The 57,671-nt window shown below is 62.5% G+C and carries 48 protein-coding genes and 2 pseudogenes (2 of these 50 running past the window's edge); 16 read left to right on the plus strand and 34 right to left on the minus strand.

The window, feature by feature from the left end:
* The 4 genes from BLW22_RS32175 to BLW22_RS32190 all read right to left on the minus strand — a co-directional run.
* Nucleotides 1–2,499, minus strand: the 5' portion of a protein-coding gene (locus BLW22_RS32175) for a fimbria/pilus outer membrane usher protein (protein ID WP_083244881.1). Its footprint begins 87 nt before the window's first position; the window shows 2,499 of its 2,586 coding nt (coding positions 1–2,499); it begins with the start codon at nucleotides 2,497–2,499; its stop codon lies beyond the left edge, outside the window.
* 158 nt (nucleotides 2,500–2,657) lie between these two features.
* Entirely contained in the window at nucleotides 2,658–3,425 is a 768-nt protein-coding gene (locus BLW22_RS32180) for a fimbrial biogenesis chaperone (RefSeq protein ID WP_065925721.1), read from the minus strand.
* Between the two features lie 8 nt (nucleotides 3,426–3,433).
* Entirely contained in the window at nucleotides 3,434–4,201 is a 768-nt protein-coding gene (locus tag BLW22_RS32185) for a fimbrial biogenesis chaperone (protein ID WP_235865639.1), read from the minus strand.
* 98 nt (nucleotides 4,202–4,299) lie between these two features.
* A complete protein-coding gene (locus BLW22_RS32190) occupies nucleotides 4,300–4,881 on the minus strand; it encodes a fimbrial protein (protein ID WP_065925847.1) in 582 nt (193 codons plus the stop codon).
* A 370-nt stretch (nucleotides 4,882–5,251) separates the two neighbouring features.
* Here BLW22_RS32190 and BLW22_RS32195 point away from each other — a divergent pair, with 370 nt between their 5' ends.
* The gene (locus BLW22_RS32195) at nucleotides 5,252–5,914 is read left to right on the plus strand and encodes a response regulator transcription factor (protein ID WP_065925846.1); all 663 of its coding nucleotides are present in this window, start codon (nucleotides 5,252–5,254) and stop codon (nucleotides 5,912–5,914) included.
* Nucleotides 5,915–5,952: 38 nt separating this feature from the next.
* Here BLW22_RS32195 and BLW22_RS32200 read toward each other — a convergent pair whose 3' ends face one another.
* From BLW22_RS32200 to BLW22_RS32245, 10 genes are all read right to left on the minus strand, one after another.
* Complete coding sequence (locus BLW22_RS32200; RefSeq protein ID WP_074848480.1) at nucleotides 5,953–6,573, minus strand: TetR/AcrR family transcriptional regulator; 621 nt, start codon at nucleotides 6,571–6,573, stop codon at nucleotides 5,953–5,955.
* Between the two features lie 27 nt (nucleotides 6,574–6,600).
* Nucleotides 6,601–8,283 (minus strand): class II poly(R)-hydroxyalkanoic acid synthase, encoded by a 1,683-nt coding sequence (phaC, locus tag BLW22_RS32205; protein WP_065925718.1) that lies wholly within the window; start codon nucleotides 8,281–8,283, stop codon nucleotides 6,601–6,603.
* An 88-nt stretch (nucleotides 8,284–8,371) separates the two neighbouring features.
* Nucleotides 8,372–9,217 (minus strand): poly(3-hydroxyalkanoate) depolymerase, encoded by an 846-nt coding sequence (phaZ, locus tag BLW22_RS32210; RefSeq protein WP_027605018.1) that lies wholly within the window; start codon nucleotides 9,215–9,217, stop codon nucleotides 8,372–8,374.
* 135 nt (nucleotides 9,218–9,352) lie between these two features.
* Nucleotides 9,353–11,032 carry a class II poly(R)-hydroxyalkanoic acid synthase gene (gene phaC / locus BLW22_RS32215; protein WP_065925717.1) on the minus strand — a complete coding sequence of 560 codons (1,680 nt, stop codon included), beginning with the start codon at nucleotides 11,030–11,032 and terminating at the stop codon, nucleotides 9,353–9,355.
* Nucleotides 11,033–11,281: 249 nt separating this feature from the next.
* Nucleotides 11,282–11,659, minus strand: a complete 378-nt coding sequence (locus BLW22_RS32220) for a gamma-butyrobetaine hydroxylase family protein (protein WP_074848482.1) — start codon at nucleotides 11,657–11,659, stop codon at nucleotides 11,282–11,284.
* A gap of 79 nt (nucleotides 11,660–11,738) precedes the next feature.
* The gene (gene hslU / locus BLW22_RS32225) at nucleotides 11,739–13,076 is read right to left on the minus strand and encodes an ATP-dependent protease ATPase subunit HslU (protein ID WP_027605015.1); all 1,338 of its coding nucleotides are present in this window, start codon (nucleotides 13,074–13,076) and stop codon (nucleotides 11,739–11,741) included.
* A 37-nt stretch (nucleotides 13,077–13,113) separates the two neighbouring features.
* Complete coding sequence (hslV, locus tag BLW22_RS32230; protein WP_010563201.1) at nucleotides 13,114–13,644, minus strand: ATP-dependent protease subunit HslV; 531 nt, start codon at nucleotides 13,642–13,644, stop codon at nucleotides 13,114–13,116.
* Between the two features lie 258 nt (nucleotides 13,645–13,902).
* A complete protein-coding gene (locus BLW22_RS32235) occupies nucleotides 13,903–14,604 on the minus strand; it encodes an SPOR domain-containing protein (RefSeq protein ID WP_027605014.1) in 702 nt (233 codons plus the stop codon).
* A gap of 1 nt (nucleotide 14,605) precedes the next feature.
* Nucleotides 14,606–16,342, minus strand: coding sequence for an arginine--tRNA ligase (gene argS / locus BLW22_RS32240; RefSeq protein ID WP_027605013.1), 1,737 nt, complete (start codon nucleotides 16,340–16,342; stop codon nucleotides 14,606–14,608).
* A gap of 110 nt (nucleotides 16,343–16,452) precedes the next feature.
* A complete protein-coding gene (locus tag BLW22_RS32245) occupies nucleotides 16,453–18,672 on the minus strand; it encodes a primosomal protein N' (protein ID WP_074848484.1) in 2,220 nt (739 codons plus the stop codon).
* Between the two features lie 230 nt (nucleotides 18,673–18,902).
* On the opposite strand from BLW22_RS32245, the gene rpmE reads away from it, so the two are divergent.
* From rpmE to BLW22_RS32260, 3 genes are all read left to right on the plus strand, one after another.
* Nucleotides 18,903–19,136: a 50S ribosomal protein L31 gene (rpmE, locus tag BLW22_RS32250; protein WP_005784030.1), complete on the plus strand. Its 234-nt coding sequence runs from the start codon at nucleotides 18,903–18,905 to the stop codon at nucleotides 19,134–19,136.
* A gap of 14 nt (nucleotides 19,137–19,150) precedes the next feature.
* Nucleotides 19,151–19,957 (plus strand): thermonuclease family protein, encoded by an 807-nt coding sequence (locus BLW22_RS32255; RefSeq protein WP_074848486.1) that lies wholly within the window; start codon nucleotides 19,151–19,153, stop codon nucleotides 19,955–19,957.
* 181 nt (nucleotides 19,958–20,138) lie between these two features.
* On the plus strand, nucleotides 20,139–21,407 hold the full coding sequence (locus BLW22_RS32260; protein WP_027605010.1) for a malic enzyme-like NAD(P)-binding protein: 1,269 nt from the start codon (nucleotides 20,139–20,141) through the stop codon (nucleotides 21,405–21,407).
* 124 nt (nucleotides 21,408–21,531) lie between these two features.
* Here the strand turns inward: BLW22_RS32260 and BLW22_RS32265 are convergent, their stop codons facing one another.
* Nucleotides 21,532–23,991, minus strand: a complete 2,460-nt coding sequence (locus BLW22_RS32265) for a penicillin-binding protein 1A (RefSeq protein WP_413038085.1) — start codon at nucleotides 23,989–23,991, stop codon at nucleotides 21,532–21,534.
* A gap of 221 nt (nucleotides 23,992–24,212) precedes the next feature.
* On the opposite strand from BLW22_RS32265, the gene pilM reads away from it, so the two are divergent.
* From pilM to BLW22_RS32325, 11 genes and pseudogenes are all read left to right on the plus strand, one after another.
* The gene (pilM, locus tag BLW22_RS32270; protein ID WP_074848777.1) at nucleotides 24,213–24,869 is read left to right on the plus strand and encodes a type IV pilus biogenesis protein PilM; all 657 of its coding nucleotides are present in this window, start codon (nucleotides 24,213–24,215) and stop codon (nucleotides 24,867–24,869) included.
* Nucleotides 24,866–25,417: a PilN domain-containing protein gene (locus tag BLW22_RS32275; protein WP_074848489.1), complete on the plus strand. Its 552-nt coding sequence runs from the start codon at nucleotides 24,866–24,868 to the stop codon at nucleotides 25,415–25,417. Before pilM ends, BLW22_RS32275 begins: the two co-directional genes overlap by 4 nt.
* Nucleotides 25,414–26,385, plus strand: a complete 972-nt coding sequence (locus BLW22_RS32280; protein ID WP_065925711.1) for a pilus assembly protein PilP — start codon at nucleotides 25,414–25,416, stop codon at nucleotides 26,383–26,385. The genes BLW22_RS32275 and BLW22_RS32280 overlap by 4 nt, the downstream gene beginning before the upstream one ends.
* A 138-nt stretch (nucleotides 26,386–26,523) precedes the next feature.
* Nucleotides 26,524–27,780: pseudogene (locus tag BLW22_RS32285) on the plus strand (type IV pilus secretin PilQ); the annotation flags it as partial.
* A gap of 4 nt (nucleotides 27,781–27,784) precedes the next feature.
* On the plus strand, nucleotides 27,785–28,303 hold the full coding sequence (gene aroK / locus BLW22_RS32290) for a shikimate kinase AroK (protein ID WP_003171222.1): 519 nt from the start codon (nucleotides 27,785–27,787) through the stop codon (nucleotides 28,301–28,303).
* A 125-nt stretch (nucleotides 28,304–28,428) separates the two neighbouring features.
* A complete protein-coding gene (aroB, locus tag BLW22_RS32295) occupies nucleotides 28,429–29,529 on the plus strand; it encodes a 3-dehydroquinate synthase (RefSeq protein ID WP_027605004.1) in 1,101 nt (366 codons plus the stop codon).
* A 10-nt stretch (nucleotides 29,530–29,539) separates the two neighbouring features.
* Nucleotides 29,540–31,084 (plus strand): SPOR domain-containing protein, encoded by a 1,545-nt coding sequence (locus BLW22_RS32300; RefSeq protein ID WP_027605003.1) that lies wholly within the window; start codon nucleotides 29,540–29,542, stop codon nucleotides 31,082–31,084.
* Between the two features lie 351 nt (nucleotides 31,085–31,435).
* On the plus strand, nucleotides 31,436–35,881 hold the full coding sequence (gltB, locus tag BLW22_RS32310; protein WP_065946654.1) for a glutamate synthase large subunit: 4,446 nt from the start codon (nucleotides 31,436–31,438) through the stop codon (nucleotides 35,879–35,881).
* A gap of 32 nt (nucleotides 35,882–35,913) precedes the next feature.
* The gene (locus tag BLW22_RS32315) at nucleotides 35,914–37,332 is read left to right on the plus strand and encodes an FAD-dependent oxidoreductase (protein WP_053140574.1); all 1,419 of its coding nucleotides are present in this window, start codon (nucleotides 35,914–35,916) and stop codon (nucleotides 37,330–37,332) included.
* A 243-nt stretch (nucleotides 37,333–37,575) separates the two neighbouring features.
* Complete coding sequence (gene hemE, locus BLW22_RS32320; protein ID WP_074848491.1) at nucleotides 37,576–38,643, plus strand: uroporphyrinogen decarboxylase; 1,068 nt, start codon at nucleotides 37,576–37,578, stop codon at nucleotides 38,641–38,643.
* Between the two features lie 195 nt (nucleotides 38,644–38,838).
* Nucleotides 38,839–39,333 (plus strand): annotated as a pseudogene (locus BLW22_RS32325) (cytochrome b/b6 domain-containing protein); the annotation flags it as partial.
* Nucleotides 39,334–39,359: 26 nt separating this feature from the next.
* Here BLW22_RS32325 and BLW22_RS32330 read toward each other — a convergent pair.
* A complete protein-coding gene (locus tag BLW22_RS32330; RefSeq protein ID WP_370671259.1) occupies nucleotides 39,360–40,580 on the minus strand; it encodes an MFS transporter in 1,221 nt (406 codons plus the stop codon).
* A gap of 172 nt (nucleotides 40,581–40,752) precedes the next feature.
* Between BLW22_RS32330 and BLW22_RS32335 the strand changes: the two genes are divergently transcribed.
* Nucleotides 40,753–41,661 (plus strand): LysR family transcriptional regulator, encoded by a 909-nt coding sequence (locus BLW22_RS32335; RefSeq protein ID WP_074848497.1) that lies wholly within the window; start codon nucleotides 40,753–40,755, stop codon nucleotides 41,659–41,661.
* A 110-nt stretch (nucleotides 41,662–41,771) separates the two neighbouring features.
* On the opposite strand, the gene BLW22_RS32340 is transcribed toward BLW22_RS32335, so the two are convergent.
* The 18 genes from BLW22_RS32340 to BLW22_RS32425 form a co-directional block, all read right to left on the minus strand.
* Complete coding sequence (locus tag BLW22_RS32340; RefSeq protein WP_065925703.1) at nucleotides 41,772–42,218, minus strand: hypothetical protein; 447 nt, start codon at nucleotides 42,216–42,218, stop codon at nucleotides 41,772–41,774.
* Nucleotides 42,219–42,243: 25 nt separating this feature from the next.
* On the minus strand, nucleotides 42,244–43,470 hold the full coding sequence (locus tag BLW22_RS32345; RefSeq protein ID WP_065925702.1) for a beta-ketoacyl-ACP synthase: 1,227 nt from the start codon (nucleotides 43,468–43,470) through the stop codon (nucleotides 42,244–42,246).
* Nucleotides 43,470–44,198: a 3-oxoacyl-ACP reductase FabG gene (fabG, locus tag BLW22_RS32350; protein ID WP_065925701.1), complete on the minus strand. Its 729-nt coding sequence runs from the start codon at nucleotides 44,196–44,198 to the stop codon at nucleotides 43,470–43,472. The genes BLW22_RS32345 and fabG overlap by 1 nt, the downstream gene beginning before the upstream one ends.
* Nucleotides 44,195–44,656 carry a hotdog family protein gene (locus BLW22_RS32355; protein ID WP_027604991.1) on the minus strand — a complete coding sequence of 154 codons (462 nt, stop codon included), beginning with the start codon at nucleotides 44,654–44,656 and terminating at the stop codon, nucleotides 44,195–44,197. Before BLW22_RS32355 ends, fabG begins: the two co-directional genes overlap by 4 nt.
* The gene (locus BLW22_RS32360; RefSeq protein WP_027604990.1) at nucleotides 44,653–45,819 is read right to left on the minus strand and encodes a beta-ketoacyl-[acyl-carrier-protein] synthase family protein; all 1,167 of its coding nucleotides are present in this window, start codon (nucleotides 45,817–45,819) and stop codon (nucleotides 44,653–44,655) included. The genes BLW22_RS32355 and BLW22_RS32360 overlap by 4 nt, the downstream gene beginning before the upstream one ends.
* On the minus strand, nucleotides 45,816–46,298 hold the full coding sequence (locus tag BLW22_RS32365; protein ID WP_074848499.1) for a hypothetical protein: 483 nt from the start codon (nucleotides 46,296–46,298) through the stop codon (nucleotides 45,816–45,818). Before BLW22_RS32365 ends, BLW22_RS32360 begins: the two co-directional genes overlap by 4 nt.
* On the minus strand, nucleotides 46,295–47,029 hold the full coding sequence (locus BLW22_RS32370) for a class I SAM-dependent methyltransferase (RefSeq protein ID WP_074848501.1): 735 nt from the start codon (nucleotides 47,027–47,029) through the stop codon (nucleotides 46,295–46,297). The genes BLW22_RS32365 and BLW22_RS32370 overlap by 4 nt, the downstream gene beginning before the upstream one ends.
* Nucleotides 47,026–48,273: an NAD(P)/FAD-dependent oxidoreductase gene (locus BLW22_RS32375; RefSeq protein ID WP_074848503.1), complete on the minus strand. Its 1,248-nt coding sequence runs from the start codon at nucleotides 48,271–48,273 to the stop codon at nucleotides 47,026–47,028. Before BLW22_RS32375 ends, BLW22_RS32370 begins: the two co-directional genes overlap by 4 nt.
* A gap of 33 nt (nucleotides 48,274–48,306) precedes the next feature.
* Nucleotides 48,307–50,619 (minus strand): MMPL family transporter, encoded by a 2,313-nt coding sequence (locus BLW22_RS32380; RefSeq protein ID WP_074848505.1) that lies wholly within the window; start codon nucleotides 50,617–50,619, stop codon nucleotides 48,307–48,309.
* Complete coding sequence (locus BLW22_RS32385; protein WP_065946645.1) at nucleotides 50,609–51,301, minus strand: outer membrane lipoprotein carrier protein LolA; 693 nt, start codon at nucleotides 51,299–51,301, stop codon at nucleotides 50,609–50,611. Before BLW22_RS32385 ends, BLW22_RS32380 begins: the two co-directional genes overlap by 11 nt.
* Nucleotides 51,295–51,723, minus strand: a complete 429-nt coding sequence (locus BLW22_RS32390; protein ID WP_065925694.1) for an acyl-CoA thioesterase — start codon at nucleotides 51,721–51,723, stop codon at nucleotides 51,295–51,297. The genes BLW22_RS32385 and BLW22_RS32390 overlap by 7 nt, the downstream gene beginning before the upstream one ends.
* Nucleotides 51,716–53,257, minus strand: a complete 1,542-nt coding sequence (locus BLW22_RS32395; RefSeq protein ID WP_065946644.1) for an HAL/PAL/TAL family ammonia-lyase — start codon at nucleotides 53,255–53,257, stop codon at nucleotides 51,716–51,718. Before BLW22_RS32395 ends, BLW22_RS32390 begins: the two co-directional genes overlap by 8 nt.
* Nucleotides 53,241–54,176 (minus strand): LpxL/LpxP family acyltransferase, encoded by a 936-nt coding sequence (locus BLW22_RS32400; RefSeq protein ID WP_065925692.1) that lies wholly within the window; start codon nucleotides 54,174–54,176, stop codon nucleotides 53,241–53,243. Before BLW22_RS32400 ends, BLW22_RS32395 begins: the two co-directional genes overlap by 17 nt.
* Nucleotides 54,173–54,907 carry a glycosyltransferase family 2 protein gene (locus tag BLW22_RS32405; RefSeq protein ID WP_065925691.1) on the minus strand — a complete coding sequence of 245 codons (735 nt, stop codon included), beginning with the start codon at nucleotides 54,905–54,907 and terminating at the stop codon, nucleotides 54,173–54,175. Before BLW22_RS32405 ends, BLW22_RS32400 begins: the two co-directional genes overlap by 4 nt.
* A 257-nt stretch (nucleotides 54,908–55,164) precedes the next feature.
* The gene (locus tag BLW22_RS32410) at nucleotides 55,165–56,835 is read right to left on the minus strand and encodes an acyl-CoA synthetase family protein (RefSeq protein ID WP_074848506.1); all 1,671 of its coding nucleotides are present in this window, start codon (nucleotides 56,833–56,835) and stop codon (nucleotides 55,165–55,167) included.
* Nucleotides 56,832–57,377: a COG4648 family protein gene (locus tag BLW22_RS32415; RefSeq protein ID WP_065925689.1), complete on the minus strand. Its 546-nt coding sequence runs from the start codon at nucleotides 57,375–57,377 to the stop codon at nucleotides 56,832–56,834. The genes BLW22_RS32410 and BLW22_RS32415 overlap by 4 nt, the downstream gene beginning before the upstream one ends.
* Nucleotides 57,374–57,628 carry an acyl carrier protein gene (locus BLW22_RS32420; protein WP_003187949.1) on the minus strand — a complete coding sequence of 85 codons (255 nt, stop codon included), beginning with the start codon at nucleotides 57,626–57,628 and terminating at the stop codon, nucleotides 57,374–57,376. Before BLW22_RS32420 ends, BLW22_RS32415 begins: the two co-directional genes overlap by 4 nt.
* Before the next feature lie 9 nt (nucleotides 57,629–57,637).
* Nucleotides 57,638–57,671, minus strand: the 3' end of a protein-coding gene (locus BLW22_RS32425) for a phosphopantetheine-binding protein (RefSeq protein WP_027604978.1). Its footprint extends 236 nt past the window's final position; the window shows 34 of its 270 coding nt (coding positions 237–270); the start codon falls outside the window, past its right edge; it ends in the stop codon at nucleotides 57,638–57,640.

Below are 57,671 nucleotides of genomic sequence, written 5' to 3' on the forward strand. Positions count from 1 at the left end.
TTGGGTGCCGGCAATGTTCGACTGTGCGCCCAAGTCGTAATGCAACTGGCATGCGGCGCCGGCATGGGGGCCCCACTTGATCGTCAATGGTCCCTGTGTACGAGACACTCGAACAAAGGCTTGACCACCCTGCCCGACCACCCCGACGCTCGCGCCGTCCTCATCAAACACATCCGCACCAAACGGCAAGGAGCTGCCATCCTCGCGCAGTGCCGTGATCAACATGGCCTGGCCGCTGACCGTCTCGAACTTAAGCTTCACCACCGAACCGGCACGGGGCGCTACGTTCTGGGCGGCGGTCTTGAGTTCCACATCGACCGAAAGATCCTTCGGGTCCAGCTCCACGACGTTCTGGCGATACGGGGTAAGGTGGGGTACCACGGCGTAGCCGCTGTTACCGACTTGCGCGCTGTGGTTACCGTTGATCCGCGCACCCTGGGCGTCGGGCGCCTGGACGATGCCGATGGTGTCGCCCAGCTCCGGAGCGAAGGTCACGCCGCCGGCGTGGGCAACGATGCCGCCGGTCATCCCCAGCGATACCGAGCGGTAGTCGCTGCTCTGCCCGTAACCGGCAGACAGCACGCCATGACTGGCCTGGTATTTCATATCGGCACTCGCGGCGTTACCACTGCCTCGGGTTCGACTGGCACCAAGGCCATAGCTGAATTCGCTGCGTTCGCCAAGGCTGCCGCCGACGTTCACGCGCTCGCCACTGTTTTGGTCGCCGTGATAGACCGTGGTGGTCAGGGTCGGCGAACGCGCGCCGCTGCCCAGGGGCAGGCTCAAGGTCAGATCCACCTGCTTGTCGACTCGGTCGCTCAACAGGTCACGGGTGCGCTGTGCACTGACGGTATAGTGAAGGCCCTTCCAGGTGCCGCTGTATCCCGCGGTAAAGGTCAGGTTGCCACTTGTGCGGTTCCAATAGTTTTGCGAAGAACCGGTCAGGTAAACCGAGCCGTTGCCCAGGCTCTGGTTGAGGCTTATGTCCATTCTGTCGCGCAGGCGCGAGACGCTGTCGAGGCTGAGTCCGTCGATGGCAAGGTCGCGAATCCGTGCGGCATCGCCTACGCTCAGGAACCCTTCAGTGGAATAGCGGTAGGCCCCCAATGCGAAGTGAGTGCCGGTGTCTGCGAAATTCTTGCTGTAGCGCAGTTGCAGGCTTTGTCCCTCCCGCGAACCGTGCCCAGGTACATGGGCATTGGAGTGGGTCAAGTCAAACGACACCGCACCCAATGGCGTGTTGAGTGCCGTTCCCAATAATTGTGAATTGTAGTCTTGGCCCACCACCGCGCCGGTATAGCCGGTCAGTAGATTGCTGAGGCCATGCTGGTAGGTCGCCTGCATCAGTGTGGGAGGGTGCCGAAGGCCAAGTTCATCGAGCTGGCCGATGCTCAGCGAATAGCGGTGGTGGCCGGGTCGCAGGAGGTTGGCGTTGGCCGCAAAGGGGACGATGAACTCCCGCTGACGGCCATCCGCCTCGGTGATCGTGACGGTCAGGTCGCCGCCATATCCGGTAGGGAATAAATCATTGAGTACAAACGGCCCGGGCGCCACCGACACCTCATCCAGCAGTACCCCGCGCTGGCGCACGGTAACCCGCGCGTTGGTCTCGGCAACGCCGCGCACCACGGGGGCAAAACCGGTCTGGGAATCAGGCAGCATCCGGTCATCACTGAACAGGCTCGCACCCCGCAGGCGGACGCTGTCGAACAGCTCGCCCGGCGTGTAGATTTCGCCGACCATCAATTGAGACTGCAGCGAGCTCATTTCACGCTGAACGTAGGTGCTGCTGCTCTGGTAGCCAGAGCCCACCGATGATTGGCTGTAGCTGCCGTTGTGGCGCCAATGCCAGTCGCCCAGGTTGAGCCCGGTGTTCAGGCCCAGGTAGTTGGAGTTGAGCGACTGATGCCTGGTTTGGGTGGCAAAGGTGTTGGCGTTGTAACGCACGAAGGCTGCGTCGATGCCACTGTCCCAGTGTTTGGGATCGATATAGCCCCGAGCCTTGCGTGCGAGGTAAATCTGCGGGATCTGCAGGTCAAGGCGATTTTCACCAGAATCGAACCGGCTGCTGGCGCCTGGCAGGTAGCTGGCAATATCGGCGCATGCGGAAAATACGGCGTCGGTCGATTGCCTGTCGACCGCCTCCATGTCGATGCCGAACCTGAAGAGCGCGTCACGCTCAAGGCACATCTGCGCAGTGTCTTGTCCGTCCATGGCCTTGAACGATAGCGTCTCTCTGCCTATCCATTGGCCGTTGAGATAAACCTCCGCACGGTAGCTGCCGGGTAGCACGACGTTGCCTTGGTTGAACTTTGAAATGTCGACCTGCAAGCCCGCTGCCCCGCCGGGAAAAAAGGCCGGGTTGAATACAGAATGCGTGGCGTCTTGGGCCGCTGCAGTGTGGGCGCCACCCAACAGCAATAGACCTTGAGCTACAAGCGTCAACCTGAAAGGCGATATAAACCCGTTTTCGGGTCTGGCCGGTGTTTTCGAACTCATGGATACCGTTCCCGGGGAAAGTTGTGGTCCGAATTGCGACAAAGCGCGGCCCTGTCCTGACGAACAAGTACTGAACGGACGTGTTTGATTTGTGCTGCGGCGGGTCAATCAACCTCGAGAGGCAGGGACTGGACCCTGATGAACTCAGGGTGGGGCGATCATGGCGACACCTTGGCGCTGTGCTGGATCGTGAGCCCGAAGTCGTCGAGCGTCTGGAACTCCACGGTCATCTCGGCCGTACGCAACGACGCAAGCCCTGCAATCTGGAAGTGGTTGCGGCTATCGGGCGCCACCATATTGTCGCCGCTCGATGCGGCGGATTTGCGCGCATGGCGCTGCCCCTTCGCGACCACTTCGATCTTGTCGAAATTCACGTAATAGGGGGTCGGGTTATAGACCTCCAGTGACGGGCCGTGCTCGGTGGTTACGCTGCGCCACTGCAATTTGGCCGGCGCGGCTTCGGCCGCAAAGGGCAGGCTGGGCGGTCGGAGAAACACCTTGATCCTGGAGCGGAAGGCAAGTTGCAACTGGTTACCCTGGTCGGCATCTTGGGCCTGCGAAGGCACTTCGAGTAAGTTGAACCAGTACAGGCTTTCCTGCGCAGACGGCAGCGTTTCGCCGGTGTATGCCAGGCGCACGACGTGTTGCCGGCCTGGCTCGATACGAAAGATCGGCGGCGTGACAACAAAGGGGATTCCGCCGGCGTCCGGGGTAGAGTGCTCGTCACCCTTGTCCAGCCATGCCTGCATCAGGACGGGTACCTGATTCTTGCTTTCCAGCCTTACTGTGACTTCCTTGTCCTGTTGCGGATAGATGATCCGTGTGCTGCTGATCACAACGCTTGCCTGCGCCATGACGGGACAGATCAGTGCAAGCGTCAACAGGCTGAGTCTGGTTAGCCAATGTGAGATCAAAGTCGCGTTCATGCTGCGGGTTATCCTGCGGACGAAAGGGTGACAGCCGCCGTGTGCTGCACGCGGGCGCCAAAATCGCTGACGGAAACGAACTCGACCTGGGGGTTGCCGTTGGGACGAATACGCAACTGGGGCAATGCAAACAGTTTCATGTCTCCGGCCGGCAATAACAGACCGTCATTGGCCGCCTGGCTCGGCGCCTTGTTGAACCGTTTGCCTTCGCTCAGCAACGCGACCGATGCCAGCGAAATATGGTAGGGCGTGGGGTTGGTCGCTTGCAGGGCGAACCCATGGTTATGGGGGACCAGTTTCCACTGCAGTTTGGTTGCCGCGCTGCTGACGGGGTATGGCAATCCTTGTGGGCGCAGGAAGACCCGCAAGCGAGTGCGAAACGACAATTCGATCTGGTTGTTTTGCGCGGCGTCGGCGGAAGTCGGCGGCACTTCGAATATGTTCAACCAGAACAGGCTTTCGCGATCAGTAGGCAACGGGGCGCCGGAATAACGCAGGCGCAATGCCTGTTGTTGGTGCGGTTCGATGCGAAACATCGGCGGTGAGAGGGTGAACGGAGTCCGCGCAGTCGCTGGTGTCGAGTTTCGGTCGCCCGTATCCAGCCAGGTCTGTACCAATGCCGGACGATCGGCTTTATTCTCCAGGCGCACAACGACCTCCTGCTGCTCAGCGGGGTAGATCACGCGTGTGCCATGGACAATGATGCCGGCATGGGCGTTGAGCGCGTGCAGCGACAGCAGCCCGAGGGCACAGGTGGCGAGAGCACGGCGGGCCATTCTTTTAATCATTTGAAGTCTCTTCGAGTCTGGGGGCGGACCCGCAACGCAGTTGCAGGTCCTGGGTTCGAGGTCTGCGTGTGCAGACGTGTTATCCCTTACTCGGCGTATTCGACCAGGAAGCCGACGCGTGTTTTCACCGTGCCTTCGGTTGCGGCGCCGCTGGCGTACATTTGGGCTGCCAGCGGGATAATGGCCTGGTTATCGGCGATCACAACGCCCTCGGATTTTTCGGTGTAGACGTTGATCGGCGAGCCGTCGCGGTTTGTGACTTCGACCTGTACGTTCTTGGCGTTGGTGGTGTCGGAAGGGTCGTCGTAGCCGTCGATGTTCAAGCGGCCGGTAGCGACGTCAATGGCTGGGCTGGTTGGGTCGAAAGCCACCATGGCCGTGCGGCCGTTGGTGCAACTGCCTTCGCCGGGCCCGCCAATGCGAATGGTGAAACCGGTGAGGTTGGCGCGACTGCCAGCGGTTGCCAGGCGTGAAGCAGAGACGCCGCCCAGGTTGACGTCCTTGACCACTGCGCCTGTGCCAGGTGCGGCACCCTCGACGGTGCAGGTCACATCGGTCACCAACCCCGTGAAGTTGATGACCCCGTCGTTGGTGGCGAATGCGGGCCGTGATAACGCAGCCGTCAGGGCAAGCAGTGTTGCAGCGGTGGAGATAGCGGTAAATTTCATGATGATTCCGGTCGTGATTTTAATAAACGAGAGCCGCCACAGGTAAAAAGCAGCATCTGTAGTTCGTTTCGAACTAGTCTCTAATGGCGGTTATATAATTTGGCGTGCAGTGCCAGATGGCATCTATAGCGAAGTGGCGAGTTTTATCTCGTGATAGTTCGAAAAATAATCGAGTTAACTTAGGAATTGTCTGTAGTACTGGGAATTATCTGTAGGATGTTGCTGAAGGGGTAACGCTTATTGCCCCGCTATGTTGATCCCTTGATGGGGCAGGGTATACCGTGCTCGCAGCAGCGAATAATGTTGCGGTGTTGTATTTACTTATGCGGGTTTATTTATGCCTACTTCAATATCCACCACGTATACCGTCATGCTGCTAGATGACCATGCGATGCTTCGGCAGGGGATCGAGTTGGGGTTGAGCAACGAGGCCGACCTCCATGTGGTCGGCTCTTTCGGGACGGCCAAGGAATTACTGGAAGCCCTTGCGCGGCGTCCGGCGGATGTGGTGGTAATGGACTTCATCCTGGCCCCTTCGGACAACGATGGCCTGAGTCTTATACAAGCGCTGAACCGGCGCTTCAGCCAGTGCCGGCCGTTGATTGTCTGTTCGCATTACACGCCCGCTACCGTATCACTGTCGCTGAAGGCTGGCTGTTGGGGAATCCTGGGTAAAACCCAGAACCTGACGGAGTTGATCACGGCTATTCGAACCGTCGCCCAAGGTCGAATTTATCTGCAGCCTTGCATGGTGCCTGCTTTGCAGGGCATGCAGTCAATGCTGGAAGTCGTGAGTATGAAGTCGAAAATGGACTATGCAACGCCGTTGCGCTTGCACGCCTGTCTTACGCCTAAAGAACAGGAGGTGCTGCGGTGTTTTCTGGATGGAATGTCGGTGAATTCGATTGCCGCAAAGTTCTCACGCAGTGCGAGTACGATCAGTACGCAGAAACAATCGGCTTATAGAAAATTGGGAATCAAGAATGACAGTGAGTTGTTCAAGTTTACCCAGCAATTCGGGGAGTTTGATTGATTCGGCTCAAATGTCAGCCGCAGGTTTTCGGATAATGCTTAAACATGATCGTCCAGATAGCGCAGCGCCAATCGCTCCGTGGCCTGCCGCGCCGCAGGTAGCAGATGCGGCGCCACCAGCATCATGACCTGATACACCACCACCCGCACCTCGCCCTCACGGTCGAGAATGCGTTGGTAGTCCAGGGAGAACAGCAGGGTCATGGTGATCTGCTCCACCAACTGGCCCAGCGCCTGGGTGTCACTGACCAGTTGCCCGTCCGCCTTCAGGCGCGCCAGCAAGGACGCGAGGGTGCGCTTGAGTGCGGTCAGCAGGTTGCGAATGCCCTTGGCCAGTTTCGGCAGGCGCCCCGCCAGGTTCGACAGGTCCTGGAACAAAAACCGGTATTGGGCCATGCGTTCGACGATCAGGTGCAGGAACAGCCAGTAATCCTGGGCCAGCAGTTGCGCGTCCGCCGGCGGGTCGAGCAGCGGCGCCAATTCGCCCTGGAAGCGCTCGAACAGCCCGAGCACCAGTGGCTCCTTGCCATGGAAGTGGTAGTAGAGGTTGCCGGGGCTGATCCCCATTTCATTGGCCACCTCCATGGTCGACACGTTCGGCTCGCCCTTCTGGTTGAACAACTGCAAGGCACATTCAAGGATACGGTCGCGGGTCTTCATCCAGTCTTCTTAATCTGATCGTTGAGCTCAGCGCACTCGCACGTAGGTGCCGGGCGCCGCTTCCATCGGTGGATAGTTCTGGTTGCCCAGGGCGGTGAGGGTTTCGCGCTGTACGCCCGAGCGCTGCTGGATCCACGCCAGCCACTGCGGCCACCAACTGCCTTCGACGTGGTTGGCGTCGTAGTACCAGGCACGCGGGTCGCTGCTCAGCTTGGGGTTTTCGACGTAGTTGGCCTTGGGGTTGCCCGGCGGGTTGAGGATGCTCTGGATATGCCCGCTGTTGGACAGCACGAAGCGCCGCTCGCCACCCAGCAATTGCGTGGAGCGATACACCGCGTCCCACGGCGTGATGTGGTCGTTGATCCCGGCCACGCTGAAGCTGTCCACCGTGACCTTCTGCAGGTCGATGGGCGTGCCGCACACTTCCAGGCCGCCGGGATGGCTCAGCGGGTTGTGCTTGAAGAAATCGAGCAGGTCGCCATGCAGTGCGGCGGGCAGGCGCGTGTTGTCGTTGTTCCAGTACAAAATGTCGAAGGCCGGCGGTTTCTTGCCCAGCAGGTAATTGTTGATCCAGTAGTTCCAGATCAGGTCGTTGGGGCGCATCCAGGCGAACACCTTGGCCATGTCGCGGCCGTCCAGCACTCCTTGCTGGTAGGAACGACGCTTGGCCGCCTCGAGGGTTTGCTCATCGGCGAACAGCATGGCGGGGCTGTCTATCTGGCTGTCCAGCAGGCTCACCAGGTAGCTGGCGCTGGAGATACGACGCAGCTGGCGCTTGGCTTGCAAGTGGCCTTGCAGGGCGGCGATGGTCAGGCCACCGGCGCAGGCGCCCATCAGGTTGACCTCGCGGGCGCCGGTGATGGCCCGACAGACATTGAGCGCTTCCTCCAGCGCCGCCACATAGGTGGACAGGCCCCATTCGCGGTGGCGTACATCCGGGTTGCGCCAGCTGACCATGAAGGTCTGCAGGCCGTTCTTGAGGGCGTACTGCACGAAGCTATTGGCCGGGCTCAGGTCGAAGATGTAGTACTTGTTGATTTGCGGCGGCACGATCAGCAGCGGCCTGGCGTACTGTTTTTCGCTCATGGGCTTGTATTGGATCAACTCCAGCAGCTCATTGCGAAATACCACCGAGCCTGGGGTGGTGGCCACGGTCTTGCCGACTTCAAAGGCCTGTTTGCTCACCTGGCGCGGCAGGCCGTTGTTGTGCAGCAGGTCGTCGAACAGGTTGCTCACGCCGCGCACCACACTGTTGCCGCCGGAGTTGAGCAGCTCCTTGACGGCCAGCGGGTTGAGCAGGGTGTTGGAGGGCGACACGGCGTCGTTGATCAAGGCGAAGGCAAAGTGTGCGCGGGCGCGGTCGTCGGCGCTCAGTGAGCTGTCATCGATCCACTGGCGGGTCTGCTTCTGCCAGCTCAAATAGGCTTGCAGGCTGCGTCGGTAGAACGGGTTGAGCGTCCAGGTCGGGTCGCTGAAGCGGCTGTCCCGTGGGTTGGGCTCGTGCACGGTCTCACCCAGCAGCACACGACCCAGTTGACTGCCCAGGGCCAGGGCGTGACGGGCGGTATGCACCGGGTTGCGCCAGCCGTGGGCGGCAACGCTGCGCAAGGTCGACAGCAAATCCCGACCGCGCAGGCCGGTGATCGCGTTTTGTGCGTTGATGAACGCGGCAGGGGTGGGCGCCGGGTTCGTCACGGGTCTTTCTCGCATGAGCCAACACTCCTTCGTCAAGCCATCAACAGGCACGCCAATTCAGAACCATAGTCGGTTCTCGGCAAGTTGCGCGGCGGTGTGCTCCTTACACCGCTGGTCGCGGGTGAATCACGGCCCGCATGCGCTCCTCCTCGAGAAACTTCATGATGATCGGCGCCACGGCTTCAGCCCGGGTGATCAGGAACAGGTGGCCGTCATCGATGATGTGCAACTGTGCGTTGGGAATGCGCCAGGCCAGCATGCGCATGTTGACCAGCGGGATCAGCGGGTCGTCGTCCCCGGCCAGCACCAGGGTGGGCTGGCGGATCTTGTGCAGCCAGTGGATGCTGGTCCAGCCCAACCCCGCGAACAGTTGCCAGTAGTAGCCCAGCTTGCCGGCCGAGCGCACTTTGCTCGCGTGCTCGGCGGCCAGTTTCGAATCGCGGCGGAACGAACCGCCATAAATCATCGGTGCAATGCGCACCACGTGGGACGGCTGGATATAACGCCGGGGGCTCGCCATCAGCCACAGCACCTTCGGCTTGCCCGGCACCATAAAGGCCCCGGCAGCGGTCGCCGCCAGGATCAGCTTCTTGCAGCGCTCCGGGTAGTCATAGGCAAACTGCTGCGCCAACGCGCCACCCCAGGACACGCCCACCGCATTCACCTGGCCATAGTCCAGGTAGTCCAGCATGCGTGCGGTGAGCTTGGCCAGGCCGGGAAATCGATAGGGTCGGTTGGGCGTCGAGGAGCCACCCACGCCCGGCACATCGAAGGCGATCACTTCCAGGTCCGGGTCCAGGGCCTGGACGAACGGAAACACCAGCTCAAGGTTGGCGCCGATGCCGTTGAAGATCAGCAACGGCGTCAAGTGGGGCTTGCCCGGGCGTACCGCCGTGCGGATGGTCTGGCCATCCAGGTCGATGGTACGGAAGATGAACGGTTGCGGCATGGGGGAACCCTTCGATAGGTACTTCAATCCCTTGTAGGAGCGAGCTTGCTCGCGAAGGTCGTCAACGATAACGCGGGATAGCTGATGTCCCGTGTTGATCTTGAGCCTTTCGCGAGCAAGCTCGCTCCTACAGGACTAGCGTTCATGCACATAGGTACCCGGCGCCGCTTCGGCTGCGGCGTACGTCTTGTTGCCTAATACCGTCGGTGCCTTCTTCAGCTTGCCCGCACGTTCCGCTTGCCACACCTGCCAATGCAACCACCACGAATCAGTGTGCTTGGTCGCATTCTCCTGCCACTCCAGTGGCTTGCCCGCCAGGCTGTCGCTGGTCTGGTAGCGCGCCTTGGGGTTACCGGGCGGGTTGAGGATGCTCTGGATATGCCCGCTGCTCGACAGCACGAATTCCACTTTGCCACCAAACAGCTGTGCCGACTTGTAGCACGACTGCCAGGGGGTGATGTGGTCGTTGGTGCCGGCCAGTGAATAGATGTCGGCCGTGACCTGCTTGAGGTCGATCGGCGTGCCGCACACTTCCAGGGCATTGGCGCGCACGAGCGGGTTGTTTTTGAACAGTTCGATCAGGTCGCCATGGAACGCCGCCGGTAAGCGCGTGGTGTCGTTGTTCCAGAACAGGATGTCGAACACCGGCGGCTCATTGCCCAGCAGGTAGTTGTTCACCCAGTAGTTCCAGATCAGGTCGTTGGGACGCATCCAGGCAAACACCTTGGCCATGTCGCGGCCTTCCAGCACGCCGGCCTGGTAGGAGTGGCGCTTGGCCGCTTCCAGGGTCTGCTCATCCACGAACAGCGCCACCTGGGTGTCCAGGGTGGTGTCCAGCACACTCACCAGCAGGGTCAGGGCGTTGACCTTCTTCTCACCCAGCGCCGCGTAGTGGCCCAGCAGGGCGGTGCAGGTTATTCCGCCGGAGCAGGCGCCGAGCATGTTGATATCCTTGCTTCCGGTGATTGCCGTGACTACATCGACCGCTTCCTTGAGCGCCTCGATATAGGTCGACAGGCCCCATTCGCGCTGGGCCTTGGTCGGGTTGCGCCAACTGACGATAAAGGTCTGCTGCCCATTGCGCAGGCAGAAGCGCGCCAGGCTCTTTTCCGGGCTCAGGTCGAATACATAGAATTTGTTGATCTGCGGCGGTACCACCAGCAACGGGCGTTCGTGCACCTGTTCGGTGATCGGCTTGTACTGGATCAGCTCCAGCACGTCGTTGCGAAATACCACCGCCCCTTCGGTGATGCCCAGGGTCTTGCCCACTTCGAACGCGCCCATGTTGACCTGGCTCGGCATGCCGCCGTTGTGCACCATGTCCTTGGCCAGGTGCGACAGGCCGTCGAGCAGGCTCTTGCCGCCGGTTTCAAAGAAGCGTTTGACCGCCGCCGGGTTGGCCGCGCTGTTGGTAGGAGCCATGGCTTCGGTCATCAGGTTGATCACGAAGTGGCCGCGGCTGATGTCCTGGTCCGACAGGTTACTGTCGCCGATCCAGTCGTGCAGTTCCTTGCGCCACGCCAGGTAGGTTTGCAGGTAGCGTTTGTAGAGCGGGTTCTGGCTCCAGGCTGGGTCGTGAAAGCGACGGTCATCGCTTTCGGGTTGCAGCTGCGATTTGCCGAACATCACGTTCTTCAATTCAACGCCAAAGTGGGCGACGTGCTTGACGCTGTGCAACGGTTGCTTGATGGCTTGGGTCAGCACCATCTTGGCCGAGGCCAGTAAATCCTTTTTACGTAACGCGATGATCGGGTTGAGCCCCAGGGTGTTTTCCGAGGCCTGGCGTTTCAAGTCATCGTTGTTCTTGTTACTCATCTACGACGCTCCATTGTCCGAAAGACGAGTACCGGGTACCGCTGCGCACCAGGTTTCGATACACAACACAAGCCAGGTACTGCGACTCGGGTGACCGTTGATACCGCATCGTCAAATGCAGGGAACTTGCCAGTTCCATTGGTTACCCGAGTTTAATTTTTTTCGCAAGCGGGCCAATCGTTGGCCACGCGACAGGGCATTCAAGCAGATGAAATTAGAAAATGCCCTCTAAAGAGCAAGAAGCCTGGACTAGAGCATCAGCCGCACGACCGACTCGCTCGGATCGCGGGTTTTGCCGGCTGCCTTGAGCTCGGCAAGATAATCGGCCCACAACGCGTCCTGACGCACGGCCAATTGGTAGAGGTAGTCCCAGGTGAACAGTCCGCTGTCATGGCCATCGTCGAAGGTCAATTTCAGTGCGTACTGGCCGGCCGGTTCGATCTTGGTCAGGCGCACGTTGAGCTTGCCGAATTGCAGGATGGGTTTGCCGTGGCCCTGGACCTCGGCGGAAGGCGAATGCACCCGCAGCAGTTCGGCGGGCAACTGGTAGACCTCGCCGGGCCCATAGGTGAGGCCGAGGGTGTTGGAGGTTTTGTGCAAATTAACAGCGGTGGGGAATTTCGGCATTGGGGACACCTTGGGCTGCAAGCTACAAGCTGCGAGTTGAATGTGCTCAACTTGCGGCTTGTAGCTTACAGCTTGCGGCTTACAGAATGTACCGTGACAAGTCCTCGTTCTGCGCCAATTCACCCAGGTGGCTGTTGACGTAGTCGGCGTCGATCTTGATCGCTACGCCATTCTGCGCCCCGGCCATGTCGCCGGCGCTGAAGGACACTTCCTCAAGCAGGCGCTCAAGCAAGGTGTGCAGGCGGCGCGCACCGATGTTCTCGGTCTTCTCGTTGACCTGCCAGGCAATCTCCGCCAGGCGCTTGATGCCGTCCGGCAGGAACTCGATGCCCAGCCCTTCGGTTTTCAGCAGCTCACGGTACTGCTCGGTGAGCGACGCATGGGGTTCGCTGAGGATGCGCTCGAAGTCGCCGGGGGTCAGCGCCTTGAGCTCTACGCGAATCGGCAGGCGGCCTTGCAGCTCGGGCACCAGGTCGCTTGGCTTGCTCAGGTGGAACGCACCCGAAGCGATAAACAGGATGTGGTCGGTCTTGACCATGCCCAGCTTGGTATTGACGGTGCAGCCTTCGATCAGCGGCAGCAGGTCGCGCTGCACACCTTCGCGGGATACATCGACGCCGCCGGAGTTGCCGCGCTTGGCGACCTTGTCGATCTCGTCGATAAACACGATGCCATGCTGCTCAACGGCTTCCAGGGCCTTGGCCTTGAGCTCTTCGTCGTTGACCAGGCGTCCGGCTTCTTCATCGCGCACCAGCTTCAGCGCGTCCTTGACCTTGAGCTTGCGGCTTTTCTTCTTGCCCTTGCCCATGTTGGCGAACAGGTTCTGCAACTGGCTGGTCATTTCTTCCATGCCAGGCGGTGCGGAAATGTCGACGCCAGAGACTTCAGCGACTTCGATCTCGATTTCCTTGTCATCCAGCTGGCCTTCACGCAGGCGCTTGCGGAACAGCTGGCGGGTGTTGGAATCCGAGGCCGGTGCGGCGTCTTCGTTGAAGCCCATGCGCGCCGGTGGCAGCAGGGCGTCGAGGATGCGTTCTTCGGCGGCGTCTTCGGCGCGGTGGCTGACCTTGGTCATTTCCTGCTCGCGCAGCAGCTTCAGGGCAGCGTCGGCCAGATCACGAATGATCGACTCGACATCGCGGCCCACATAGCCGACTTCGGTGAACTTGGTCGCTTCGACCTTGATGAACGGCGCGTTGGCCAGCTTGGCCAGGCGTCGCGCGATCTCGGTTTTACCGACGCCGGTCGGGCCGATCATCAGGATGTTCTTCGGTGTTACTTCAACGCGCAATTCTTCGGGCAGTTGCATCCGGCGCCAGCGGTTACGCAGCGCGATGGCAACCGCGCGCTTGGCATCGTCCTGGCCGATGATATGGCGATTGAGTTCATGGACGATTTCGCGGGGAGTCATGGACATAGTGTTTGGCGGCCTCAAGCGGGAATAAGCCTACGGCTTACTCGGCGAGGTCCTGCTCCTCAATGGTGAAGTTGTGGTTGGTGAACACGCAGATGTCGCCGGCGATGCCCAGGGCAGTCTCGACGATTTCGCGGGCCGACAGGTCGGTTTTCTTCAACAGTGCGCTGGCTGCGGCTTGTGCATAACCACCGCCGGAGCCCATGGCGATCAGGCCATGTTCAGGCTCAACCACATCGCCGTTACCGGTGATGATCAGGGACGCATCTTTGTTGGCGACGGCCAGCATGGCTTCCAGGCGGCTGAGGGAGCGGTCGGTGCGCCATTCCTTGGCGAGTTCGACCGCGGCGCGTACGAGGTGGCCCTGGTGTTTTTCCAGCTGGCCTTCGAAACGCTCGAAGAGGGTGAAGGCGTCGGCGGTGGCACCGGCAAACCCGGCGAGGACCTGGCCGTGGTACAGGCGACGGACTTTCTTGGCGTTGCCTTTCATCACGGTATTGCCCAGGGAAACCTGGCCGTCGCCGCCCATGACGACTTTGCCGTGGCGACGTACTGAAACGATGGTGGTCAAGGGGAGAGTCTCCACGCAGCGGGGCGAAAATGCCCTGATGGAAACTCATATGGGGGTGGCGGGGGGGATTTCAACCGTGGGGGTTTAAGGCGGACGAGTGGTGTTTATCGGTCTGACACACATTTCAGGGCGCTGCAAAACCAAATGTGGGAGGGGGCTTGCTCCCGATGGCGGTAGATCAGTCAATATTTTCGGTGACTGATACACCGCTATCGGGGGCAAGCCCCCTCCCACATTTTGATCGGTGTTGAGTTTGAATCAGCGGCTCTGGCGCTGTTGTAACAACAGGTTGCTAAACCCGGCGCCGGCCAATTGCTTCTGCGCCACGGTCAGCTGTTCGCGGTTGCTGAACGGCCCCACCAGCACGCGATACCAGGTTGCGTCCTTCACCGTGCCGGACTCCACCGTCACCGTCTGGCCCAGCAGAATGATCTGCGCACGCACACGATCCGCATCCGCCTGCTTCGGGAACGAGCCCGCCTGCAGGAAGAACTTGGTCACCGGCGCGGCCTTGGTTTCGGCAACCGGTGGTGCTGGCGGCGGAGTAATCCCGGCCAACGCCGCCTGGGCCCGCGCCGTGTCGATTTTCGCCGCTTCCGCAGGGGTTACCGGGGTGGTCGGCACTTGCGGCGTCGGCAGGGTTTTCTCCGGCACGGCGTCAGGCGGCACGATGACTTCCGATTCCGGCAGCAGCGTATAGAAATCGTACTTCGGCTTTACCGGTGCCGTCGGGCTCGGCGCAGTCTTGTTGGCTTCAGCCATTTTCGTGGCCTTCTGCTGTTCCTGCTTGACCCGTTTGACGTCATCGCCCTGGCCTGGGTCCAGCTTCATCAGGAACACAATGAACGCGCCGACCGTAAGGCCGATCGCCATCCACAACCAACCCGGGATCGGCTTCTTCGCCGGGGCCTGGTAGCGGCTGGCGCCGCGCTTGGGTGCAGGTTTTTTCTTGGCAGCCAACTTACATACGCTCCAGAGTTTCCAGGCCCAACAGTTCCAGGCCTTGCTTGAGGGTCCGTCCAGCCAGTGCGGCGAGGCGCAGGCGACTTTGCTTCTGGGCTTCGTCGTCGGCGGTGAGGATCGGGCAGTTCTCGTAGAAGCTGGAGAACAACCCGGCGACTTCGTACAGGTAGGTGCACAGGATATGCGGCGTGCCTTTCTCGCCGACGCTGTTCAGCACTTCGCCGAACTGCGCGAGCTTGGCGGCCAGCTCCTGTTCATGGGGCGCGTCCAGCACGATCCGGCCTTCGACTTCGCTGAAGTCCTTGCCCAGCTTTCGGAACACACCGGCCACGCGGGTGTAGGCGTACAGCAGGTACGGCGCGGTGTTGCCCTCGAAGTTGAGCATCAGTTCGAAGTTGAAGCTGTAGTCGCTGGTGCGGTGCTTGGACAGGTCGGCGTATTTCACCGCGCCAATACCCACCACGCGGGCAATATTGCGCAGGTCGGCCTCCGCCAACTCCGGGTTCTTTTCCTTCACCAGGTTGTAGGCGCGGTCCTGGGCTTCGTTGAGCAGGTCGATCAGCTTGACGGTGCCGCCGTCGCGGGTCTTGAACGGGCGGCCATCGGCGCCGTTCATGGTGCCGAAGCCCATGTGCTCCATGTGCATCGGATGGGTGACGAAACCGGCGCGACGTGCCACTTCGAACACCTGTTGGAAGTGCAGGGCCTGGCGCTGGTCGACGAAATACAGCGCACGGTCGGCCTTGAGCACGCCACTACGGTAGCGCACGGCCGCGAGGTCGGTGGTGGCGTAGAGGTAGCCGCCATCGGCCTTGACGATGATCACCGGCAGCGGCTCGCCGTCGGCGGTCTTGAATTCTTCGAGGAACACGCACTGCGCGCCGTTGCTCTCCACCAACAGGCCCTTGGCCTTGAGGTCGTTGACCACGTTGATCAGGTCGTCGTTGTAGGCGCTTTCGCCCATTACATCGGCCATGGTCAGCTTGACGTTGAGCAGTTCGTAGATTTCCTGGCAGTGGGACAGCGAGATCTCGCGGAAGCGGCCCCACAGTTCCAGGCATTCCTTGTCGCCGGCTTGCAGCTTGACCACCAGGCCGCGCGCGCGGTCGGCGAACTCTTCGGATTCGTCGAAACGCTTCTTGGCGGCGCGGTAGAAGTTCTCCAGGTCCGACAGCTCGTTGCTGGTGATCGGGTTTTCCTGCAGGTAGGCCATCAGCATGCCGAACTGGGTGCCCCAGTCGCCCACGTGGTTCTGGCGGATCACGGTGTCGCCGAGAAACTCCAGTACCCGGGCCACGCCGTCGCCGATGATGGTCGAGCGCAGGTGACCGACATGCATCTCCTTGGCCAGGTTGGGTGCCGACAGGTCGATGGCCACGCGCTGAGCCGGGCCGGCCTTGCGTACGCCGATCCTGGCGTCGGCCAGTGCCGCATCCAGGCGTGAAGCCAGGGCCTGGGTGTTCTGGAAGAAGTTGATAAAGCCCGGGCCGGCGATTTCGGCCTTGGTAACGCTCTCGTCGGCAGGCAGCGCGGCGATGATTTTTTCCGCCAGGTCGCGCGGTTTCATGCCGGCCGGCTTGGACAGCATCATCGCGATGTTGCTGGCGAAGTCGCCGTGGGTCTTGTCGCGGGTGTTTTCCACCTGGATCGCCGGCGTCAGGCCTTCAGGCAACACACCTTCGTTGACGAGTTGGGTGAGGGCTTGTTGGATCAGCTGGCGAATGGTGTCTTTCATGGTGTTCTCTTTCGACCGCAAGCGGCGGCGCGCGATGCGCAGGTGGAAAAACTGGGCATTATCCGTGGCGAGGGCGGGCTTGCCAACCTTCGCGGGACCTATGGCCAGGCTTAATACAAATCTACCGGGTCTACATCCAACGACCATCGCACCTGGCGGCCACTGGGCATTTGCTCCAGCGCAAGTAACCAGCTACTTAATAGCCGATGCAACGGTGCGCGGGACGTGGCCTGCAAGAGTAGCTGGGCACGATAACGCCCGGCACGACGCTCCATGGGCGCGGGTACCGGTCCGAGCAGTTCGATGCCGCTCAGCCCCAGCTCGCCGAGCAAGCGTTCGGCGGCGCTGCAGGCTTCATCCAGAAAACCCTCGGCCTGCCCTGGTTTATGGGCTTCGGCGCGCAACAGCGCCAGGTGCGCAAAGGGCGGCAGGCCGGCGGAGCGACGTTCGCTCAGCGCCTGTTCGGCGAAGGCAAAGTAGCCTTGTTCGGTCAGTTGAATCAGCAGCGGATGGTCGGCCAGGTGGGTCTGGATAATCACCTTGCCCGGCTCTTCGGCACGCCCGGCGCGGCCGGCGACCTGCACGATCAACTGCGCCATGCGCTCGCTGGCGCGGAAGTCGCCGGAGAACAGGCCGCCGTCGGCATCCAGGATCGACACCAGGGTCACCCGTGGGAAGTGGTGCCCTTTGGCGAGCATCTGTGTACCCACGAGGATGCACGGCTGGCCCTTCTGGATGGTGGCGAACAGTTGGTTCATCGCGTCCTTGCGCGAGGTGCTGTCGCGGTCGACCCGCAAAACCGGGTAGTCCGGGAACAGAATCCCCAGGCGCTCCTCGGCGCGCTCGGTGCCTGCACCCACCGGGCGCAGGTCGACCTTGCCGCACTGCGGGCAATGGCGCGGTACACGTTCCACATGGCCGCAATGGTGGCAACGTAGTTCGCCATGGCGCTGGTGCACGGTCATGCGCGCATCGCAACGCTCGCACTCGGACATCCAGCCGCAGTCATGGCACAGCAGCGTCGGTGCAAAGCCTCGGCGGTTGAGAAACACCAAGACCTGCTGGCCGGCCGCCAGGGTCTGGCCGATGGCTTGTTGCATCGGCCCGGAAATGCCGCTGTCCAGCGGCCGGCTTTTTACGTCCAGGCGCAGGAAACGGGGTTGCTTGGCGCCGCCGGCGCGCTCGTTCAGGCGCAGCAGCCCGTAACGACCGGTGTAGGCATTGTGCAGGCTTTCCAGGGAGGGTGTGGCCGAGCCCAGCACAATCGGGATGTCTTCCTGGCGTGCGCGCACCAGCGCCAGGTCGCGGGCGTGGTAGCGCAGGCCTTCCTGTTGCTTATAGGAGCCGTCGTGTTCCTCGTCGATGATGATCAGCCCGGGGTTTTTCATCGGCGTGAACAGCGCCGAGCGGGTGCCGATAATAATGTCGGCTTCGCCATCCCGCGCCGCCAGCCACGACTCCAGGCGCTCACGGTCATTGACCGCCGAGTGCACCAGGGCGATGCGCGCATTGAAACGCTGTTCGAAGCGCGCCAGGGTCTGCGGGCCCAGGTTGATCTCGGGGATCAGCACCAGTGCCTGTTTGCCGGCCTGCAGGGTTTCGCGGATCAGCTGCAAATAGACTTCGGTCTTGCCGCTGCCGGTGACGCCCGCCAGCAGGAACGCATGGAAGCTGTCGAAACCTGCGCGAATCGCTTCATAGGCGGCGCGTTGTTCAGGGTTCAGCGGCAGTTCGGGCTGGGCCAGCCAGTGTTCGTGGCGCGGGTCGGGGGCGTGCCTGCGGATTTCCACCTGCACCAAGCCCTTGGCCAGCAACAGGTCGAGGCTGTCCTTGCTCAGCATCAGCTTGCTCAATAGCTGATGGGCGACGCCATGGGGGTGCTGGGCCAGGGTTGCCAGGGCTTCACGCTGGCGCGGGGCGCGGGCGATGCGTGGGTCGTCGAGGCGTGCGCCGGGCACCGTCGACCAGAAGCGTTCCTGGCGCGTTTCGGCCAGTTCACCCTGGCGCAACAGCACCGGCAGTGCCCAGCTCAACGTGTCACCGAGGCTGTGCTGGTAATACTGGGCGGTCCACAGGCACAGCTTGAACAGCGCGGGCGGCAACGGCGGCGTGGCATCGAGCATGGCGATGGCCGGCTTGAGCTTCTCGGCCGGCACTTCACTGTGGTCGGCGACTTCCACCAGGATGCCGATCATCTCTCGACGGCCAAACGGCACGCGCACGCGCATGCCCGGCTGCAACTGCGCACGCAGCACACCGGCCGGGGCCCGGTAGTCGAACAGGCGGCGCAGGGGCGAGGGCAGGGCTAGGCGCAAAATGGCGTCGGGCACGCGAGAGGTCTCATCTATAAAGGCAGGCGGTGGCGCAGGGGCGGGAGCCTAGCAGACCGGGGGAGGCTTGGGGTAGCCGCCAGTTTTCTGATGAAAGGTGCTTTTATGTTGACACGCGATGGGTGTCGCCGCTTGCGCGTTTAAAAAGGTCTGGTAGAATCCGCGGCCTAATTACGTGCGGTATTCGACAATAGTGTCGAGTGGCGGCACGCTAGCCCGAGGAAGTCACCATGAAAGCCGATATCCATCCAGCGTACGAAACCATCGAAGTGACCTGCAGCTGCGGCAACAAGTTCGAAACTCGCTCGAACCTGTGCAAGCCACTGGGTACTGACGTATGCAACGAGTGCCACCCGTTCTACACCGGTAAGCAGAAAACTCTGGACACCGGCGGCCGTGTACAGCGCTTCGCAGATCGCTTTGGTGCTTTCGGCAAGAAGCCTGCTGCTACTCCAGCAGAGTAAGGCTCAAAAGCCTTATGGGCTTTTGCCAGCTGTTGAAAAAGGCGTCCCTTGCGGGCGCCTTTTTTGTGCCTGTAATTTGGGTGACGGCCGTGCAGGCCGAGGTATTCTGCCCGGCGCCGACGGCCCTGGCCCGCGTGGAAGTGCAGCGGGTGGTGGATGGCGACACGGTGCGCCTCAAGGATGGCCGCAGTGTGCGGATGATCGGTATCAATGCCCCGGAAACAGGCAAGAAGGGGCGCGCCGACGAGCCTTTCGCGGTCGCCGCGCGTCAACGCCTGCAGGCATTGGTGGGTGCCAGCGGTGGTCGTGTCGGCCTGGTGCCGGGGCGTGAGCGCAAGGATCATTACGGTCGCACCCTGGCCCACCTCTATGGTGCCGACGGCGAGAACCTGGAGGCGCGACTGTTGGCCGAGGGCCTGGGGTTCCAGGTTGGCGTGGCGCCGAATGTCGATCTCGTCGCCTGTCAGCAGGCGGCTGAAAACAGCGCCCGTAGCGCGCGCCTGGGCCTGTGGCGCCAATCGCCGGTACAGTCTGTGGCGCAGCTCAAGCGCTCCGGGTTTGCCGTGGTCAGTGGCCGGGTCAGCCAGGTAAAGCGCAATCGCGGCGGTATCTGGATTGAAATGCAGGGATCATTGGTATTACGTGTCTCGCCTGCTCTGGTCAGTCAATTCGACGCTGTCGGGCTCAATGGTCTGCAAGGCCGCACTGTTGAGGCGCGGGGCTGGGTACAGGATCGCTCGCGACGTGGCGGGCTGAAAAAAGGTCAGGCGCGCTGGCTTCTGCCGTTGACCGATCCAAGCATGCTCAAATCGACGCACTGAGAAAAAATTGTAGACATTTTTTAATTCGATTGTGAACAGTTGAGCCCTTGTATCCCGTGGCTCTTGGCCGAAAGTCTTAGTGCAGGGCCCTTGACACCTGTGACTGCCCAGTCTTGTAGGGACTTTACGACACGAGTATCCTCGGCGGTCCGTCGACCAACAGTAAAAGCGGAATGCCGATATGTCTGATTTGAAAACTGCCGCTCTCGAATATCATGCCCATCCTCGTCCAGGAAAGCTGAGTGTAGAGCTCACCAAAGCCACCGCCACCGCCCGCGACCTGTCGCTGGCCTACAGCCCTGGCGTGGCCGAGCCCGTACGTGAAATCGCCCGCGACCCCGAACTGGCGTACAAGTACACCGGCAAAGGCAACCTGGTTGCAGTGATTTCCGATGGCACCGCGATTCTCGGCCTGGGTAACCTCGGCCCACTGGCCTCCAAGCCAGTCATGGAAGGTAAGGGCGTGCTGTTCAAGCGCTTCGCCGGCATCGACGTTTTCGATATCGAAGTCGATTCCGAGAGCCCGCAGGCTTTCATCGACACGGTCAAGCGCATCTCCATCACCTTCGGTGGCATCAACCTGGAAGACATCAAGGCACCTGAGTGCTTCGAGATCGAAAAGGCCCTGATCGAGCAGTGCGACATTCCGGTATTCCACGATGACCAGCACGGCACCGCGATCGTCACCGCGGCCGGCATGATCAACGCCCTGGAAATCGCCGGCAAGACCCTGGCTGACGCCAAGATCGTCTGCCTGGGCGCCGGCGCTGCGGCCATCTCCTGCATGAAGCTGATCGTCAGCATGGGCGCCAAGCTGGAAAACATCTATATGGTCGACAGCAAGGGCGTGATCCAGTCCGAGCGTACCGACCTGAACCAGTACAAGGCGATGTTTGCCCACCCGTCCTCCAAGCGTACCCTGGCTGACGCCCTGAACGGTGCCGACGTGTTCGTCGGCCTGTCCGGCCCGAACCTGCTGAGCGCTGAAGGCCTGAAGTCCATGGCGGCCAACCCGATCGTGTTCGCCTGCTCCAACCCTGATCCGGAAATCGCCCCGGAACTGGCCCACGCCACCCGCGACGACGTGATCATGGCCACCGGTCGTTCGGACTACCCGAACCAGGTCAACAACGTATTGGGCTTCCCGTTCATCTTCCGTGGTGCCCTGGACGTTCGCGCCAAGCGCATCAACGAAGAGATGAAAGTGGCTGCCGCCAACGCCCTGCGTGAACTGGCCAAGCTGCCGGTGCCTCAGGATGTGTGCGACGCCTACGGTGGCGCCAAGCTGGAATTCGGTCGTGAGTACATCATCCCGAAACCAATGGATAAGCGCCTGATCACCCTGATCTCCGATGCCGTGGCCAAGGCCGCGATCGAGACCGGTGTGGCCACCCTGCCGTATCCGAAAAACTACCCGCTGCAAAGCGTGGATGATGTGTTCAACGGCTAAGCCGTAGACCCATAAAAAAACCCGGCTCAGAACGCCGGGTTTTTTTATGGGGAAGTTTCAAGCTGCAAGCGGCAAGTTCAAGAGCGGCACATCGCAGTTCTTGTAGCTGACAGCTTGCCGCTCTCTAAAAGAGATCGATCGGCGCCGCCTCATCCGCCGGCAACGGGCTGCCCGGTACGACGCCGTTGCCCAGCTCATTGACCGACGGCGGCGTGTCTTCGCTCTTGAATAGTTCGAAGTACGCATTCGGCGTGCTCGGCGAGGCCGCACGGCCACTGATCGGGTCGATCCGCAGGCTGAGGATGCCTTCCGGCTCCGGTTGGGTGTGCAGCGGCTTGTCTTTCAGGGCGGCGCCCATGTAGCTCATCCAGATCGGCAGCGCGACGGTGCCGCCGAACTCGCGGCGGCCAAGGCTTTCCGGCTGGTCGTAGCCGGTCCACACGGTGGTCACGTAGTCGGCGTTATAGCCGGAGAACCAGGCGTCCTTGGATTCGTTGGTGGTACCAGTCTTGCCCGCGATATCTGCGCGGCCCAAGGCCAGGGCGCGACGGCCGGTACCCTTCTTGATTACGTCTTCGAGGATGCTGTTGAGGATATAGGTGGTACGGCCATCCACAATGCGCTCGGCCACGGCGGGTGCCTGCGGTTCGGTTGCAGCGGGGTTGGTGGCTGGCGCGGTGCCTGGGGTCGGCTCGATGGTGATGCCGCCATTGCCTGGCGCCGCCAGGCCATCCGTCGCAGCGATGCCGTTGACCACATCACCCGGCACACGTGGTGGGTTGGCGGTGAACAGGGTGTCGCCGTTGCGGCTTTCGATCTTGTCGATCAGGTACGGCGCGATCTTGTAGCCGCCGTTGGCAAAGGTGCTCCAGCCAGTGGCGATTTCCATCGGCGTGAGGGTCGCGGTACCCAAGGCCAGGGACAGGTTCGGCGGCAGGTCCGACTTGTTGAAGCCAAAGCGCGTGATGTAGTCGATGGTCTTGCCTACACCCATCGCCTGAAGCAAGCGGATCGACACCAGGTTGCGCGACTTGTACAGCGCCTCGCGGATACGGATCGGGCCGAGGAAGGTGTTGGTGTCGTTCTTGGGGCGCCAGACTTTGTCCAGGTACTCGTCGACGAACACGATGGGTGCATCGTTGACCAGGCTGGCGGCGGTGTAGCCGTTATCCAGGGCGGCGCTGTAGATGAACGGCTTGAAGCTCGAGCCTGGCTGGCGCTTGGCCTGGGTGGCCCGGTTGTAGTTGCTCTGCTCGAACGCGAAGCCACCCACCAGGGCGCGGATTGCACCGTTCTGCGGGTCCAGCGATACCAGTGCGCCCTGGGCCAGCGGCACCTGGCTGAATTTCAGGCTGTCGTCCTTCTGGCGTTGCACGCGGATCAGGTCACCCACTTGCGCGACATCCGACGGTTGCTTCGGCATCGGGCCCATGCTGTTGGTGTTCAGGAACGGGCGTGCCCATTTCATGCTGTCCCAGGCCACGTGGGCTTCGCCGGTGCGGGTCAGTACCTGTACGCCATCTTTCTTCACCTGGGTGACGATGGCCGGTTCCAGGCCGCTGATCGCACGCTGTTTGCCCAGCTCGGCCGTCCAGGCGCTCAGGGTCTTGCCTGGCAGGCGCGACTCAGGGCCTCGGTAGCCGTGGCGCTGGTCGTAGGTGGTCAGGCCGGAATGCACGGAGTCATTGGCGATGTCCTGCAAGTCGCTCGGAACCGTCGTGGTCACGCGGAAGCCTTCGGTGTAGGCCTCGCTGCCGTAACGACCGACCATCTCCGCACGCGCCATTTCAGCGATATACGGGGCATTCACCTCCGGCGTCGGCACGTGGTAGCTGGCGTTCAATGGCTCGGCCACCGCACTTTCATAGGCGGCCTGGTCGATCTTGCCCAACTTGTACATGCGCCCCAGGATCCAGTCGCGGCGCTCTTTGCTGCGCGCCGGGTTGGCCAGGGGGTTGAAGCGCGAAGGGGCCTTGGGCAGGCCGGCAATCATCGCCATCTGCGCCAGGCTGGCGTCACGAATCGACTTGCCGTAGTAGACCTGCGAGGCCGCCTCGATCCCGTAGGCACGGTTGCCCAGGTAGATCTTGTTGACGTACAGCTCGAGGATCTCGTCCTTGGTCAGCTGACGTTCGATCTGCAATGCCAGCAGGATTTCAGTGGCTTTGCGCGAAAAACTGCGCTCGCTGGTGAGGAAGAAGTTCTTCGCCACCTGCATGGTGATGGTGCTGCCGCCGGATTGAATGTGTCCGCTTTTTACCAGTTGCGTGGCCGCACGCACCAGGCTGCTGGGGTCGACGCCATAGTGGTTGGCAAAATTATCGTCTTCGGCCGACAGCAATGCGCTGATGAAATTAGGTGGAATGTCGGCAAAACGGATCGGTGTGCGGCGCATTTCGCCGAACTCCGCGATCAGCTTTTCATCGCTGCTGTAGACCCGCAAAGGAATCTGCAACTGGATACTTCTGAGGGCCTCTACGGAGGGTAAACCCGGACTAAGGTAGAGGTAGGCCCCGCTGAGTACGAGCAGCAGCCCGCAGACGATCGCGACAATGGAGTACCCGAAAAACTTCAGCAGACGGATCAAGGCTTTTGGATTTCCAGAGAAAAGAATGGGTTACGCGTCGGGGCATGCATGGCAAACGATGGATCGACCCGAGCTGCAGATAAAAAGCGGGGAAAAACGCTGGGCATTAAAGCATTTTTCGCCTTGGGGCGTCATTCGCGCCGGCTCAACAAGTCGACCGAATGCAGGGCTTCCGGCGGCAATCAGGCGTTAAGACAGGCAAAGCTTTGGGGAGTTTTATGGGAAAGGGATTTTTCAGGCGCAAAGTCGACACCGTCCTTGGCGTCGACATCAATGAGGCAGGGATCAAGTTGGTAGAGCTGAGCTGTTCAGCCAACCGTTACACCGTGCAGGGCTACGCCACACAGGCGCTGCCGGCCCAGGCGGTAGTCGACGGCGTCTGGCTGGACCTGGAAGGCATAGGCCATGCGCTGTACATGGCGCTCTCCCGGCTGCGCACGTCAGCCAGGCAGGCGGCAGTCGCCGTTTCCGGTCCTTCGGTCATTACACGGGTCATCGAAATGCAGGCGGGGCTTGGCGACGACGAAATGGCCCGGAGGATCCAGGTGGAGGCAGAGCAATACATTCCCTACCCACTGGACGAGGTGGCGCTGGACTTTCAGGTCCAGGGGCCGTCGACGCAGGATTCCGCGCAGGTCGAGGTGTTGCTGGCGGCGTGTCTGAAGGAGCACGTCGAGGTTCGTGAAGCCGTGTTGGCCCTGGCGGGGCTGGTGCCCAGGGTGGTGGATGTCGAAGGGTTTGCATTGGCGCGCGCTTGCCGTCAGGATTTCGCCAGCTTCATGCCGGGTCATCGAGTCGATGGTGCCCAGTGGATCGTGGATGCCCCTGGGATGGGAGTCGCTTGCGGGTTGGCCCTGAGGAGTTTCGCTGGATGACACGAATCAATCTTTTGCCTTGGCGCCAGGCGCTGGTTGAGCGGCGGCGTAAATATTTCCTGATACTGCTGGTGGCGTTTGCCTGTGTGGCGCTCGCGACGGTGTGGCTGGCGGACCAGGTGATCGACCAGGCGATCGACCGGCAGGTGACGCGAAACGATCATGTGCGCAAGGACGTCGGCGTCCTGGACTCGCGTATCGAGACCATTGATGACCTCCAGGTGCAAAGCCAGCAACTGGCGGAGCGGATGAAAGTCGTGCAGGACCTGCACGATAATCGCTCCGCCGGTGCACAGCTGCTGGATCAGTTGGCCCGTGCGGTGCCCGACGGTGTGCATTTGCATGAGGTCGTGGCGAAAGGCGATACGGTGAGTATCAGCGGCAGTGCTGAATCCAGCCAGGATATTGCCCAACTGATGCGTCGCCTGGAGGCATCCGAAGGCGCCCACGCCACTCGCCTGCAGCATGTACGGACCGAAGGCGCTCGCGGCAACACTGAATTCCAGTTGATGGTGGGCCAGGAAGAGTCTTCCGAGGCCCAGCCATGAGCCGGTCCTGGCTCGAATTTTCCGCGCTGACTCACAATGCTGCCAAATGGCCCTTACCTGGCAGGATCTTGCTGGGCTGCGCGCTGGCCGGCGTAGTGATGCTGTTGGGCGACCTTGTGTACCTCAGCCCGTCGCGGGAGCGCTTGCGCGAGGTCGAGGTGCAGGAAGTGGGCTTGCAGCAGCAACTCGCGGAAAAGGCCGTCCTGGCTGCCGATCTTGAAGAGCGGGCTCGCCAGGTCCAGCTTATGCAGGAGAAGGTCGGCAGGCTTTTGCAGCAAATGCCCGAAGAGTCCGAAATGCCCGGCTTTCTTGAGGACATCGCCAGGATGGCGCTGGCCAACGGTTTGGTGATTGAGAGCGTCACTCCGCTGGATAAGCTGTCTAGGCCGTTCTATCACGAACAGCCCGTTCGCATCGGCGCCACCGGTACCTATCACGACCTGGCGACGTTTGTGAGTGCCCTGGGCGGCCTTTCGCGAATCGCCACGGCGCACGATATTGCCATGCGACGTGACGGCAAACTGCTGCACCTTGATCTGCTGGCCAAGACTTATTGGCATGAGCGACAAGGCATCAAGCGGGACGCGGCTGTCATGCAAAGGCAACCCTTTGTATACGGTGCTTCTGGTATTCGCGATCCGTTCCAGCCCATTGCCCTGCAAGTCGACCGCGCGCCAGGGCGGACGGCCGCTGCGCCGGACCTCGCTCGCCCGCGGGAAGCCTTGGAAGGCCACCCAGTGGATCAGTTCGAGATGGTCGGCACGTTGTCCCGTGGGGCGCAGACCTTCGCCTTGCTGCGCCAGGCCTCAACCGTGCACCGCCTGGCAGTCGGCGACTATCTGGGTCCGGATCATGGTCGAGTTACAGCGATTCATGACGGCCATATCGAACTGGTCGAGTTATTTCCCGATGAACAGGGGGGATGGCTGGAGCGTCCGCGAACCCTCGTGCTAAACGTCAACTCATAACGGAATCAAACAATGAAAAGGACTTTCTCGTCCTTCGGTGTCGCGCTATGGATAGCGTTCACGGCACCGATGGCTGCTGCTGTGCCCAATCGTGTGGACCTGATCCAGCTACCGCCTCCCGGCAGCGCGGGTTCGGGCGCCTATAGCGGTGAAAAGCTGAACCTCAACTTCCAGGACATCGGACTGCGTGCTGCCTTGCAGCAAATCGCCGACGTGGCGGGCCTCAATCTGGTGGTCGGCGATGACGTACAGGGCTCTATCACCCTGCGGCTCAAAGGCGTGCCCTGGGATCAGGCGCTGGACCTGGTGCTGCAAACCAAAGGCTTGGATAAACGGATAAAGGCTGGTGTCCTGCTGGTGGCGCCGGCCGAGGAGTTGGCTGCACGGGAACTGCTGGCGCTGGAATCGCGCAAGCAGATGGCTGACCTGGCGCCGCTGCGCCGTGAGCTACTGCAAGTCAACCACGCCAAGGCGGCAGACCTGGCCAAGCTGTTTCAGTCGGTGAGCGGCTTTGAAGGCACGACCGATGAGCGTGGTTCAGTGGCAGTGGATGACCGCACCAATAACATCATTGCCTTCCAGACCGGCGAGCGCCTGGAAGAGTTGCGGCGGATCGTGGCGCAACTGGATGTGCCGGTGCGCCAGGTGATGATCGAAGCGCGTATTGTCGAGGCCAATGTCGACTACGACAAAAGCCTGGGCGCGCGCTGGGGTGGGCGGCTCAATCGCGGGAATTGGGCTGCCGGGGGGATCCAGAAGCCTTTGCCGGACGGTGCCCAGGCGCCGGAAAACGTGCCCGGCTCGCCATTTGTCGACCTGGGTTCACTCACGGGTACCTCGGGCCTGGGCATCGCCTTTATCACCGATAACCTCCTGCTGGACCTGGAACTGACCGCCATGGAGAAAACCGGCAATGGCGAAATCGTCTCGCAGCCCAAGGTGGTCACTTCCGACAAGGAAACCGCGCGCATTCTGAAGGGCACCGAAATTCCCTATCAGGAATCCACCTCTCAAGGTGCTACCTCGGTGTCGTTCAAGGAGGCGTCCCTGTCGTTGGAGGTCACGCCGCAGATCACCCCCGATGACCATGTGATCATGGTGGTCAAGGTCACCAAGGATGAGCCCGACTATCTCAACAAACTCAACGACGTACCGCCGATCAAGAAAAACGAGGTGAATGCCAAGGTGCTGGTCAAGGATGGCGAGACCATCGTCATCGGCGGGGTTTTCTCCAATACCCAAAGCAAAGTGGTAGATAAAGTGCCATTTTTGGGCGATGTGCCGTATCTTGGCCGCCTTTTCCGGCGCGATGTGCTGGCGGAGAAAAAATCCGAGCTGCTGGTATTCCTGACTCCGCGTATTATGAATAACCAGGCGATTGCTGTGAGTCGTTGATTCTGTGCGAAATTTGATTCTTGTAGGACCGATGGGGGCTGGAAAAAGCACCATCGGCCGATTGCTGGCCAAAGAGCTGCGCCTGCCATTCAAAGATTCCGACAAGGAAATTGAATTGCGCACGGGTGCCAATATCCCATGGATCTTCGATAAGGAAGGCGAGCTGGGCTTTCGCGACCGCGAGCAGGCGATGATTGCCGAGCTGTGCGGCTGCGATGGCGTGGTATTGGCCACCGGCGGCGGCGCGGTGATGCGCGATGAAAATCGGCGGGCGCTGCATGCCGGTGGTCGGGTGGTCTATCTGCATGCGTCGGTCGAGCAGCAGGTGGGGCGTACCGCCCGTGATCGCAATCGTCCTTTGCTGCGCACGGCGAACCCGGAAAAAACCTTGCGCGACCTCCTCGCGCTGCGCGATCCGCTGTATCGGGAAATCGCCGATCTGGTGGTGGAAACCGATGAGCGGCCGCCTAGGATGGTGGTTCTCGACATTCTCGAGCGCCTGCAACGGCTGCCACCCCGTTAAAGCCAGGCCCGAAATGCGCTATTCTCGGCGGCGCGCTATCACCCTGCGGGGTGTGGCGTAGAGCCATCAGGCAACGTCAGATCTCGACGTTACCGGTCGTCAATACATCTTCAACGCGGGGACACATGCAGACACTTAAGGTCGATCTAGGCGAGCGCAGCTACCCGATCCATATTGGCGAAGGTCTGCTGGACCAGCCCGAATTGCTGGCCCCGCACATTGCCGGGCGGCAGGTGGCAATCATCTCCAACGAGACGGTCGCGCCGCTGTATCTTGAGCGTCTGAGCCGCAGCCTGGCGGCGTACTCAGTGATCTCCGTGATTCTGCCCGATGGCGAAGCCCACAAGAACTGGGAAACCCTGCAACTGATCTTTGATGGCCTGCTGACCGCACGCCATGACCGCCGAACCACCGTGATTGCCCTGGGCGGCGGTGTGATCGGCGACATGGCCGGCTTTGCGGCGGCCTGCTACCAGCGCGGCGTGGACTTTATCCAGGTGCCGACCACCCTGTTGTCCCAGGTCGATTCGTCGGTGGGCGGCAAGACCGGTATCAACCACCCCCTGGGCAAAAATATGGTTGGCGCGTTCTACCAACCCCAGGCCGTGCTGATCGACACCGCGACCCTCAACACCTTGCCACCGCGGGAACTGTCGGCGGGCCTGGCGGAAGTCATCAAGTACGGGTTGATCTGCGACGAACCCTTCCTGGCCTGGCTGGAAGAACATGTGGACGCCCTGCGCGCACTCGACCAGGTTGCGCTCACCGAGGCGATTTCCCGCTCCTGCGCCGCCAAGGCGCTGGTGGTGAATGCCGACGAGCGGGAGTCCGGTGTGCGGGCCACCTTGAACCTGGGCCACACCTTCGGCCATGCGATCGAAACGCACATGGGCTATGGTGTGTGGTTGCATGGGGAGGCCGTAGCGGCTGGCACAGTGATGGCATTGGAAATGTCGCAACGTCTGGGCTGGATCAGCGCCCAGGAGCGGGATCGCGGCATCCGCCTGTTCCAGCGTGCCGGTTTGCCGGTTATCCCGCCGGAAGAGATGACTGAGGCGGACTTCCTCGAACATATGGCGATAGACAAGAAAGTGATCGACGGTCGCCTGCGACTGGTGCTGTTGCGCCATATGGGCGAAGCGGTAGTGACCGACGATTATCCGAAAGAGATTTTACAGGCCACGCTGGGAGCGGATTACCGCGCCCTGGCTCAGCTGAAAGGTTAATAAGATCCCGATGACTAGTTTGCATGCCGACGAGGCGTTCCTCGGCCATTACCAGTTAAGCCACGACCCTTTTGCTCCACGGGTGCCTGGTTTCAAATTTTTCCCGGCCCAGCGCAAGCCGGTGCTGGGGCAACTGCACCATCTCGCGCGCTACAGCCAGTTGCTGCTGGTTGTCACGGGCCCGTTGGGCAGCGGCAAGACCTTGCTGCGCCAGGCCCTGGTGGCCAGTACCAACAAACAGTCCGTACAGAGCGTGGTGGTGTCTGCCCGTGGCGCCGGTGATGCGGCGGGCGTGCTGCGTCAGGTAGCCCAGGCGCTGGATGTGGCCACTGCCGAGCCGAATGCGATCCTCAAGCAGGTGGTGCAACTGGGTCTGACCGGCCAGGAAGTCTACCTGCTGGTGGATGACGCCGAGCAGCTCGACGAGTCCGCCCTGGAAGCGCTGTTGGCGCTGGCGGCGGGCACGCCGGAAGGTCGCCCCCATGTGTTCCTGTTCGGTGAATCGTCGTTGATCGCCGATCTGGAGCAGATCAGCGGTGATCAGGAGCTGTTCCACGTTATCGAACTGCAACCGTACGAAGAGGACGAAACCCGGGAATACCTGGCTCAACGCCTCGAAGGCGCAGGGCAGGGCATCGAACTTTTCTCCGCTGCGCAGATCTCTGATATTCACGAAAGCTCCGACGGCTGGCCTGGCACCATCAACCAGGTCGCCCGCGATGCCATGATCGAAGCCATGATTGCCAGCCGCTCTGCGGTCAAGCGTCCAAAGATGGGGTTCACTATGCCTAAGAAGCACGTATTGGCAATTTCCGCCGTTGTCGTGGTTGCTGTTGCCGCCGCCTGGTTGATTCCGGGTCGCAGCAAGGCGCCGACCACCGCCGGTGCGCCAACCGAACAGGCGCAGTTGCCACTGGGCAAGCCCACGCCGAATGTCGAGTTCGCCAATTCCGGTCAGCCGACCAACCTGCCGATGGTGGGCCAGCCGGTGATGCGTGGCCCGCTCGCGGAAGAAGCCGGTGGTATCTCCGAAGGCGACGACGGTGTGCCGGTGGAAGGCTCCAGCGCCACACCGCCGACCGTGACCACTACTGCGCCACCTGCGGGCGTTCCCGCAGGTACGCCAGCGACCCCTGTGGCGCCAGCCGCCAAGCCGACCCCGGCACCGACCGTTGCCACTGCCAAGCCTGCGGCGCCAGTGGCGAAGCCGGCTCCGGCGCCAGCCGCCAAACCGGCTGAAAAGCCGGCAGCCACCGTCGCCAAGGCCGGCAGCAGTTGGTACAGCAGCCAGCCCACCGGCAACTTCGTCGTGCAGATCCTCGGCACCAGCTCCGAAGCGAACGCCCAGGCGTTCGTGAAAGAGCAGGGCGGCGAATACCGTTATTTCAAGAAAGTGCTCAACGGCAAGCCTCTCTACGTGATCACCTACGGCAGTTTCCCAAGCCGTGCCGCAGCTGATTCCGCCATCAAAGCCTTGCCAGCGAAGGTTCAGGCTGGTAAACCTTGGCCTCGCACTGTCGCCAGCGTTCAACAAGAACTGGCAGCAACTCGCTGAAGATCCGGCGGCCTTACCCAGGCCGCCCTCCCGGCACCTCAAAAAAGATCGCAAGGCGTGCAGCCCCTCCAGGCCGCGCGCTTTGTGGTGTCTGCGTTACAGTAGCTTTTGAGTCGTAGCGGTCAGAATTAAAAAAGTTTTGACTAGCACAGCATATCGCTTTAAACCTTTCATAAATGCGACATAGATTTGCGACATTTCGTCGCTAAATTTGTGAGCGTCTGTGTCGGTGTGTACAATGACCTCCCTTTTGCCCCCGCTAAGCCGGCGTACGTTCGGCGTGGAAGGTAACCGGTTGAATTGAAAAGAAATTTGCCTCGATATAAGAGGCAGCCTGGTGAGAAAGTGTCTATGAAAGCAGGTCTGTACCAACCCGATGAATTCAAGGATAACTGCGGTTTCGGCCTGATAGCCCATATGCAGGGCGAGCCCAGTCATACCCTTTTGCAAACGGCCATCGAGGCCCTGACCTGCATGACCCACCGCGGTGGGATCAACGCCGACGGCAAGACCGGTGACGGTTGCGGCTTGCTGATTCAAAAGCCCGACCAGTTCCTGCGCGCGGTCGCCAAGGAGCATTTCGCGGTCGACCTGCCCAAGCAGTACGCCGTGGGCATGGTATTTTTCAACCAGGACCCGGTCAAAGCCGAAGCCGCTCGCGAGAACATGAACCGCGAGATCATCGCTGCCGGCCTGCAGCTGGTGGGCTGGCGTAAAGTGCCGATCGACACCAGCGTGCTCGGCCGCCTGGCCCTGGAACGCCTGCCGCAGATCGAACAAGTGTTCATCGCAGGCGACGGCCTGAGCGACCAGGATATGGCGATCAAGCTGTTCACCTCCCGTCGTCGCTCGTCCGTGGCCAACGCCGCCGATGTCGACCACTACATCTGCAGCTTTTCCCACAAGACCATCATTTATAAAGGCCTGATGATGCCGGCGGACTTGACCGCCTTCTATCCAGACCTGAGCGATGAGCGCCTGCAAACCGCCATTTGCGTGTTCCACCAGCGCTTCTCCACCAACACCCTGCCGAAATGGCCGCTGGCCCAGCCATTCCGCTTCCTCGCCCACAACGGCGAGATCAACACCATCACCGGCAACCGCAACTGGGCCGTGGCCCGTCGCACCAAGTTCGCCAACGATTTGATGGACCTGGAAGAGCTCGGCCCACTGGTCAACCGCGTGGGCTCCGACTCCTCCAGCATGGACAACATGCTCGAGCTGATGGTCACCGGCGGCATCGACCTGTTCCGTGGCGTGCGTATGATCATTCCGCCTGCGTGGCAGAACGTCGAGACCATGGACCCGGATCTGCGTGCATTCTACGAGTACAACTCGATGCACATGGAGCCGTGGGACGGCCCGGCCGGCGTGGTCATGACCGACGGTCGCTACGCGGTGTGCCTGCTCGACCGTAACGGTCTGCGCCCGGCCCGCTGGGTCACGACCACCAACGGTTTCATCACCCTGGCGTCGGAAATCGGCGTGTGGAACTACAAGCCGCAAGACGTTATCGCCAAGGGCCGTGTAGGCCCTGGCCAGATCCTCGCCGTGGACACCGAAACCGGCCAGATCCTCGACACCGATGCCATCGACAACCGCTTGAAGTCCCGTCACCCGTACAAGCAATGGCTGCGCAAGAACGCCCTGCGCATCCAGGCGACCATGGAAGACAACGACCACGGTTCGGCGTTCTACGACATCGACCAGCTCAAGCAGTACATGAAGATGTACCAGGTCACGTTCGAAGAGCGCGACCAGGTCCTGCGCCCGCTCGGCGAGCAGGGCTACGAGGCGGTCGGCTCCATGGGCGATGACACGCCGATGGCCGTGCTGTCCCAGCGCGTGCGCACGCCGTATGACTATTTCCGCCAGCAGTTCGCCCAGGTGACCAACCCACCGATCGACCCGCTGCGCGAAGCCATCGTGATGTCCCTGGAAGTGTGCCTCGGTGCCGAGCGCAACATCTTCCAGGAGTCGCCTGAGCACGCCTCCCGCGTGATCCTCAGCTCGCCGGTCGTTTCCCCGGCCAAGTGGCGTTCGCTGATGACCCTGGAGCGGCCGGGTTTCGACCGCCAGATCATCGACCTGAACTACGACGAGAGCCTCGGCCTTGAAGCCGCTGTGCGCAACGTCGCCGACCAGGCCGAAGAAGCCGTGCGCGCCGGGCGTACCCAGATCGTGCTGACCGACCGTCATATCGCTCCAGGCAAATTGCCGATCCACGCGTCTCTGGCCACCGGCGCGGTGCACCACCGCCTGACCGAAAAAGGCCTGCGCTGCGACTCCAACATCCTCGTGGAAACCGCCACCGCCCGCGACCCGCACCACTTTGCGGTGTTGATCGGCTTCGGCGCCTCGGCGGTGTACCCTTTCCTCGCTTATGAAGTGCTGGGTGACCTGATCCGTACCGGTGAAGTACTGGGCGACCTCTACGAGGTGTTCAAGAACTACCGCAAGGGCATCACCAAGGGCCTGCTGAAGATCCTGTCGAAGATGGGCATCTCCACCGTCACCTCCTACCGTGGCGCGCAGCTGTTCGAAGCCATCGGCCTGTCGGAAGAAGTTTGCGAGCTGAGCTTCCGTGGCGTGCCGAGCCGCATCAAGGGTGCGCGTTTCGTCGACATCGAAGCCGAACAGAAAGCCCTGGCCGCCGAAGCCTGGAGCGCGCGCAAGCCGATCCAGCAAGGTGGCCTGCTCAAGTTCGTGCACGGTGGCGAATACCACGCCTACAACCCGGACGTGGTGAGTACCCTGCAAGCCGCCGTGCAGCAGGGCGACTACGCCAAGTTCAAGGAATACACCGCGCTGGTGGATAACCGCCCGGTGTCGATGATCCGCGACCTGTTCAAGGTGAAGACCCTGGATACGCCGCTGGCCATCAGCGAAATCGAACCGCTGGAATCGATCCTCAAGCGCTTCGACTCTGCCGGTATTTCCCTGGGCGCCTTGTCGCCTGAGGCCCACGAAGCCCTGGCCGAAGCCATGAACCGCCTGGGCGCGCGTTCCAACTCCGGTGAAGGCGGTGAAGACCCGGCGCGCTACGGCACCATCAAGAGCTCGAAAATCAAGCAGGTTGCCACTGGCCGTTTCGGTGTGACCCCGGAATACCTGGTCAACGCCGAAGTGCTGCAGATCAAGGTGGCCCAGGGCGCCAAGCCCGGTGAGGGCGGCCAACTGCCGGGCGGCAAGGTCAATGGCCTGATCGCCAAGCTGCGTTATGCGGTACCGGGCGTGACCCTGATCTCGCCGCCGCCGCACCACGACATCTACTCGATTGAAGACTTGTCGCAGCTGATTTTCGACCTGAAGCAAGTCAACCCGCAGGCCCTGGTCTCGGTGAAACTGGTCGCAGAAGCGGGCGTCGGTACCATCGCCGCCGGCGTGGCCAAGGCCTATGCCGACCTGATCACCATCTCCGGCTACGACGGCGGCACCGGCGCATCGCCGCTGACCTCGATCAAGTACGCCGGCGCGCCGTGGGAACTCGGCCTGGCGGAAACCCACCAGACCCTGCGCGGCAACGACCTGCGCGGCAAAGTGCGGGTGCAGACCGACGGCGGCCTGAAGACCGGCCTCGACGTGATCAAGGCCGCCATCCTCGGCGCCGAGAGCTTCGGTTTCGGCACCGCGCCGATGATCGCCCTGGGCTGCAAATACCTGCGCATCTGCCACCTGAACAACTGCGCCACCGGCGTCGCCACTCAAAACGAAAAGCTGCGCAAGGATCACTACATCGGCACCGTCGACATGGTGGTGAACTTCTTCACCTACGTCGCCGAAGAAACCCGTGAGTGGCTGGCCAAGCTGGGCGTGCGTTCCCTGGAAGAGCTGATCGGTCGCACCGATCTGCTGGACATCCTCGAAGGCCAGACCGCCAAGCAACAGCACCTGGACCTGACGCCGTTGTTGGGCAGCGATCACATCCCGGCAGACAAGCCACAATTCTGCCAGGTGGATCGCAACCCGCCGTTCGACAAGGGCCTGCTGGCCGAGAAGATGGTCGAAATGGCCGGTTCCTCGATCAACGACGCCAGTGGTGGCGAATTCGCCCTGGATATCTGCAACTGCGACCGTTCCATCGGCGCACGCATCTCCGGCGAAATCGCACGCAAGCATGGCAACCAGGGCATGGCGAAAGCGCCAATCACCTTCCGCTTCAAGGGCACTGCGGGCCAGAGCTTCGGCGTCTGGAACGCCGGCGGCCTGCACATGTACCTGGAAGGCGACGCCAACGACTACGTAGGCAAGGGCATGACCGGCGGCAAGCTGGTCATCGTTCCGCCCAAAGGTAGCGTCTACAAGACCCAGGACAGTGCCATCATCGGCAACACCTGCCTGTACGGTGCCACCGGTGGCAAGCTGTTCGCCGCCGGTACGGCCGGTGAGCGTTTCGCCGTGCGTAACTCCGGTGCCCACACCGTGGTGGAAGGCACTGGCGATCACTGCTGCGAGTACATGACCGGGGGCTTTGTCGCGGTATTGGGCAAGACCGGTTACAACTTCGGTTCGGGCATGACCGGCGGTTTCGCCTACGTGCTCGACCAGGACAACACCTTCGTCGACAAGGTCAACCACGAGTTGGTCGAGATCCAGCGGATCAGCGGCGAAGCCATGGAATCCTACCGGAACCACTTGCAGCACGTGCTGGACGAGTACGTCGAGGAGACCGGCAGCGAATGGGGGCGTAACCTCGCCGAAAACCTCGATGATTACCTGCGTCGTTTCTGGCTGGTCAAGCCCAAGGCTGCCAACCTGAAATCGTTGCTTTCCAGCATCCGTGCCAACCCGCAGTGATATGCGCCTGAAGAGTTTGATGAGGTTTTAACATGGCTGAACGTCTGAATAACGACTTCCAGTTCATCGATGTCGGGCGCAAAGATCCGAAGAAGAAACTGTTGCGTCAACGCAAGAAAGAGTTCGTGGAAATCTACGAGCCCTTCAAACCCCAGCATTCGGCCGATCAGGCCCACCGCTGCCTGGGTTGCGGTAACCCGTATTGCGAATGGAAGTGCCCGGTGCACAACTTCATTCCCAACTGGCTCAAGCTGGTGGCCGAGGGCAACATCCTCGCCGCCGCCGAGCTGTCCCACCAGACCAACACCCTGCCGGAAGTTTGCGGCCGGGTGTGCCCGCAGGACCGCCTGTGCGAGGGTGCCTGCACCCTGAACGACGGCTTCGGCGCGGTGACCATCGGTTCGGTGGAGAAGTACATCACCGATACCGCGTTCGCCATGGGCTGGCGTCCGGACATGTCCAAGGTAAAGCCGACCGGCAAGCGTGTCGCGATCATCGGTGCGGGCCCGGCGGGCCTGGGCTGTGCCGACGTGCTGGTGCGCGGCGGCGTGACCCCGGTGGTGTTCGACAAGAACCCGGAAATCGGCGGCCTGCTGACCTTCGGCATCCCCGAGTTCAAGCTGGAAAAGACCGTGTTGAGCAATCGCCGCGAAGTCTTCACCGGCATGGGCATCGAGTTCCGCCTGAACACGGAGATCGGCAAAGACGTGACCATGGAGCAACTGCTCGAAGAATACGATGCGGTGTTCATGGGCATGGGCACCTACACCTACATGAAGGGCGGCTTTGCCGGTGAGGACCTGCCGGGCGTTTACGACGCGTTGGACTTCCTGATCGCCAACGTCAACCGCAATCTGGGCTTTGAAAAGTCGCCGGAAGATTTCGTCGACATGAAAGGCAAGAAGGTCGTGGTCCTCGGCGGCGGCGACACCGCGATGGACTGCAACCGTACCTCGATCCGCCAGGGCGCCAAGTCGGTGACCTGTGCGTATCGCCGTGACGAAGCCAACATGCCCGGCTCGCGCAAAGAGGTGAAGAACGCCAAGGAAGAAGGCGTGAAATTCCTCTACAACCGCCAGCCGATCGCCATCGTCGGTGAAGACCGCGTCGAAGGCGTGAAGGTGGTCGAGACCCGTCTCGGCGAACCGGACGCCCGTGGCCGCCGCAGCCCCGAGCCGATCCCGGGCTCCGAAGAGATCATCCCGGCCGACGCCGTGGTCATCGCTTTCGGTTTCCGCCCAAGCCCGGCGCCGTGGTTCGAGCAGTTCGAGATCCAGACCGACAGCCAGGGCCGCGTTGTCGCCCCGGAACAAGGCCAGTACAAGCACCAGACCAGCAACCCGAAAATCTTCGCCGGTGGCGACATGGTGCGCGGCTCTGACTTGGTGGTGACGGCGATCTTCGAAGGCCGCAATGCCGCCGAAGGGATCCTGGACTACCTGCAAGTCTGACCCTGATCCCAGGTTGAAAGGGGATCAAACTGTGGGAGGGGGCTTGCTGTGGTGAGCGGGCTTGTCCCGCGCCGGGCTGCGAAGCAGCCCCTTTGATCTGCGGTGAACCCGACGGGGGGCAAGCCCCCTCACCACAGCTAGCTACCGCGACAAATTGACCCGATAGACAAAAGGCACCGCTCTTGCCGTGCCTTTTGCGTCGCGCTCTGAGAAAATGCCCGCACTTTTTTTGCGGATGCCGACATGACTGCCCTCAAGAACGACCGTTTCCTTCGTGCCCTGCTCAAGCAACCCGTGGACGTCACCCCTGTGTGGATGATGCGCCAGGCCGGTCGCTACCTGCCGGAATACCGCGCCAGTCGCGCCCACGCCGGCGACTTCATGAGCCTGTGCATGAACCCGGAGTTCGCCTGCGAAGTCACGCTGCAGCCACTGGATCGCTACCCGCAACTGGACGCGGCCATCCTCTTCTCCGACATCCTCACCATCCCTGACGCCATGGGCCAAGGCCTGTACTTCGAGACCGGCGAAGGCCCGCGTTTCAAGAAAGTCATCAGCATCCTGGCCGATATCGAAGCCCTGCCGATCCCCGACCCGCACAAAGACCTTGGCTACGTGATGGACGCCGTCAGCACCATCCGCCGCGAGCTGAACGGCCGCGTGCCGCTGATCGGCTTCTCCGGCAGCCCATGGACCCTGGCCACCTATATGGTCGAAGGCGGCTCGTCGAAAGACTTCCGCAAGACCAAGGCCATGCTCTACGACAACCCGCAAGCCATGCACCTGCTGCTGGACAAGCTGGCCCAGTCGGTCACCTCCTACCTCAACGGCCAGATCATGGCTGGTGCGCAAGCCGTGCAGATCTTCGATACCTGGGGCGGCAACCTGTCCGCGGCGGCGTACCAGGAATTCTCCCTGGCCTACATGCGCAAGATCGTCAGCGGCCTGATCCGTGAACACGAAGGCCGCAAAGTGCCGGTCATCCTGTTCACCAAGGGCGGTGGCCTGTGGCTTGAGAGCATCGCCGACGCTGGCGCGGATGCACTTGGCCTGGATTGGACCTGCGATATCGGCGATGCCCGTCGTCGTGTCGGTGACAAGGTCGCGCTGCAAGGCAACATGGACCCGACCGTGCTGTACGCCAAGCCGGAAGCGATCCGCACCGAAGTCGGTCGCATCCTGGCCAGCTACGGCACAGGCAGCGGCCACGTGTTCAACCTCGGCCATGGCATCACTCCGGAAGTGAACCCGGACCATGCGGGTGCGTTCCTGCAGGCCGTGCACGAGCTGTCAGCGCAATACCACCCGTAATATTCCCGCCTGAATCGGATCCCCCTTTGCCTGGCGAAGGGGGATTCGTTGCGTTTCAGCGTTCGTTAAGTCCTGCCTTGGTAGTGTGGGTGCTTTGGGATTTCTCCTACAGCCTCCGGTAACTTGCCTCGGTAAAAATCCTACCCGACTCTTCCTCTCGCCAGTGCATGGCGTTTATTGTCAGGTGATATCAGGATGAACACTTCAGCGTATTCAACGAACCAGAAACTGCTGCATTGGGTTTCGGCTGTCATTATTGTGTGGGCGTTATTGTCGGGTTTTTTCGTGGCTGTATTCAGCGTGCCCGCCTCGGTCAAGGCGTGGGTGGCGTTCTTCAATGTGTCGCTGACCACTGTCTATATTCCGGTGTTTGTCTTGCGGGTCTATTGTTCCTTTGCCCACGGCCTGGACTTTTCCGTCAAGCGAACACTGCAGGAATACCTGGCGTTGCTGGTTCACAAGGCCATGTACCTGGTGCTCGCCGTGGTGTTGGCGACCGGCGTGCTGATGATGGATCGCCCGATCAATATCTTTAACCTGCTCTCCATCGCCCCCCTCGACAACGACCCGGCCCGCATCGCCCTGTATACCCGTGTGCATGTGCTCTCGTGTGTGGGGTTGCTGCTGATGCTGGTCCTGCATATCGGCGCCGTAGTCATGCATGAGCGCCGAGGCAAGCGGGTGATGGCGCGGATGTTGTTCAAGGCGCCGGTTGTTCAAGGGGCGGTCAGCGGCGGCAACTTCGCCAACTTCAACGCCACCAGCAACGCACCCATCAATAGCGCCACGATAAACGCGCCGATGCCGTTCCATCCGCCGAAGTGCCAGAAGAATCCGCCCGCTGTCCCGGCGATGCTTGAGCCTACGTAATAGCAAAACAGATACAGCGACGACGCCTGCCCCTTGGCTTTCACCGCGCGGCGCCCGATCCAGCTGCTGGCCACCGAGTGGGCGCCAAAGAAGCCGAAGGTGAAGATCAGCATGCCCGGCACCACCAGCCACAGTGGGGTGAACAGGGTCAGGGCCATGCCGGCGAGCATCAGCACGATGGTGGCCCAGAGCACGCGGCGGCGGCCGAGGCGGTCGGCCAGGGAGCCGATTTTCGCCGAGCTGTAGATGCCCGAGAGGTACACCAGCGACAGCAGGCCCACCACGGCCTGGCTCAGGTCATACGGGTCGGCCAGCAGGCGATAGCCGATGTAGTTGAACATCGTCACGAACGCGCCCATCAGCAGGAAGGCTTCAAGGAACAGCCACGGCAGGCCGGCATCCTTGAAATGCATGACGAAGCCGTCCACCAGGCTGCGTGGCTTGAGGCTGCTGGCGCGGAAGTTGCGCGATTCGGGGAGAATCTTCCAGAACACCGTGGCGGCAATCAACGCCAGGGCGCCGATGATCAGCATTGCGGTGTGCCAGCTGACGAAGTCGATCAGTACGCCAATGATCAGGCGCCCGCTCATGCCCCCGATGGCATTGCCGCCGATGTACAGGCCCATGGCCAGGCCGATGTGCTGGGGGTGGATCTCTTCGCTCAGGTACGTCATCGCCACGGCAGCCAGGCCGCTCAAGGACAGGCCCACCAGCGCACGCATCAGCAAAATCCCTTCCCAGGACGGCATCAAGCCGCTGGCGATGGTCGCCAGCGCTGCGCAAAACAACGCGGCGACCATCACCGGCTTGCGGCCCAGGGTGTCGGAAATCGGCCCGGTAATCAGCAAACCCAGCGCCAGCATCGCCGTCGCCACTGAGAGGATCAGGCTGCTTTGTGCCGCATTGATGGAGAACTCGTGGGACAGCGCCGGCATCATCGGCTGCACGCAATACAGCAGGGCGAACGTGGCGAAGCCGCCGGAGAACAGCGCCAGCACCGTGCGCATGAACATCGGCGTGCCTTTTTCGATGTACGCGTCATTGAGCTGCGCCACCACCTCATCCAGGGCGGTGGGCGGGACTTCTTGGGCGAATGGAGCGACAGCAGATTTCACGGAGACCTCGGGGAGGAAAAGCCTGCCAGGACTGGCAATGCAAAAAAGAATATAGCTGGCTAATGATTCTTTCCAATATATTGTTCGACCCGTTTGATAGCTTTTACGACCTAATGAGGCTGGCATGGAACTACGTCACCTGCGGTACTTCATCGCTGTCGCCGAGGAGCTGCACTTTGGCCGCGCCGCGCAGGTGCTGGGGATTTCGCAACCGCCATTGAGCCAGCAGATCCAGGCGCTGGAGCAGGAGGTGGGCGCGCGCTTGTTTGAGCGTACCAATCGTCGGGTCGAGCTGAGCGAGGCCGGGCGCTTGTTCCTGCACGAGGCGCGGCTGGTGCTGGCCCAGGTCGACAAAGCGGCAGACGTGGCCCGCCGTGCGCAGTTGGGGGAACTGGGCGAATTGAAGATTGGCTTCACCTCGTCGGCGCCGTTCAACTCCACGATTCCGCAGGCGATCTTCGCGTTTCGCCAAGCCTTCCCGGCGGTGCACCTGAACCTGCAGGAAATGAGCAGCACCGAAGTGGCCGAGTCGCTGGTGGATGAGTCGATCCAGGTTGGGCTGATGCGTCCGCTGCCGCTGCCGGACTCATTGAGTGTGATCGAGCTGATGCGCGAACCGCTGGTTGCCGTATTAAACGCTGACCACCCCTTAGTGGAGGGCAGTGAGCGTGGCCTGTACCTTGCGCAACTGGCGGAGGAACCGTTTGTATTTTTCCCTCGCACCTACGGCAGTGGCCTGTACGCCCAACTGCTCAACCTGGCCCGTGATGCCGGCTTCAGCCCGCACTTCGCCCAGGAAGCGGGGGAGGCGATGACCATCATCGGGTTGGTGGCGGCGGGCTTGGGCGTGTCGGTGCTGCCGGCGTCGTACCAACGGATACGCATCGATGGCGTGGTCTATCGCACCTTGCTGGATCAGGAGGCGGTGACGGCGGTATGGCTGGTGCAGCGCAAAGGCGCACAAACGCCGATGGCGAAGGCGTTTGTGGAGTTGTTGGTGGTGACCGGGCTAGCCCCAAATCTGACGCTGTGATCTGCCTGAAAAAACGCGGTGATCTTAATGGGGCTGCTACGCAGCCCAACGCTGGCGGTGCGACGATTCGACAAGCCCGCTCGCCACAGAGGTTGTGCCCGGCCTTGGTTTTACTTCGACGTTCCCGTCTGCTCAAACAACTGCGCTGCCGACCCTGCCTCACCACTCACGCCATTGCTGCGCAATCCCGCCATGATGTCGCTGTCCAGGTTGTTCACCCAACGGTTGTAGTTGCGATGGATCTTGCCGTCCTTGTAGCCCAGTTGGCGGCTGTCGCGGTAGGTGATGGCGTAGCTGCTGCGGGTGTAGCGGATGTCGATGGCCGCATAGTACTGGTTGCGCACGGTGATCTCGGCCTGCACCAGCTGCGGGCTCAGGCGTTGCACCGTCCATTCGCGTTTTTGCAGGGCATTGACGATCACCGTTTTCATTTTCTCTTCACTGACCTGAGCGTCGGCCGGCAGGTCGTGCTGGGTGTTGAGGATCGGTTTGCTGGTACAGCCGGCGGTGGTCAGCAGGGCCAGGGTGATCAGCGTAGCGCGTAGCAAGGAAGACATTCCGTATTCTCCAATCGATTAAAAGTCAGGACCAGCGGCGGAAGATCAGCGACGTATTGACGCCGCCAAAGGCAAAGTTGTTGTTCATCACGTAGTCGTGGTGCATCTCGCGAAATTCACCCTGCAGGTAATCCAGCTCGCCGCAGTGCGGGTCGACGGAGTCCAGGTTGAAGGTGTGCACGTATTGGTCGCGGTTCATCATCTCGATGCTGAACCACGATTCCAGCGCACCGCAGGCGCCCAAGGTGTGGCCGAGGAAGCTTTTCTGCGAGCTGATGGGCATGCGGCTGCCGAACAGGCTGCTGGTGGCCTGGGTCTCGGCGATGTCGCCCTGGTCGGTGGCGGTGCCGTGGCCGTTGACGTAGCCGATGGCGGCAGGCTCCAGGCCCGCATCTTCCAGGGCCAGCTCCATGGCGCGGCGCATGGTTTTCTGTTCCGGGCGCGTGGTGTGCTGGCCGTCGGCATTGCTGCCGAAGCCGACGATCTCGGCATGGATATGCGCACCCCGCGCCAGTGCGTGTTCCAGTTCTTCGAGCACCAGCATGCCGCCGCCTTCGCCGATCACCAGGCCGTCGCGGCCGCTGTCGTAGGGACGTGGGCTGGTCTGCGGCGCATCGTTCTTCAGGCTGGTGGCATACAGCGCGTCGAACACCATGGCTTCGGTGGGGCACAGCTCCTCGGCGCCGCCGGCGAGCATCAACGGCAGGCGGCCGAACTTGATCGCTTCATAGGCATAGCCGATGCCCTGGCTGCCGCTGGTGCACGCGCTGGACGTGGGGATCAGCCGCCCGGTGAGGCCAAAGAAGATGCTGATATTCGCCGCCGTGGTGTGGGGCATCATGCGCACGTAGGAGTTGGCGTTCAGCCCCTCGGCCACCGAGTTCAGCAACATATTGCCGAAGGCCTTGATCTCATCGGTACTGCCGGTGGACGAGCCACAGGCCACGCCCATGCGCCCGTCCTTGATCGACTCGTCACCGAGCAAGCCCGCGTCCTGCAACGCCTGTTCCGCGGCCCACACCGCCAGGCGCGAGACGCGGCCCATGCTGCGCAGCTGCTTGCGCGTCCAATGGGCGGGCACGACGAAATCATCGACCGGCCCGGCCAGGCGCGTGTTCAATTCGGTAAAACGCTCCCACTCGTCCATGCGTCGGATGCCGCTGCGGTTGGCGCGGAAGTTGGCGGCGATGGTGTCCCAGTCGCTGCCCAGGGAGGTCACGCCGGCCATGCCGGTGACGACGACGCGTTTCATCAGCACAGGCCTCCATTCACGGCCAGGACCTGGCGCGTGATATAGCCGGCTTCGGCCGACATGAGGAAATTCACTGCACCGGCGACTTCTTCCGGGGTGCCCATGCGTTGCGCCGGGATCATCTTCATCAGCTCTTCCACCGGTACGTTTTCATCCAGCATGGCGGTGTCGATCAGGCCGGGGGCGACGCAGTTGACGGTGATCCTGCGCTTGCCCAGTTCGATGGCGAGGGCCTTGGCCGCACCGATCAGGCCGGCCTTGGAGGCGCTGTAGTTGACCTGGCCACGGTTGCCGATCAACCCGGAGACCGAGGTGATGCACACGATACGCCCGGCTGCGCGACGACGAATCATCGGCATCATCACCGGGTGCAGCACGTTGTAGAAACCATCCAGGTTGGTGCGCATCACCACGTCCCAATCGTCTTCGGACAGGGCCGGGAAGGCGCCGTCGCGGGTCAGGCCGGCGTTGAGCACCACGCCGTAATAAGCACCGTGTTGCTCAACATCGGCTTCAAGGATCTGCTTGCACGCGGCGCGGTCCGCCACATCGAATTGCAGCACCCGCGCCTGGCGGCCCAGGGCCTCGATCTCGACCTGTACCGCGCAGGCTTCGGCCCGACCGCTGCGGCAATGCAGCACGATGTCATGCCCGGCCTGGGCCAGGCGCAGGGCAATGGCGCGGCCGATGCCACGGCTGGAGCCGGTGACCAGTACGGGTTCAGTCATGGCGTTTCGTCCTTCGATTCATCTAAATAGTTGGCCGCCTGGGGCGGTCGAAATACATTCAAGCGGGCGCTGGCCTGGATACCGCTACCGGTGAGGTGGCATTCGAACACACCCATGCCGTTGTCGTCTTCCAGGGAACGCAGGCCGTGGATGTTCAACTCGGCGCCGGCCGGGAAGTGTTCCACGTTGCACTCGAACTTGCGTGTGCCGAGCAGGAAGCCCAGTTCCACCGCTTCACCCTTTTGACGGGCGCGGCAGCCGGCGTAGGCGGCGACGCTCTGCGCCATCAACTCGACGCCGACCCAGGCCGGCAGGCTGCCGTCAGGGCGGTTGAACAGGCCGCCGGGCTTGACGGTGAGGCGGGTGTGAATCTGCTCTTCATCGAACGACAGTACCTGGTCGATCAGGATCATGTCGCCCGCGTGGGGCAGCAGTTCGGCGAGTGGCCAATCGGTCATGGGGCCTCTCCGATTATCAGGCTGACATTGTTGCCGCCGAAGGCAAACGAGTTGCTCATCAGTCGGGGTTTTTCCAAGGTGTCCCCCGCCTGCGCCCATTGCAGGGCGGGCAGCGCGGGGTCGGCCTGACCGTCCCACACATGGGGCGGCACCCGGCCGTGGGCCAGGCTCAGCCAGCAGAACGCGGCTTCCAGCGCGCCGGCCGCGCCCAGGGTGTGGCCGCTCATGGGTTTGGTCGACGAGCAGGCCACGCCGTCGGGGAACAGGCTGGCGACGGCCAGGCTTTCCATGGCGTCGTTGTGTTGGGTGGCGGTGCCGTGCAGGTTCAGGTAGCCGATCTGCCCGGGCTGCACTTTTGCGCTGGCCAGGGCCTTGCGCATCGCCTGCAACGCGCCTTTGCCGGTGGGTTCCGGCGCGGAAATATGGTGCGCATCGCAACTCGCACCGCTGCCGAGCAGGGCGATCGCCGCAGGCGTTTTAGTCATCAGGAACAGCACCGCCGCTTCGCCGATATTGATGCCGTTGCGGTTCACCGAAAACGGGTTGCAGCGTTCGTTGGACACCGCTTCCAACGCGCCGAACCCATTGAGGGTCAGCTTGCACAGGCTGTCGACGCCGCCGCAGAGCACCGCGTCGCACACTCCCAGGTCGAGCAGGCGTTGTGCGCTCATCAAGGCCCGGGCGCTGGAGGTGCAGGCGGTGGAAATCACATAGGCCGGGCCGCTCAGTTGCAGCCAGTCGGCGAGAAAATTCGCCGGGGCGCTGAGTTCCTGTTGCTGGTAGTCATAGTCGCTGGGGAAGTGCTGATCGCGCAGGTACTGGGCGATACCGCGGCTGGCTTCGTCGATGCCCGAGGTGCTGGTGCCGAGCACCACCCCGACCCGCGAGGCGCCATAGCGGTGGATCGCCTGGCGAATCTCGCCCTCGATCTGCAGCGCCGCCTCCAGCAGCAGTTGGTTATTGCGGCTGCTTTGCTGGCCGAGTTCCGTCGGAATGGTCGCCAGCTCGCCGTGCACACTGCCTACCGGCAGCGTGCGCTCCGGCACCCAGCCGCTTTCGGCACGCATCCCCGAGCAGTCGCCGGCAAACAGGCTGCGACTGACGGCGGCCTGGCCACGGCCGAGGGCGCAAATCACGCCGAGGGCATTGAGGTAGGCGCTCATCGGGCGGCACCGAGCGGCGTGATGCGGTAGCTCAAGGGCTGGCCGCTCATGTTCACACTGAAGACTTCTGACGATTGGTAGACGATCTGCCAATGGCCCGGCAGGGTGCGCGTGAGGTCCATCGCCTGGGCGCCAGGGTAGAGAGCGCGCACGTCATCGGCCGAGGCCAAGGCAAACAACAGTGCGGCAAACAGCTCGCGTGCCTGGGGATTGGGCGGCAGCAGACCGTCGGCCTGCCACTGGCCATCGATCAGTTTTTGCCGGGCCTGGGGAATGCCCAGGGGGTCCATCATCGACCAGCGGATTGCGCTGCCTTCGCGTTGGATCACCAGCAGCCAGTCCTGGCTCTGGCCGTCTGCCAGGCGCTGCACATGCAGCTGTAGCGGCAAGGCCAAGGCCGGGGTTTTTTCAGGCAGCGGCGGCTGGCTGGCGCAGGCGCTCAGCAGCAACAGGCAACCGATCAATAGGCTGCGCATCATGGTGCGGCGCTCGCCAGGGGTTTGCGCGCCACGCAGTTGACCAGGGTTTCCTCACGCTGGCCCACCGGCGGCGGGTTACGCAGGCCCCAGCGCTCCAGCAGGCCGAAGTCGCGGGAACGGCTCCACCACAGGTAGGGGTACGAAACGTTCTGCGGGTCGAACTCAAAGCCCTGCTCGCGGAGCATCTGCAGGTACTCTTCGGCGCTTTTCTGCACATGCATGGGATGGCGGAACAGCCAGCGAATGACCCAGGTGTCGATATAGGCTTCGGTGGATTCGGCAAACAGCAAGTAACCGCCCGGCTTGAGCACCCGGTAGAACTCCTTGAGTGCGCGATGCTGTTCAACCAAGTGATGGAAGGTCTGGTGGCAGAACAGGATGTCGACGCTGGCGTCCGGCACATCGAGGGTGGCGCAGTCACTGCCGATCAATTCGATGGCCAAGCCCTGGCGCGCGGCTTCGGCCTTGCTCAGTTCCAGGCTGTGGGGGTCGGCATCCAGGCCGATCAGGCGCGCGGGGGCAAACGCCTGCTGCAAGTACTGGAATGACTTGCCCTGGCCGCAACCGGCGTCCAGCAGCACCGGCGCCTCGGGCAACGGGTCGGTGAACAGGCTGCGCAGGTCGTTGATTGCCACGCGCAATACATGGTGCTGCCAGGTATGGCTGCGCAGGAACCAGAAGCCGAAGCGGGTTTCTTCGACGTAGTTTTTACTCAGGTATTGAGACGTCATACCGGTTCACTCGCACAAATTTCCGACAACATCCGCAAGCGCCGCTTGGGCTCGCTGACAAACGGGTTGCGTTCGTCCCACGCGTAACCTGCGAGGATCGAACTGATCATCCGGCGAATGTCCGGTGAGCTGCCGGGGTGGAAAATCACATCCTGGAAGGTGCCTGCATACCAGCCTTCGACATAGCAGCGGAAGGTGTCGACACCGCGCTTGAGCGGCTCGGCAAACTCGGTTTGCCAGTCCACCGTTTCGCCTTTGAGCTGACGATGCAGCACGCCGGCGGCCATGCTCGCCGAGCGCATGGCGATGGTCACGCCGGAGGAGAACACCGGGTCGAGGAATTCCGCCGCATTGCCCAGCAGCGCAAAGCCGGGGCCGTGCAGGGTTTTGACGTTGGCCGAGTAGCCGCCGATGGTGCGCGCGGGGGTATCCCACACAGCGTGACGCAGTACACCGGACAGGCTTGGGGTTTCATCGATAAAACCCCGCAGGCAAGCGTCGAGATCGCTGTCGCGGCCGTCGAAATGCTCCTTGGCCGCGACCACGCCCACCGAGCAGCGACCGTTGCTGAACGGGATGGTCCAGAACCAGATGTCGCGCTTCGTAGGGTGCGTGGTGACCAGGATCTTGGTGCGATCGAAGCCTGGGTGTTCGATGCGGTCTTCAACGTGGGTGAACACCGCCTGGCGCAGCGGGAAATTCGACGGCGCCTCCAGGTCGAGCAGGCGCGGCAGCACGCGGCCGTAGCCGCTGGCATCAAGCACGAACTTGGCCTTGATGTGGTACTCGCTGCCGTTCTCACGGCGCACATGCAGGTAGCGGCACTCACCGGAGAAATCCACGCCGACGATGGTTTCGCCGTAGCGGATGTCGACGCCTTGGTGGGCGGCCTGATCGGCCAGCAACTTGTCGAACTCGCCGCGCTGCACCTGGAAGGTGGTGGGCTTGCCGTTGCTGAAGGTGTCACCGAAATCGAACGCGCTGTAACGCTCGCCCCAGGCAAACGCGGCACCGGTTTTTACCTGGAATCCCGCCGCCTGCACGGCGTCGAGCATGCCGGCTTCCTCGATAAAATCGATGCAGTGCGACAGCAGGCTTTCGCCGATCGAGAAGCGCGGGAAATGCTGGCGCTCGATGATCAATACATCATGCCCTTTGCGTTTGAGCAGTGCGGCGGCAATCGCGCCGGATGGCCCGGCACCAATCACCACGACCTGGCGACGTTCCATTTCAACTATGGGCACGAGGGCTCCTTGCCGCTTTGGCGATAACTACATTCATGAGGCGTGTTTCCGTTGGCCGGCCCAGGGGGCCAGCATAAAGCTGAATGCCAGGCCCAGGCTGACCGACAGGCCGAAATTACTCACTGCCGGGGTACTGGACACCGCCAGCAGGCCGAACGACAACCAGGTCGTCAGCGCTGCCAGCAGCGTCCCTAAAAGGCTGACCGCGGGGCCGCCGATCTGTTCGCGCATCAAAATCGCATAGTCGACACTGATGGCCGTGACCAGCAGCAACCCGAACAGGCTGAACAGGGTCAACGGCTGGCCCAGCCAACCCAGGCTGGCCAGGCTGCACAGCGCCGCCAGCAACGGCAGGGCGACGATGCGCAAGGCCCCGCCGAAGCCGAACGGCAGGATCAGTAACAGCACGATCAGTACGCACGACATCAACTTCAATTCGGCGGCGCTGATCTGCGTGTCGGCGAATACACGGTTCAAATCCCCGAGGCGATCCACCAACTGTACGCCGGGCAGGTCCACGGCCTGCACCCGCAGCAGCGCCGGGTTGTTCAAACCCTGCAGGCTGACCATGGCCGCCACGCCGCCGTCCACCGGGCCCAGCCACAGCGTACGCCAGGGTTCGGCCAAGGGGCCCACCAGCGCAGCGTCGATGTCTTCGGTGGGCAGCGCTTGCAGTTGCGCGATTTCGGCGTGCAGGGCGCTGGCGGGCACGCCGAGGTCCAACAGCGGCTGCCAATGTTGTGGGAGTGTGCTCAGGGCATCGCGCAGTTGCTGCTGTTCGGCGGGCAGGCTGACCAGTTGGTTGAGCGCCAGGTAACCCTGGAGCTTGTCCATATTCACCAACTGGTCCAGGCGTTGGCCCAGGGCGGCTTGGCGCTCCAGCAACTGCGGCTGGTTGTCGGCCCGTATCAGGAAAAACTGGCTGGTGGGCTGGAAACCGGTAATGCGCGCCACGGCCTGTGCCTCTTGCAGCAACTGCGGCGGCGCGCCGATCCACTGGCGGATATCGTTTTTGCTGTTCAGCTGCCAAAGGCCGCCGGCGCAGAACAGCAGCACCCACACCAGCAGCACCGGACTGGGCACACGCTTGAGCAAGGCGGCCCGCACCCGCCACAGGCATTCGGCGACGCGCAGCGGCCATTGTGCCGGGCGCAGTTCGACACCCTTGAGCAGTGCCGGCAGCAGGCACACCGCTGACAGGTAGGCGCCGACCAGGCCCGCGGCGGAGAACACCGCGATTTGCGTCAGGGCCGGGAAGGGCGTCCAGGCCAGCGCCAGGTAGCCGATGCAACTGGTGGCCAGGCTCAGGCTCAGCCCTGGCAGCGTCAGGCGCAATGCCGGCCAACTGCGCCAGGGGTTCATGCTCCAGCTTTTCGACAGGTAGTGCAGCGGGTAATCCACCGCGACGCCGATCAGGCTGGAGCCGAGCACCAGGGTCATCACATGCATATGGCCGAACAGCGCCACACAAGCGACGGCACCAAACAGCATGCCCACCAGCACCGGTACAAACGCCAGCAGCACTCGCCCGCGGCGGAACGCCAGCAACAGCAACAGCAGAATGCCGACGGTGGCGCCGCCGCCGACCCAGGTGATTTCCCGCGTGGCCTGCTGCTGGCCATTGGCGGCGTAAAGCAAACCGCTGGCGGCGAGCAATTGCGCGCCGTGTTCGCCGGCCTGCGTGCGGCTGGCCTGGAGCAGATCCGCCACCTGCAGCGGCAGTTTCATGTCGAAGGCATTGCCGGTGGTGCGTGCGCGCAGCAGCACCCAGCTCTTGTCGTCGGCATCGGCGATCAAGGCGCCGCTGCCGATGTCCAGTTGCACCGAGCCGCGTTGCGGCTGGCTGTTCTGGATGCGCCCGGTCAGGCCCAGCCAGTCGTCCTGGCTCGGCACCAGGCTGAAGCCGGTGAAGGGGTCGAACAGCGACTGCACCCGTTGCTGGATGAACGCGTCCGGGTGGTCGATCAGTTGTTCGCGGTCCTTGGCCGAGAGCATCGCCAGGCGTCCGCGCAGCAACTGTTCACGCAGTGCCGGCAGGTCGGCTTGCAGGTTCCATTGCACCTTCTCGAACAAGCCGCTGGCCTGCCAGCGCTCGCCCAATTGCTGGGCCACGGCCACCGCTTGCTGGCGATCGGCGTGCCCCACCAACACCAGCATTTCGCGGTTGAGTGGCTCCTGCATGCGCTGTTCGGCTTGCAGTTCCAGGGCGTCCGGCGTACTGCCCGGCACCAGCTCCATCAGGTTGGCCGACAGCGGTGCGCCGTGGCGCCACTGCCAGCCGGCCAGGGCCAGCACGGCCACCAGCAGGATCAGGAAGAGGCGGGGCAGCAGGCGCTCACTGGGCAAAGTCGTGTTGCTCCGCGTCGCTCAATGGCTGGCCGGCGCTGCTGTCCTGCATGCGCAGCACGGTGCTGTCGCCCTGGGTTTCCAGCAGTTCGATCTTCTGCACCAACTCACCACCATCGATATTGATCTGGGTGAATACCTGCTTGAGCAGCAGTGAACGCGGGAGCAGCGTGAGCTTCCATTGCCGGGCTTCGCCTTGCAGTTGCAGCTCGAAGTCGCGCTGCAAGCCGCTGCTGTCGCCCTGGAGCACGGCGAGGAACAGACGGTTCTGTTCGGCGCCGGCGCTCTTGTTCGGCAGCAGTTGCCAGCCGTTGGCGTCACGCCGGGCGATGCCCTGGGCGCTGATGCGGTAGTCCTGTTGCAGCGGGGTTTTCAGCAGCCACAGCAGGCCGTGGTCCTTGGCCAGGACGAAGGTGCCCTTGCTGACCAATGGCTGCGGCAGCGCACGCAGGTGTTTTTCCTGGGTGAAGCTGCCGTGGATCACTGAGGGTTTGGCCAACTGGTCGCTGAGTTGTTGCAGGTCGAAGGCGTGTGCCGCCCCAGAAAAACCAAACAACACCAACACTGTAGGAGCGAGCTTGCTCGCGAAAAACCCGAGAGCGCCGCGGGGTATCAGGAAACCCGCGTTATCGTTGACGATCTTCGCGAGCAAGCTCGCTCCTACAGAGAACGGGGTCAGCATTTCAGGGCCCTTTCGACGGCGTCGGTGAATACTTTGGGCGAGGCCAGCTGCATCTCGCGGCTGGCGATTTCCACCGCCACCTGCACGGTGCTGGCGCGGGTCAGGCGCTCGCCGCTGGCCAGGTCGGTGATCAGGTAATTGACCTTCAAGCGGTTCTCCCATTCCACCAGGCTGGCGCGCACGTTGATCGTCTGGCCGAACACCGCACCGCGCACATAGCGCAGTTGCATGTCGATCACCGGCCAGGCGTAGCCGGCTTCGAGCATGGCCGTGTAGTTGTGGCCGATCTTGTCCAGCAGCGCGCAGCGTGCGATTTCCAGGTACTTCACGTAATGCCCGTGCCAGACGACGTTCATCGTGTCGACGTCAAAAAACGGCACCAGGATTTCGGTGTCGCTGTGCAGTACGCCAGGGCTACGCATGCAGCCTCCAGTGTTGCTCGGCGATGCGTTGCAGGCACAGGCGCAGTTCGCCTTCGAGGGCACGGTCTTCGATGACCGGCGGGAAGTCCTGGGCCAGCTCTGCATGCATGGCCGCCAGCGCCGGGGGCAACGGGCGTGCGTCGTCGGCCTGGGCGCGCAGCCACACGCCCTGGTTGGCGGCGAGCAGGGTGGCGGCGGCGACCTGTTCGGTCAGCTCCAGCACGCGGATCGCATCGCGGGCGGCGATGGTGCCCATGCTCACCTTGTCCTGGTTGTGGCACTCGGTGGAGCGCGAGAACACGCTGGCCGGCATGGTGTTTTTCAGTGCTTCGGCGGTCCAGGCGCTGGTGCCGATCTGCACCGCCTTGAAGCCGTGGTTGATCATCGCGCGGTCCGCCGGTGCACCGGACAGGTTGCTCGGCAGGCCGTGGTTGTAGCGCACGTCCACCAGCAGGGCGAGCTGGCGGTCGAGCAGGTCGGCGACGTTGGCCACCAGGGTCTTGAGGCTGTCCATGGCAAAGGCGATATGCCCACCGTAGAAATGTCCGCCGTGCAGCACGCGTTCTTCTTCGGCGTCGATGATCGGGTTGTCGTTGGCGCTGTTCAGCTCGATCTCGATAAACGAACGCAGCCAGTTCAGGCTGTCCGCGAGCACGCCGAGGACATGGGGCGCGCAGCGCAGCGAGTAGCGATCCTGCAGGCGATGCAGTGGCGCGGTCGGCGCGTCGATCGCCAGGTCCTCGCGCAGCCAGGCGGCGACTTGCATCTGCCCCGGATGTGGCTTGGCGGCGAACAGACGCTCGTCGAAGTGTTCCGGGTTGCCTTGCAGCGCCACCACGTTCAGCGCCGTGATGCGCGTGGCCAGTTGCAGCAGGTAGTCGGCACGGGCGAAGGCCAGGCAAGCGATGCCGGTCATCACCGCGGTGCCGTTCATCAGCGCCAGGGCCTCTTTGGGGCGCAGGACCAGCGGCTCCCAGCCGAGTTCGCGGTGCACGTCGGCTGCCTGGCGACGCTCGCCACGGAACAGCACTTCGCGCTCGCCGGACAGGGTCGCGGCCACGTAGGACAGCGGCGTCAGGTCACCGCTGGCGCCCACCGAGCCTTCTTCCGGGATCAGTGGCAGCACGTCGTGTTCGAGGAACCCATGCAGGCGCTCCAGCAGTTCCACGCGCACCCCGGAGACACCGTGGCACAGCGACTGCAAGCGCGCCGCCAGCACCGCACGGGTGGCTTGGGCGTCGAGCAACTTGCCCAGGCCGCAACCGTGGAAGGTGTACAGGTGACGGGGCAGGGCCTCGACGTGTTGCAACGGCACCGCGACCACGCAGGAGTCACCGTAGCCGGTGGTTACGCCGTAGATCACGCCTTCCTTGTCCAGCAGCGAGTCGAGGAACTGCGCGCCCTTGGCAATGCGTTGGCGATAGGCGGCATCGCCTTGCAGCTGGGTCGGCACCTGACGGTTGGCCAGGGCCAGCACGTCTTCGATGCGCAGGGGGCATTCGCCAAAGGTTACCGGCTCAAGATGCGTCGTCATCGGTCTTCCAGAAAGGGTAAAAGTTGAACCATTGTTGGGGCGCTTCCAGGCAGAACTGGCCCAGGCGTGCGGCGTAGCGCGCGGTCCACAGGGCGATGACCTGCTCGCGGGTGCTGCGTTTCCATTCGATCAATTGCGCGAAGGGCTCGATGCTCAGGCGATAGCGGCCCTGGTGTTTCAGGCACATCAGCAGGTTGACCGGGCATTTCAGCAGGCCCGCCAGCAGCCACGGGCCTTGGGGGAAGGCAGCGTCATGGCCGAGGAAGTCCACGCGCACCGTGCGCCCGCCATGCAAGGGCACGCGGTCGCCGGCAATCGCCAGCCACTCGCCGTCGTCCAGGCGCTGGCTGAGCAGCAGCATGGTGGCCGGGTCCAGCTCGCTGACCTGGATCAGGCGCAAGTGGGTGGCACCGGCTTCGCCCAGCAGACGGTTGAAACGTTCGGCGTGCTTGGTGTGCACCAGCACGTTCATGGTGACCTGTTCGCCGATTTCCGCCAGCGCGCGGCACACTTCGAGGTTGCCCAGGTGGGCGCCCACCAGCATCTGCCCGCGCCCACCACGCAGTTGCCCGCGCAGTTTCGCCGGGTCGTTGATCTCGATCTGTTCCAGGCGCAGCTTGCCGTTCCACACGTCGAGTTTGTCGAGCAGGGCATCGGCAAAGGCCATGAACTGGGCGAAGACTCTGCGCTGGCTGGGGCGCAGTTCATCGCGCCCGCTCCAGTCGGCCAGGCGCTGCTGGTATTGCCAGGCGCTCTGGCGCGCGGTGCGGCCGAACAGGAAGAAGTACAACACGATGCCGTACAGCACCGGGCTCAGCAGGCGGCGGCCGAGGACCTTGGCGGCGAGGGCGGTGAATTTCATCAGCCAGTAGCTGCCGCGCTCTTCGCGGTCAGCCCAATGCTTGGTGCTGTCGCTCATGCCTGCCACCGTCGCCACAGGATCAGCGGTGCACGCACCAACATGCCGAAGAACAGTCGGGTGTGCATGGCGCTGATGCGTACGTTGTCGCGGAACAGGCGGAAGTGCGACAGGCCGTCGGCGGGGTAATGCACCTGGGTCGGCAGCCAGCGCATCGGCTGGTTGCGCCAGGCCAGGCGCACCAGGATGTCGGAGTCGAAGTCCATGTGCGTGCCGATATAGGCCGAGTCCATCAGCGCCAGCACCGGTGCCAGCGGGTACACGCGAAAGCCGCACATCGAGTCGCGGATCTGCAGCGACAGGGTGTTGATCCACACCCACACGTGGGTCAGGTAACGCGCATACAAACGGCCCTTGGGCACGCTTTCGTCGTATTCGGGATAGCCGCAGATGATTGCGTTGGGCTGCCTGCGGGACGCGTCGATAAACGTCTCGACTTCGCGCAGGTCGTGCTGGCCGTCGGCGTCGACCTGCAAGGCGTGGCTGAAGCCCAGGCGCGCCGCTTCGCGAAAGCCCGCCATCACTGCGCCGCCCTTGCCCTGATTGGTCGGCAGGGTGAGCAGGGTGACATTGTCCAGCCGCGCCAGTTGCGCCAACACCGCTGCGCAGGCCGGGCTGCTGCCATCGTCCACCAACAGGCACGGCAGGCCACTGTTCAACAGGCTGTGGACCACGGCGGGCACGGCGGCTTCGTGGTTGTAGACCGGGATCAGGGCGCAGGGGTTATGCATGGTGTCCCTCACCGTCTGGTAAATAACCTGTGGCGAGCGGGTTTGTTGTAGTGAGCCGGCTTGTCGTGGTGAGCGGGCTTGTTGTGGTGAGCGGGCTTGCCCCGCGTTGGGCCGCGGAGCGGCCCCAGTAAGGTAACCGAGGCGTGTCAGACAGACCTCCGGCGCAGGTTTTGGGGCCGCTACGCGGCCCAACGCGGGGCAAGCCCGCTCGCCACAGGATGCCCGTTAACCATACCAAGCCCGCTCGCCACAAAAGCTTATGCATGGGCCGCTTCCAATTGGATGCGGCCGCTGGAACAGGCCGCGACGCCGTTGCGGTAGGCGAAATACAACTTGCCGCGTTCCTGGTCGAAGCGCAGGTGCAGTTCGATACGGTCGCCGGGACGCACCAGTTGCTGGAACTTGAGCACTTCCATGCCGGCAAAGGTCGCGGGCAGATCGAGCAGTTGTTGGCCGAGGTTGAACGCCCACTCCACCTGGACCACCCCGGGCAATACCGGAGTGACCGGGAAGTGGCCGCTGAAATAGGCCAGGTCCGGCGGCACGCTCAGTTGCAAGGTCCATTCGCCATCGACTTCGACTTGCTCCAGCACTTCCGGCGCCTTGGGCCGGGGCGCCAGCAGCAGCGCGGCCACATCGGCCTGGGGCAGTTTGCCCTGGGCATTCAGCGGCAGCTGGCGCAGCAGCCGCCAGCGACGTGGCAGCGCCAGGGCTTCGCAATGCTGGCTCAAATGGTGGCGCAGGGTCTGGGTGACAGTCCGTCGGCCCTGGTTGCGCAAGGCGTGCAGGCCGTCGGCACTGAGCACCACCAGCGCGCCGAGTGATGCGCGGTTTTCCTGCACCACCCCCAGGCGCGTTTCGGCGACCCACGGGTGGGCCATCAGCGCCTGCTCGAGCATGGGCAGCGAGATGCGTTTTTCTTCCAGCTTGACGATACGGTCCAGGCGCCCGAGCAGCTCGAAGCGACCATCGGCATGGATGCGCGCCGCGTCAGCGGTTTGTTCTATGTGCCCGACGGGCAAGTACGGCGAGGCGATGCGCAGGGCACCGTCGGCGTCCTGGCTCAGGTGTACATCGGCGAACGGCTGCCAGGGTTGCGCACCCTGGCGCCAGGCGATGCCGCCGGTTTCCGAGCTGCCGAGGATCTCGGTCGGCCATTGCTGCAAGCGCTCGTAAAGACTGCTGGCCGCCTCGATGGGCAGGGCGCCACCCGACGAAAATACCCGCGATACCTGGCTCAGCGCCGGCCAATCGAGGTTGTCGCCCATGCGCTTGAGCAGCGCCGGGCTGGCGACCCAGGCGAATTGCGGGTGTTCGCGGCTGGCGCGTTGCATGTCTTCCGGAAACGCCAGCTGGCGGCGCACAAAGCTGCGACCGGCGCACAGCGGCCACAGCACACGGAACAGCAAACCGTAGATGTGCTGGGTGGCGACACTGCCGATGATGCAGGCGTCTTTCAGGTCGGCGCCCCACAGGGCTTCCAGGGCCTGGACTTCATTGGCGAGCTGGCGCAGGGTCTTGTCGATACGCTTGGGTTCGCCGCTGGAGCCGGAGGTGCACAGGCTCAGTTGGCAGGTGTCCAGGTCGAGGGAGGCCGGGCTCAACGGTGCTTGATACAGCGCGTCCAGGTCTGCCGCTTCAGTCAGCCAGGCGTCGACAACCGCGTCCCAGCGTTGGCGGGTCTGGGGTTGCAGATCGGCGGGCAGCAGCACGCTGGCCCCGGCGCGCCAGGCGCCCAGCAGTGCAATCGCCAGCAGGCCGGCGTCTTCCAGGTGCAGGGCCAGGCGCTGTATGCCACGGGCTTGCAACCCGGCGGCCAGGCTCAGGGAGTGTTCCCACAGCTGGGCGTGATTCATCGCAGGTTCGGTAGTCACCAAACGCTGTTCCAGCGGCTCGAGCAACAGATGCTCAAGATTCAACCCATTCATACGCGGCCTCGAACCCTTTGTCGTACCAGCCATTCCACGGCAAACAACAGCCCCATCAGCCCGTAGGCGATCAAGCCGTTGTACAACGTCCACCAGCTCAACGGCGCCCATAGGGTGAGGGCGGCGGCGAGCAGGCCATTACACAGAAAAAATACGCACCACACCACGGTGACCTGGCGCGTATACACAATCGCGTGAGGCGGCAGCACCGGGTCGGTCATGCGCGCCAGACGCTCCACCATCGGCGGGCCGTATTTCAGGCTCAGGCCGAACAGCGCCAACATGAACGCACTGACCAGGCTCGGGTACCAGCGCAACAGGTGCGGGTTGTCGAACCAGGCCAGGGCCAGGCAAAACACGATCACCGCCAACGCCATCCAGCGGCTGCCGGGGCGCGCCGCACCCGTGACCGCGCGCAGCAGCCACAGGCTGCCCAGCAGCAGGCCGAATTGCCAGGGCGCAAAGTGCTCGGTGCCGTAATACACCGCAAACGGGTACAGCAGCCCCGCCAATAACAGGCCAAGGCCGATCAGCCGGCTCATGCGGCAGGCTGGACCAGACGGTACACCGCCTCAACCACGTCGTTGACGGTGCGCACGGCCTTGAACTCTTCGGCGGCGATCTTCTTGCCGGTCTGGCGCTTGATATGGTCGATCAGGTCCACGGCATCGATGCTGTCGATCTCCAGGTCCTGATACAGGTTGGCGTCGAGGGTGACGCGCTCCGGGGGCAGTTCAAACAGTTCCACCAAGGCATCGCGCAGGGTGTTGAAAATATCGTCACGAGTTTGCATGGTCCGGTCTCAAGCTGCCTGTCTGGCCGTGACGAACGCCGCA

This window comes from Pseudomonas marginalis (assembly GCF_900105325.1).
Taxonomy (GTDB): domain Bacteria; phylum Pseudomonadota; class Gammaproteobacteria; order Pseudomonadales; family Pseudomonadaceae; genus Aquipseudomonas; species Aquipseudomonas marginalis.

Excerpts from the sequence above, each read along its gene's own strand:
- BLW22_RS32180 (WP_065925721.1), bottom strand. The coding sequence starts at position 3,425 with ATGAACGCGACTTTGATCTCACATTGGCTAACCAGACTCAGCCTGTTG.
- BLW22_RS32185 (WP_235865639.1), bottom strand. The coding sequence starts at position 4,201 with ATGGCCCGCCGTGCTCTCGCCACCTGTGCCCTCGGGCTGCTGTCGCTG.
- BLW22_RS32190 (WP_065925847.1), bottom strand. The coding sequence starts at position 4,881 with ATGAAATTTACCGCTATCTCCACCGCTGCAACACTGCTTGCCCTGACG.
- BLW22_RS32195 (WP_065925846.1), top strand. The coding sequence starts at position 5,252 with ATGCTGCTAGATGACCATGCGATGCTTCGGCAGGGGATCGAGTTGGGG.
- BLW22_RS32200 (WP_074848480.1), bottom strand. The coding sequence starts at position 6,573 with ATGAAGACCCGCGACCGTATCCTTGAATGTGCCTTGCAGTTGTTCAAC.
- phaC (WP_065925718.1), bottom strand. The coding sequence starts at position 8,283 with ATGCGAGAAAGACCCGTGACGAACCCGGCGCCCACCCCTGCCGCGTTC.
- phaZ (WP_027605018.1), bottom strand. The coding sequence starts at position 9,217 with ATGCCGCAACCGTTCATCTTCCGTACCATCGACCTGGATGGCCAGACC.
- phaC (WP_065925717.1), bottom strand. The coding sequence starts at position 11,032 with ATGAGTAACAAGAACAACGATGACTTGAAACGCCAGGCCTCGGAAAAC.
- BLW22_RS32220 (WP_074848482.1), bottom strand. The coding sequence starts at position 11,659 with ATGCCGAAATTCCCCACCGCTGTTAATTTGCACAAAACCTCCAACACC.
- hslU (WP_027605015.1), bottom strand. The coding sequence starts at position 13,076 with ATGTCCATGACTCCCCGCGAAATCGTCCATGAACTCAATCGCCATATC.
- argS (WP_027605013.1), bottom strand. The coding sequence starts at position 16,342 with ATGAAAGACACCATTCGCCAGCTGATCCAACAAGCCCTCACCCAACTC.
- rpmE (WP_005784030.1), top strand. The coding sequence starts at position 18,903 with ATGAAAGCCGATATCCATCCAGCGTACGAAACCATCGAAGTGACCTGC.
- BLW22_RS32255 (WP_074848486.1), top strand. The coding sequence starts at position 19,151 with ATGGGCTTTTGCCAGCTGTTGAAAAAGGCGTCCCTTGCGGGCGCCTTT.
- BLW22_RS32260 (WP_027605010.1), top strand. The coding sequence starts at position 20,139 with ATGTCTGATTTGAAAACTGCCGCTCTCGAATATCATGCCCATCCTCGT.
- pilM (WP_074848777.1), top strand. The coding sequence starts at position 24,213 with ATGGGAAAGGGATTTTTCAGGCGCAAAGTCGACACCGTCCTTGGCGTC.
- BLW22_RS32275 (WP_074848489.1), top strand. The coding sequence starts at position 24,866 with ATGACACGAATCAATCTTTTGCCTTGGCGCCAGGCGCTGGTTGAGCGG.
- BLW22_RS32280 (WP_065925711.1), top strand. The coding sequence starts at position 25,414 with ATGAGCCGGTCCTGGCTCGAATTTTCCGCGCTGACTCACAATGCTGCC.
- aroB (WP_027605004.1), top strand. The coding sequence starts at position 28,429 with ATGCAGACACTTAAGGTCGATCTAGGCGAGCGCAGCTACCCGATCCAT.
- BLW22_RS32300 (WP_027605003.1), top strand. The coding sequence starts at position 29,540 with ATGACTAGTTTGCATGCCGACGAGGCGTTCCTCGGCCATTACCAGTTA.
- gltB (WP_065946654.1), top strand. The coding sequence starts at position 31,436 with ATGAAAGCAGGTCTGTACCAACCCGATGAATTCAAGGATAACTGCGGT.
- BLW22_RS32315 (WP_053140574.1), top strand. The coding sequence starts at position 35,914 with ATGGCTGAACGTCTGAATAACGACTTCCAGTTCATCGATGTCGGGCGC.
- hemE (WP_074848491.1), top strand. The coding sequence starts at position 37,576 with ATGACTGCCCTCAAGAACGACCGTTTCCTTCGTGCCCTGCTCAAGCAA.
- BLW22_RS32335 (WP_074848497.1), top strand. The coding sequence starts at position 40,753 with ATGGAACTACGTCACCTGCGGTACTTCATCGCTGTCGCCGAGGAGCTG.
- BLW22_RS32340 (WP_065925703.1), bottom strand. The coding sequence starts at position 42,218 with ATGTCTTCCTTGCTACGCGCTACGCTGATCACCCTGGCCCTGCTGACC.
- BLW22_RS32345 (WP_065925702.1), bottom strand. The coding sequence starts at position 43,470 with ATGAAACGCGTCGTCGTCACCGGCATGGCCGGCGTGACCTCCCTGGGC.
- fabG (WP_065925701.1), bottom strand. The coding sequence starts at position 44,198 with ATGACTGAACCCGTACTGGTCACCGGCTCCAGCCGTGGCATCGGCCGC.
- BLW22_RS32355 (WP_027604991.1), bottom strand. The coding sequence starts at position 44,656 with ATGACCGATTGGCCACTCGCCGAACTGCTGCCCCACGCGGGCGACATG.
- BLW22_RS32360 (WP_027604990.1), bottom strand. The coding sequence starts at position 45,819 with ATGAGCGCCTACCTCAATGCCCTCGGCGTGATTTGCGCCCTCGGCCGT.
- BLW22_RS32365 (WP_074848499.1), bottom strand. The coding sequence starts at position 46,298 with ATGATGCGCAGCCTATTGATCGGTTGCCTGTTGCTGCTGAGCGCCTGC.
- BLW22_RS32370 (WP_074848501.1), bottom strand. The coding sequence starts at position 47,029 with ATGACGTCTCAATACCTGAGTAAAAACTACGTCGAAGAAACCCGCTTC.
- BLW22_RS32385 (WP_065946645.1), bottom strand. The coding sequence starts at position 51,301 with ATGCTGACCCCGTTCTCTGTAGGAGCGAGCTTGCTCGCGAAGATCGTC.
- BLW22_RS32390 (WP_065925694.1), bottom strand. The coding sequence starts at position 51,723 with ATGCGTAGCCCTGGCGTACTGCACAGCGACACCGAAATCCTGGTGCCG.
- BLW22_RS32395 (WP_065946644.1), bottom strand. The coding sequence starts at position 53,257 with ATGACGACGCATCTTGAGCCGGTAACCTTTGGCGAATGCCCCCTGCGC.
- BLW22_RS32400 (WP_065925692.1), bottom strand. The coding sequence starts at position 54,176 with ATGAGCGACAGCACCAAGCATTGGGCTGACCGCGAAGAGCGCGGCAGC.
- BLW22_RS32405 (WP_065925691.1), bottom strand. The coding sequence starts at position 54,907 with ATGCATAACCCCTGCGCCCTGATCCCGGTCTACAACCACGAAGCCGCC.
- BLW22_RS32410 (WP_074848506.1), bottom strand. The coding sequence starts at position 56,835 with ATGAATGGGTTGAATCTTGAGCATCTGTTGCTCGAGCCGCTGGAACAG.
- BLW22_RS32415 (WP_065925689.1), bottom strand. The coding sequence starts at position 57,377 with ATGAGCCGGCTGATCGGCCTTGGCCTGTTATTGGCGGGGCTGCTGTAC.
- BLW22_RS32420 (WP_003187949.1), bottom strand. The coding sequence starts at position 57,628 with ATGCAAACTCGTGACGATATTTTCAACACCCTGCGCGATGCCTTGGTG.